We start from the raw sequence: 57,018 nt of genomic DNA on the forward strand, positions 1-57,018 counted from the left end.
GGCGGCTGGCCGGAAGCGGCGTTGAGCGAAATCCTCCTGGCCGGCCCCGGTGTCGGCGAACTGCAACTGGTCTGGCCGACGCTGGCGCGATTGGCGGCGGCGGGCGAGCGCATCGTCCTGGTGGCGCCGCCGTTCGTGCCGTACCCGCAGGCGTGGGAAAACGCCGGGGTCGATCTGCGTCAGTTGTCAGTGATTCAAGCCAGTGAGCGCGATGCTTTGTGGGCGGCGGAACAGTGTTTGCGTTCCGGCAGTTGCGGCGCGGTGCTGTGCTGGCCACACAAGGCTGATGACCGCGCGTTGCGACGTTTGCAGGTGGCCGCAGAAACCGGCCAGACCCTGGCATTCGCCTGGCGCCCGTTGAGCGAAGCGGTCAACCCGTCACCGGCGGCGCTGCGCATTGCCATCGATTCCAAACCTGCACAGTTGCGCGTCCTCAAGTGCCGTGGCGGTTTGGCGCGTACGGCACCGATTGCCTTTGCCGTGGGTCACTGAGGTCGCCATGCGCTGGGTCTGTATTCTCTTTCCGCAATTGGCCTTGGACGCCGTGCTGCGTCAGCGTCCTGATCCTGAGGAACCGTTGGTGCTGCTCAGCGGCCCGGCTCAGCGGCGGGTGCTGCAAGCGGTCAATCCGGCGGCGCGCAAACTCGGCTTGCGTGCCGGCCAGTCGATGACTGCTGCGCAGGCGATGAGCAAAGGTTTTGCCACCGCCGATTACGAAGCCGCCGAGGTCGAGCACTGGCAGCAGTTTCTCGCCGCGTGGGCCTACGGTTTCAGTGCGCAGGTCAGCGTGCATTATCCGCGCACCGTGGTGTTCGAGATCGAATCGAGCTTGGGTCTGTTCGGTTCCTGGGCGCAGTTCGAAGCGCGCCTGCGCAAGGAACTGACGGACCTGGGCTTTCGCCATCGCATCGTCGCCGCACCGAATCCAGTGGCGGCGCGGGTGCTGGCCAATGCTTACGACGGCTTGGTGGTGCCGGACGCCGAGGCCTTGCAGCATCACCTCGGCCAGTTGCCTGTCGACCGGGTCGGGCTGGAGCCGAATGTGGCGACGGCGCTGTCGCGAATGGGCCTGCGCAATCTCAATCAGGTGCAGAGCCTGCCGCGTCAGGCGCTGGCCCGACGTTTCGAAGCGCAGATGCTCAAGCACCTCGACACCTTGTTCGGTGCGCGTCCGTTGGCGCTGGAGTTCTACCTGCCGCCGGATCGCTTTGATGTACGCATTGAACTCAATTTCGACGTGCAATCCCATCAGGCGCTGCTGTTCCCGTTACGCCGTTTGACCGGCGATCTGTCGGCGTTCCTCTGCGGGCGCGACAGCGGCGTGCAGCGTTTCGATCTGCATCTGGAACACGCCGGGCTGCCGGACACTGTCATCAAGGTCGGCCTGCTCAGCGCCGAGCGTGATCCGGCGATGCTCTTCGAACTGGCCCGTGGGCGCCTGGAACAAGTGCAGGTCGAGGCGCCGGTGCGCGGTTTTCGCCTGCGTGCCGAGGACTTGCCGAGCTTCGTCCCGCAGTTTCAGGAACTGTTCGACGACCGTCCGCAGCAGACCTTGCCCTGGGAGCAATTGCGCGAACGCCTGCGCGCACGGCTGGGCGATGACGCCGTGCAGGGGCTGCGCTTTCAGGCCGATCATCGCCCCGAGTGCGCGTGGCAGCATGGCGTCGATAAACAGCGTTGCGCCGCGCTGCCGGGTGTCCATCGTCCGGGCTGGTTGCTCGGCGAGCCACAAAGCGTGCCGCACGGTTCGGCGCAGATTCTCATGGGCCCGGAACGCATCGAATCGGGCTGGTGGGACGGTGACGATGTGCGCCGCGATTATTACCTGATCCAGAACCGCGCCGGGCAGCAGGGCTGGGCGTATCGCGCGGTGGGTGAGGACGGTCCGTTGTGGCTGCAGGGCTGGTTTGCATGAACGACGGCTATGCCGAGTTGCACTGCCTGTCGAACTTCAGTTTCCAGCGCGGTGCCTCCAGTGCCCTTGAGCTGTTCCAGCGTGCGAAAAAGCACGGCTATCAGGCGCTGGCGATCACTGATGAATGCACGCTGGCCGGGATCGTTCGCGCCTGGCAAGCGGCAAAATCGGTTGAGCTGGCGCTGATCATCGGCAGTGAAGTGCGCATCGAAAACGGCCCGAAACTGGTGCTGCTGGTGGAGAATCTGGCGGGTTATCAGGCCCTGTGCGGTTTGATTACCCGTGCGCGGCGGCGCACACAGAAAGGCCAGTATCAGGTGCTGCGCGAAGATTTCAGCGAGCCGCAACAGGGGCTGCTGGTGTTGTGGGTGCCGGACGCACTCGATGAGGTGGAGGAGGGCCGCTGGCTCAAGCAAACCTTCGGCGAACGCCTGTGGCTGGCGGTGCAGTTGCATCGCGGCCAGGACGATCAGCAGCGCCTGGCGAGGTTGTTGAGTCTGGCCGCCGAGTTGCAGATTCCGGCCGTGGCCAGCGGCGACGTGCACATGCACGCCCGAGGCCGACGCGCCTTGCAGGACACCATGACCGCGATCCGCCATCACGTGCCGGTGGCTGAGGCCGGGTTGCGCCTGCATCCCAATGGCGAGCGGCATTTGCGCAGTGTCGAGGTGTTGCAGGGGCTATATCCCCAGGACTTGCTCGATGAATCGGTGAGTCTGGCCCGACGCTGTATCTTCGATCTGGGCGAATTGCGATATCAGTATCCGAAAGAACTGGTGCCTGAGGGGCACAGTGCGAGTTCCTGGCTAAGGCAACTGACCAAGGAAGGCATCGCCTGGCGCTGGAAGAAAGGTGCGCCTTTCAAGGTGCTGAGGCAGATCAACAAGGAGCTGAAGCTGATTGCCGAACTCGGCTACGAAAGCTATTTCCTCACCGTGCACGACGTGGTGCGCTTCGCTCGCGGCGAGCACATCCTGTGTCAGGGGCGCGGTTCGGCGGCCAACTCGGCGGTGTGTTTTGCCTTGGGCATCACCGAGATCGACCCCGACCACACCACGTTGCTGTTCGAACGTTTCATGTCGAAAGAGCGCAATGAGCCGCCGGACATCGACGTCGATTTCGAGCACGAACGGCGCGAAGAAGTCCTGCAATACGTGTTTCGCCGTTACGGCCGTGGTCGCGCGGCGCTGACGGCGGTGGTCAGCACCTACCACGCCGCCGGTGCGGTGCGCGATGTGGCCAAGGCCTTGGGCCTGCCGCCAGATCAGATCAACTCACTGGCCGATTGCTGCGGCCACTGGAGCGATGAAACACCGCCGCTGGAACGCTTGCTCGAGGGAGGCTTCGATCCTGAAAGCCCGGTGCTGCGCCGGGTGCTGAGCCTGACCGGGCAACTGATCGGTTTCCCCCGGCACCTGTCGCAACATCCCGGCGGCTTCGTGATTTCCGAAGAGCCGCTGGACACGCTGGTGCCGGTCGAGAACGCGGCCATGGTTGATCGCACGATCATTCAGTGGGACAAGGATGATCTCGACGCGGTCGGCCTGCTCAAGGTGGATATCCTCGCCCTCGGCATGCTCAGTGCGATTCGTCGCTGCTTCGATCTGCTGCGCCGGCATCGGCATCAGGACTTGAGCCTGGCGACGATTCCACCCGAAGACAAACCGACCTACGAAATGATCACTCGCGCCGACACCGTCGGCGTGTTCCAGATCGAGTCGCGGGCACAGATGTCGATGCTGCCGCGCCTGAAACCGGCGACGTTCTACGATCTGGTGATTGAGGTGGCCATCGTCCGTCCGGGGCCGATTCAGGGCGGCATGGTGCATCCGTACCTGCGCCGCCGAAATAAAGAAGAAAAAGAAACCTACCCATCGCCGGAGCTGGAAGTGGTGCTCAAACGCACCCTCGGCGTACCGCTGTTTCAGGAACAGGTGATGCAGATCGCCATCGTCGCCGCCGATTACAGCCCCGGCGAGGCCGATCAATTGCGTCGCTCCATGGCCGCGTGGAAGCGCCACGGCGGCCTCGAACCGCACAAGGAGCGCCTCGCTGCCGGCATGAAGAAAAACGGCTACACGCCAGAATTCGCCGCGCAGATTTTCGAGCAGATCAAAGGCTTTGGCAGCTACGGCTTTCCCGAGTCCCACGCCGCCAGTTTCGCCTTGCTGACCTACGCCAGTTGCTGGCTCAAGTGCCACGAACCGGCGGCGTTTGCCTGTGCGCTGATCAACAGTTGGCCGATGGGTTTCTACAGCCCCGATCAGATTCTGCAGGATGCGCGCCGGCATCAATTGCAGATTCGCCCGGTGGACGTGCGCGCCAGTGACTGGGATTGCAGCCTGGAAACCATTACGGCGGCGCAACCGGCGATTCGTATGGGCCTGCGGATGATCAAGGGCTTTCGCGAGGACGATGCTCGGCGTATCGAGGCGGCGCGGGCGCGCGGGGCGTTTGCCGATGTCGCCGATTTGGGTGAACGGGCCGCACTCGACAGTCGGGCGCAGGCGTTGCTGGCCGATTCCGGTGCGTTACGCGGTCTGGCCGGGCACCGGCATCGGGCGCGCTGGGAAGTCGCCGGGGTGCAGAAACAGCTTGGCTTGTTCGCCGGGCTGCCGAGCCAGGAGGAGGCCGACGTGGTGCTGCCCAAACCGAGTGTCGGTGAGGATTTGCATGCGGACTACACCACCATCGGCACTACGCTGGGCCCACATCCACTGGCGCTGTTGCGCGGCGAATTGAAAGCGCGACGCTGCCGCAGTTCGCAGGAGTTGCTCGACGTTGAGCACGGCAGACCTGTGAGCATCGCCGGTCTGGTGACCGGGCGCCAACGACCGGGCACTGCCAGCGGCGTGACCTTCGTGACCCTGGAAGATGAGTTCGGCAACGTCAACGTGGTGGTCTGGCGCGACCTGGCCGAGCGCCAACGGCAAGTGCTGGTCGGCTCGCAACTGCTCAGGGTCGATGGCCGCTGGGAGCGCGAGGGCGACGTGCGCCATTTGATTGCCGGACGTCTGAGTGATCTCAGCCCATTGCTCAATGGCATTCGCGTACAGAGCCGCGATTTCCATTAGCGCGCCCTGATCTGATCGTTCCCACGCTCTGCGTGGTAACGCCTCCCGTGACGCTCCGCGTCACAGCGGACGCGGAGCGTCCGTGGCTGCATTCCCACGCAGAGCGTGGGAACGATCAACAGTGGATTTGCGTACGGCCAATCCGAGCCAATTCATTGGCGTCAAAAATATCTGTTCGCAATGATGGCACTTTGGCATAATGCCAACCCTTTTCAGCCCCTGTACCGCATTGCCGTGCCGGGACACCCCCGTTTTCAAAAGGAATACCCAGTGAGAATGATCTCCCGGATGCTGGTTTCAGGCGTGGCGATTGCCGTGCTTGGCACCCTTGCCACCACACTCTCCGGTTGCGCCACGGAAAGCTCCCGCGCCTTGCCGGTGGCCAAGGTTGAAAGCGCTTCGCAGATCTGGACCGGCGTTCGCGTGCCAATGGCGGTGGGCAAGTTCGACAACCGCTCCAGCTACATGCGCGGGATCTTCTCTGACGGCGTCGACCGTCTCGGCGGCCAGGCCAAGACAATCCTGATCACTCACTTGCAGCAGACCAACCGCTTCAGCGTGCTGGATCGCGACAACATGGGCGAAATCCAGCAAGAAGCGGCCATCAAAGGCCAGGCCCAGCGCCTCAAAGGTGCTGATTACGTGGTCACCGGTGACGTCACCGAGTTCGGTCGCAAAGAGACCGGCGATCACCAGTTGTTCGGCATTCTCGGCCGTGGCAAGACCCAGGTCGCTTACGCCAAAGTGAACCTGAACATCGTCAATATCAGTACCTCCGAAGTGGTCTATTCGACCCAGGGCGCTGGCGAGTACGCCTTGTCCAACCGCGAAATCATCGGCTTCGGCGGCACCGCTGCCTACGATTCGACCCTCAACGGCAAAGTACTGGACCTGGCCATGCGCGAGGCGATCAATCGTCTGGTCGATGGCATGAACGCCGGTGCCTGGAAACCGGGCAACTGATCGACGCCCATTGCAAGGAGCAATACCCATGAATCTGACTTTGTCGCGCTCGCTGATGGCGCTGACGCTGGCCGCCAGCGCCTTGCTGGCCGGTTGCAGCAGCCCGCAAACCCTGTACCAGTGGGAAGGCTACGAGCCCCAGGTCTACGAATATTTCAAAGGCGAGGAGCCGAAAGAGGCCCAGGCCGAAGCGCTGGAACGCGATCTGCAAAAGATCCGCTCCACCGGCAAAGCCGTCCCGCCGGGCTATCACGCGCACTTGGGCCTGCTCTACCTGAGCATGGGCAAGGACGATCAGATGGTGCAGCAGTTCAACACCGAGAAAAGCCTGTTCCCCGAGTCCGGCACGTACATGGATTTTCTGCTTAAAAACGCCAAGGCCGGAGTCGTGCAATGATCTCGCGCACCTTGAAATTGCTGGCCGGCGCACTGGCTCTGACCCTGCTCGGTGGCTGTGTCGCGCCGAAGACCGTGGACTACTCGGCGTACAAACAGGCTCGGCCCAAGACCATTCTGGTGTTGCCACCGCTGAACACCTCGCCAGACGTGAAGGCGTCGTACAGCCTGTTGTCGCAAGTCACGTTTCCGCTGGCCGAAGCCGGTTATTACGTGTTGCCGATTGCGCTGGTGGACGAAACCTTCCGCCAGAACGGCCTGACCACGCCGGGTGACATTCATCAGGCACCGCCGCACAAGCTGCAGGAAATCTTCGGCGCGGACGCGGCGCTGTACATCACCGTGAGCGAATACGGCACGCGTTACATGGTGATCAGCAGCGAAACGGCAGTGACCGCTACGGCGAAACTGGTGGATCTGAAAAGCGGCACCACGCTGTGGACCGGAGCGGCGCGGGCGTCGAGCGAAGAGGGTGGCAACAATGGTGGCGGCGGTCTGATCGGCATGCTGATTACGGCGGCGGTGAAGCAGATCATCAACAGCTCCACCGATGCCGGCTACCCGATTGCCGGTGTCGCGAGCAATCGCTTGCTGTCCGCCGGACATCCGGCGGGCCTGCTGTACGGCCCGCGTTCGCCGAAGTACGGCACGGACTGAGCCTGGTAATGATCGTTCCCACGCTCTGCGTGGGAACGCATCCCGTGACGCTCCGCGTCACAGTGGACGCAGAGCGTCCATGGCGGCATTCCCACGCGGAGCGTGGGAACGATCAGTAGGAGCTGCCGAAGGCTGCGATCTTTTGCTGTTGGCGTTTATTTCGGGGCGGGCCAAAACCGCTCGCCACCCCCCGGCGCTTCCGTCCACGCTTGCAACGAGCGGGTCGGCAGGTCGAAGTAGTCACGGGTGCGTGCATAGCCATGGCCGCCCATACGCCCGATCGCATCCAGCCCCAACTGATCGATGTACAGCGTCTTCGGATCGATCAGCTCATCGCGCACATGCGCCATCAACACCTCGCCAAAAATGATCTCCCGCGACTGGCCGATGTTCAGCGCCATCATCCGTCGGCACTCCAACGCCACCGGCGCTTCGCCGATGCGTGGGCATTTCACCGTGGTGCCGGCAATCGCCGTCAGCCCCGCAGCAGTCAACTCATCGAAACCGGGTGCGAACGGCACGGCGCAGACGTTCATCGCCTCCACCAATGCATCGCTGACGATGTTCACGGTGAATTCCTGATTGAGCTGGATATTGCGCGTGGTGTCTTTCGGGCTCTGATCGCCGTAGTTTTCCACGCCCAGGGCCAGAATCGGTGGGTCCGCCGACAGTGCATTGAAGAAACTGAACGGCGCGGCATTCACTCGGCCCTCGCCATCAATAGTGGTCACCAATGCGATGGGCCGGGGCACGACGCTGCCGATCAGGATCTTGTATTTTTCCCGGGGGCTGAGTTGGCTGAAATCAAAACTGTGCATGGCAAAAACCTCTAGGAAAGTGGATCGATTGCGCTCAACGGCGCCTCGGCGCTGTAGTCATCGGCGAACGGAATGGCGGGCTGGAACAGGGTTTTCCAGTCCGGTCGGCCCTCGGCCCGGTCGCTGTGGCTGCGCATGAGTTTTTCGTATTGGCGTTGCGCCTGCCGTTGCAGGGCGGGGTAGTCGACGCCGCTGACCTGACCGTCGTGCATCACGCAACGACCGTCGATATAACTGGCGATGCAGTCGTCGCCGCGCCCGGCCAATAACAGGTTTTTCAGGGGGTCGAACAGCGGTCCCAGATGCAGGCCGCGCAGGCTGAACACGGTGATGTCGGCCTTCGCGCCGGGGGCCAGTCGACCGAGGTCATCGCGACCCAGCGCCCGCGCACCACCGAGGGTGGCGGCGTTGTACAGATCGAGGCTGTTGGTCAGCGCAGGACCGCCTTCCATCAACCGCGCAATGTTCAGGCCGTGGCGCATGTTTTCCAGCAGATCCGCCGGCCAGGTGTCAGTGCCGAGGGCGAAGTTGATGCCCTTGGCGCGATAGCGACCGAATGAATTCAGCGCCTCGCCATCGCGGGCAAATACCAGCGGGCAGTGCACCAGACTGGCCTCGGCATCCACCAGACGCTGCAAATCGTCATCGCCCGAGGTGTAGATGCCGTGGGGCAACACGCTGCGAGGATTGAGCAGGTCCAGCTGTTTCAACCAGTTGATGGGCGACACGCCACGCAGGCGCAGGACCATTTCATATTCGCCCAGCGACTGGCAGCAATGCAGGCGCAGTGGCGCTTGCAGTTCATTGTTCAGCTCGGCCGTGCGGCGCAATAGCGCCGGGGTGCAAGTCTGGATGCGATCAGGCAGCAACGCGCCGCGAATCAGCCCATTGTGGGCACCGTCGAAATCCTTGAAAAACCGTTCGGCCGCCGCCAATCCAGCCAGCCCCCGCTGTTCATCCCAGTGATGATCGAGGCTGCCGTCGGCGCGCCAGTAAGCCATGCCGCTCATGTAGCAGGGGCCGAGGTAAGTGCGCAGGCCGAGTTCACCGGCAACAGCCGCGACGGCAGCAAATTCGTCGTAGGTTTCCGCCCACTCGCGGTAGTACATCGAAGTGATCGGCATCGCCGTGGTGATGCCGTTGCGGATCAATTGGCTGAAGGCGTAGCGGTATTTGAACAGCTCTTCTTCGGCGGTATACGTCTCACGCGGGCCGTGGGCCAAGTACTCTGACGACCACATGCGGCCCATGCCTTGTTCGTCGCCGTTGTCCAGCGTCAGCACGGTGGAATCGAGGTCGCCCAGGGCATCCAGATCAATGAAGCCGGGGCCGATCAACGCGTTGCCGTAGTCGATCCACTGATCCACCGGCCCCGCGTAACCGCGCCCGACAAACTCGATGCGCGACCCGGCAAACACCACTTCACCGTCGCGCCACAGCACATGCTGGGTGCCGTCGAAACCGACCACGCAACTGGCGCGCAGACCGATACGTTTCACAGACGGCTGCTCAGCAGACGACCACCGCTGGCGATCAACTCACCGCCGCGATAGACCTGGCGCAATGGCCGCGCAACGACGGCTTCGCCAAGAGTCTCCACTGGCATCAACAAAAAGTCCGCAGGCTGCCCGAGGGCAAAGCCGTAATCCTCGATGCCCAACGCTCGCGCACCGTTGACCGTGGCCGCGTCGAACGCTGCGGCCAGTTCATCGTCCTTGGCCAGATCAAACCGGAACGCCAGCAACATCGCCCGCTCAAGCATGTCGCCATTGCCCATCGGTGACCACGCATCGCGAATGCCGTCGGAGCCCAGGCAGACATTCACGCCAGTCTCACGCAGGGGCAGAAACGGCGGCACGGCGGTGTCGGCAGGCGCCGAACTCATCAGCGAAATCCCCAATGCCGCCAACCGCTCGGCAACCGGTTTGACCTGACTCCACGGCAACATGCCGAGGCAGTAGGCGTGGCTGATCATCACGCGGTTTTGCAGGCCGAAACGTTCGGTGTAATCGGCGATCAACGCAATCTGCCACAGGCCCAATTCGCCTTTGTCGTGCAGGTGAATATCCACACCTCGGCCAAATTCCGCCGCCAGTTTGAAGACGAAATCCAGTTGCGCGATCGGGTCGTTATCGATGCCGCACGGGTCGAGCCCACCGACGTTTTCCACGCCCAACGCCATCGCCTCGCGCATCAGTTCAGCGGTGCCGGGACGGCTGATCAAACCGGTTTGCGGGAATACCACCAGTTGCAGGTCGATGAGGTCTGTGTAGCGTTCGCGCAGTTGCTGCATGGCTTCGACGTGACGCAAGCCGAATTCCGGGTCGATGTCGACGTGGCAGCGCATGGTCAGCGAGCCGCGAGCGATGCAGTTTTCCAGCAGCGCGCCGGCGCGCTCGGCGATGGGCGCGCTCACTTCACGGAGGATGCGGCGTTCGTTGCTGATGTAATCCTTGAGCGTCGGCCCGGCGCTGTTCGGGCGCCAGGGTTGGCCGTAGAGGGTTTTGTCGAGGTGGACGTGGCTTTCGACCAGCGCGCTGGTGAGCAATTGATTGTGGCCATCGATGTCGGTGGCGGTCACGGGCGCGTTGGACGCCGGGCGGCGTTGAGCGAACCGGCCGTTTTCGATGAGCAGGTCTTCGGCTGGGGCGCCGTAGGGGCGCACGTTGCGGAGCCAGTGTGGCTGGGTCATTTCTTTACCTCTGGTTCAATGGTGTCTGGGCGGGCCTCATCGCTGGCAAGCCAGCTTCCACAGGTGTCGAGGTGTGCCCACTTTCTGTGGGGGCTCGCTTGCCAGCGATGGTCGCCCCTCGATTTCAGATCAGGTGATCACCCCTTGAGCTTCGACCAGATCCGATCCTGCAACTCCCGCGCCTTGTTGCTGCATTCCTTCTCCGGCCGCAAACGCGAGGCGTATTCATCGGGCATGTTGATCGCGTCCATCACCTTCCACTTCGGATCAAGCAACGAATCGCTCTGAATCCCGTTGGCGTAAGCAATGGCGTTGGACACGGCGGCGGCGTTCTCCGGCTTCATCATCCAGTCGATAAAGATTTTCGCGTTGCCCGGGTGCGGGGCGCTTTTCGGCACGGCGAAGTTGTCCTGGAACATCGCCAGGCCTTCACGCGGATAGACGTACTTGATCGTGCTCTTCTGCAACGTCGCCCGTGCGGTCGAGCCGTTCCAGTTCTGCATCATGATCACCTCGCCCGAGGCCATGCGATCCACGGTGTTGTCGGAGCTGTACATCTTCAAAAACGGTTTTTGCTTTTGCAGCAGTTCGAGGATGCGTTTGGCGTCCTGCGGGTTTTCGCTGCACTCGTCGACGTTCAGATAATGGCTGGCGGCGTTGATCACGCTGCTCGATGTATCCAGCGCGGCGAGTTGGCCTTGCAGCTCTTTGCGCGGCTCAAAGAATTCTTTCCACGAGTCATCCAGTTTGCCGCCCGGCACCCGTGCGCTGTCGTAGGAAAACCCCGTGGTGCCCCACAGATACGGCGCCGAGAACTTGCGCCCCGGGTCGAAGCTCGGGTCGCGGAACGGCCCCTTGACGTACTGGAAATTGCTCAGGCTCGGCGCGTCGATTTCCATCAGCAGGTCCTGCTTGATCAGCGTCTGCATGATCGATTGCGACGGCACGATCACGTCATACGCCGCGCCGCCGGCCTGCAATTTGGCGAGCAGGGTTTCGTTGCTGTCGTAACCGTCCATGGTCACTTTGATGCCGGTTTCCTTTTCGAATTTGGCCAGCAGATCGACCGGGTAGTAATCGGTCCAGTTGTAGAAAAACAGCTCCTTCGGTTCGGCGGCGTGGGCGCCGAACGCGGCGAAACAACTCAGGGCCAGACCGGATACTGCCAAACGCATGCTTTTGACTTTCATGAGATCGCTCCAGATTTATTGTTGTTTACCGCGTTGGCCGAGCCAGAAGGCCAGCACCACAAGGACGATGGAAATCACCAGCATCAGCGTCGAGATCGCATTGATCTCCGGCGTTACGCCAGCCTTGATCGCCGAGAAGATGTACACCGGCAACGTCGTCGAGCCGGGCCCGGCGACGAAGAAGGTCATGATGAAATCGTCGAGGCTGACCACGAACGCCAGCACCGCACCGGATAACACCGCCGGCCACAGCAGCGGCAAGGTAACGCGGCGGAATACTTGCCATGGATTGGCGTACAGATCGTTGGCCGCCTCCAGCAAGCTCTTGTCCAGGTCGTTGAGCCGCGCACGGATCGGCAGGTAAGCGAAGGGAATACAGAAGCCGATGTGCGCAACGATCACCGTGAGCAAACCGAGTTTGATGCCGAGTGCCATGAACAGCAGCAAGGTCGCCACAGCGGTGACGATCTCCGGCAGGATCAGCGGCAGGTTGATCCCGCCCTCGACCATTTTCTGCCCGTAGAACGGCCGGTAAGTCGCCAGCGCTGCGAGCAGGGCAATCGCCGTGGCGCAGACCGTGGCGAGGGTGGCGACGATGATCGAGTTCAGAGCCGCCGTCTGAATCGACGGGTTGGCCAGAATCCGTCCGTACCAGGCAAACGAAAACTCGGTCCACACCGTCGCCGAACGGTTGGCGTTGAAGCTGTAGGCGATCAACACGAAGATCGGCAGGTACAGATAGGCGAGGATCAGCAGGCTGATTTCGCGCGTCGCCGGGAGTTTTTTCAGGTGCAGGGAAATCATGCTTTCGCCCCCCGATGGATGGTCTTCGCCGCATGGCGGCTGTACAGCGCGTAGAGCACCAGCGACACCAGCAGAATCGCCAGCAACAGGAACGACAGCGAACTGCCCAGCGGCCAGTTGCGGGCGGTGCCGAACTGTTGCTGGATCAGGTTGCCGATCATCAGGGTCTTGCCGCCGCCCAGAATCGCCGGAGTAATGAACGCGCCAAGGCTCGGCACAAACACCAGCAACGCACCGGCAATCACACCGGGCATCGACAGCGGCAAAATGATTCGGCGCAACGCGTGCCAACGATTGGCGCCGAGGTCATAAGCGGCTTCGACCAAACGCCAGTCGAGTTTTTCCAGGGTCGAGTAGATCGGCAGAATCATGAACGGCAGGAAGCTGTAGACCAGACCGACACTCACCGCGAAGTCGTTGTAGAGCAGGGTGATGCCGCCAGCGCTCGGAAACAGCGCGTTAAGGCTTTGCGCGACCCAGCCGTGTTCGCGGAGGATGATCAGCCACGCGTAGTTGCGGATCAGCAGGTTGGTCCAGAACGGAATGGTGATGAGCAAGACCATCAGATTACGTCGGCGCGGGGTCAGGCTCGACATCCACAACGCCACCGGAAAACCGAACAGAAAGCACAGCGCGGTGGTGCCGCCGGCCTGCAATACCGAGCGCAACAGCGCCTGGGCGTAGACCCAATTTAGTTCCAGTTCGCCGTCGAAACCCTCCTGGAAAAACAGCTGCACGTAGCTTTGCAGTTGCCATTGCGCTTGCCAGTCGACGCCGCCGTAGGTGTTGCGCGGCAGCAGGCTGATGTAGCCCATGATTCCCAACGGAATGGCGATCAGGGCGAGCAGGGTCAACACCACCGGGCTGAGCAACAGCGCGCGGTTGAGGGCAGGGGAAGTGCTGCTGACGCTCATCTCAGGCCTCCATCAACAGGCAGGCGTGCGGCGGCAGGTGCACGGCAACGCGTTCGCCGACCGCGCGGCTTTGGTTCAGGCCCTCATTGTTTTCGCGCAGCATGACTTTGATATCGTTGTTCAACCGGCACTGATAAAGCGTCGCGGTGCCGACGTAGAGCACCGCTTCGATGATGCCGCGCAGGTGATGGGGCTCGCTGGCATCGACCAGTTGCGAACGCTCCGGGCGGAACGCCAGTTGCACGCTGCTGCCGGCGAAGCTTTGTTGCTGACACGGGATTTCGATCGGCATGCCGTTGGGCACGAAGAGTTTTTCGTTGTGCTCGCCGTGCTTGAGCTGGCCGGGGAGGAAGTTGATGTCGCCGATAAACTGCGCGACAAAACGGTGTTTCGGGTGTTCATAGATATCGGTCGGCGTACCGATCTGCAGGATTTTGCCGGCAGACATTACGGCGATGCGATCGGACAGGGTCAGCGCTTCTTCTTGATCGTGGGTGACGAAAATGAAGGTGATGCCGGCTTCTTTCTGTACGCGCTTGAGTTCGACCTGCATTTCCTTGCGCAGCTTCAGATCAAGCGCCGACAACGGCTCGTCCAGCAACAAGACCTTGGGTTTCGGCGCCAAGGCCCGGGCCAGAGCCACGCGTTGTTGCTGGCCGCCGGACAATTCCGCCGGTTTGCGCCCGGCCAGATGCTCCATTTGCACCAGCGCGAGCATCTCGTTGACCCGATCCGGGATCAACTTGCGATCAAGACCCTGCATCTCGAGCCCGAAGGCGATATTCTGCGCGACACTCATGTGCGGAAACAGCGCGTAACTCTGGAACACCGTGTTGACCCGGCGCTTGAACGGCGGCAGATCGTTGACCGGCTCGCCGGCCAGACGAATTTCGCCTTCACTGACGTGTTCGAAACCGGCGATGGTGCGCAGCAGGGTGGTTTTGCCGCAGCCCGAGGGGCCGAGCAGGGTGAAGAATTCGTTGTCGGCGATGTTCACCGAGACATTGTCGAGGGCTGGCGCAAGGCCAGGATCGTCGGAGTAGCGTTTGGAGACGTTGCGCACTTCAATTGCTATTGGTTGACCCATAATGGTGCAATCCTCTATTTATTGTATGCAATATCTGAATGCAATTTAGAAATACCCGGATTAATCTGCGTGTGCAACCCCCTTTTTCCATGGCCAGGCATCGCCAGGGGTTGGTTGCCCGACGCTAAAGGAGTGCTCGAATGACAGAAAAGAAATTGGAGACCACGGTCGACCGCGTCTACCAAGGGGTTTACGAGGCGATCAGCAAGCGTTCGTTGCGCCCGGGGATGAAGCTGGGCGAGGCCTCGCTGGCCGAATTATTTAATGTCAGCCGCACGTCGGTTCGCGCCGCGCTCAAGCAGTTGGAGGCCGATGGACTGGTCACCACCGAGCCCAACAAGGGTGCATCGGTGTCATTGCCGAGCAACGAAGAGATCCGTTCGCTGTTCGAAACCCGCCGGCTGATCGAGATCGGCATCGTCACCGAATTGTGCCGGCGCAAGGACACGGCGGCGATGCAGGACTTGCGCGAACACCTGCTGCTGGAAGATGAAGCCCACGCCGCCGGCGATCATGAACGCTTGATCCATCTGCTCGGTGAATTCCACATCAAACTGGCGCGCAGCCTGAATAATCCGGTATTGCTCGACTGGTTCCAGAAGCTGATTTCCCGCGCCTCGCTGTACGCCGCCGCACTTGACGACGACAGCCACGAAGCCTGCCGCGACGATGAACACTTGCGCCTGCTCGAGTACATCGAGGCCGGCAATCAGAGCGCCGCCATCGAGCTGACCTGTATGCATTTGAACGGCATCGAAAAAGCCATTCTCGACGTCGCCGCGAAGATGAAAACTGGCTACCATCCGCTCAAGCATTTGATCGGCGTCTGACCCAGGACGAGGATGAAATCGGCTATACCTTTTATGAAACCAATGCGCCTGAAGACGCTCGAAACAGACGGGCGCCGTATCGTTCTGGCGCTGAGGTTTACGGGACAACCAGCACAGGACACTGAGTCAGGCGATGCAGTTTTTATCCGATAGCCATGGTTGTGACGGCTGGAAAGGCGAGATGGCCGAGCGCATCTGCGCGTTCGACTGGAGCCGGACTGAACTTGGCCCACTGAACAATTGGCCAGCCAGTCTGTGCAGCACCGTGCAATTGATGCTGGCCTCGCCACTGCCGATGGTCATGCTCTGGGGCCGCGCCGGCTTCATGATCTATAACGATGCCTATTCGATATTTGCCGGTGGTCGCCATCCTTACCTGCTGGGGGTGCCGGTTGAGCTGGGCTGGCCGGAAGTCGCCGATTTCAATCGCCATGTCGTCGATACTTGTCTGGCCGGCGGCACTTTGTCGTTTCGCAATAAAGAACTGGTGCTGTTGCGTGACGGCGTTCCCGAAAATGTCTGGCTCGACCTCTATTACAGCCCTGTGGCCAATGACGAAGGCGAGCCGGCCGGGGTGATGGCGATGGTGGTAGAAACCACCGAATTCGTGATCTCGGAACGCCTGCGCCAGGAAGCGGAAAACGCCTACCGCGCCGACAACGAGCGGGTGCGACTGGCATTGAATGCCGGGGCCTTGCTCGGCTCGTTTGTCTGGGATGTGAAAAACAACACGCTGTCGGCAGATGAGCGTTTCGCCCGCACGTTTTCCTATCCGCCGGATCAGGACCTGAGCGATCTGGCTCAGGACATCGCTGAGTCGCGCATTCACCCCGATGATTTCGCCTGGGTGCAGGAGCGGGTCACGTATTCCTTGCAGACCGGCGAACCTTATAACGCTGAATATCGCGTCCAGCGTAGCGATGGCCGTTATATGTGGGTGTTGGCCAGCGGCGCTTGCGAGTTCGACGAGAACGGCGAGGCGTTGCGTTTCCCGGGCGTGTTGATCGACATCCACGAACGCAAGAACGCCGAAGAATCCCTGCTCAAATTCACCCGCAACCTCGAACAGCGTGTCGCCGATGAGGTCGAGGCGCGTTTGGCGGCGGAAGAGCAATTGCGTCAGTCGCAGAAGCTTGAATCGATAGGCGGGCTGACGGGCGGCGTGGCGCACGACTTCAATAATCTGCTGCAAGTGATCGCCGGCAATCTGCATTTGCTCGCCCGTCACGAACCCGATAACGCCAATGTGCAGCGTCGGGTCAGCGCCTCACTGGCGGCGGTTGAACGCGGGGCCAAGCTGTCTTCGCAGTTGCTTGCGTTTGCCCGGCGCCAACCGCTTTCGCCAGCGGTCTGCAACCCCCAGCAGATCTTCGAAGGGGTTGGCGAGTTGTTGCAACGGGCGCTGGGCGAGACCATTCAGATCGATGTGCAGTTGCCGCCAGAGCCATGGCACATCAACGTCGACCGCAATCAACTGGAAAACGCGATTCTTAATCTGGCGATCAACGCCCGCGATGCCATGCAGGGTGACGGCACCATCGGCCTCAGCGCCGCCAATGTGCGGCTCGATCGCGAGTTTTGCAGTGGCAAAGGCATCGTCCCCGGGGATTTTGTCCGGGTGGCGGTCAGCGATAGCGGGGCGGGCATCCCGGCGCAGATTCTGGAGCAGGTGTTCGAGCCGTTCTTCACCACCAAGGCTGACGGCCAGGGCACCGGTCTGGGCCTGAGCATGGTGTTCGGTTTCGTCAAACAGAGCGGCGGGCATGTCGAGATCGACAGTCAGGTTGGCGAGGGCACGCGGGTGCAGCTGTACTTCCCGCGCAGCCTGCGGCCGATTCTTGACGACTCGCCCAATCTGCAACGGCAACAGAGCGGCGGGCACGAGACGCTGCTGGTGGTCGAGGATAACGATGCGGTGCGCACCTCGGCCGTCGAGTTGCTACGTGAAGAAGGCTATCGCGTGCTGACCGCCGGCAATGGCGATGCGGCCATGCAAATGCTCCTGGAGGGCAGCGAAGTCGATCTGATCTTCACCGATGTGGTCATGCCGGGGCTGATCAAAAGCGCTGATCTGGCCGCGTGGGCCAAGGTGCAGACGCCGCCGGTACCGGTGCTGTTCACCTCCGGCCACACCCGCGACATCATCTCGCGCAATCATCAACTGAGCCCTGAAACTCACTTGCTCGGCAAACCTTACAGCCCCGAAGCGTTGTTGCAGATGCTGCGCGTGGTGCTGAGTGCCTGAGCCCTCAAGCAAGGCCCGTCAATGACTTCCAAGCGAAATTCGAAAGCGCCCGCCGGCATGGTGCGGGTGCGTGGTGCCCGTGAACACAACCTGAAAAACGTCGACGTCGATATTCCTCGCGACGCGCTGGTGGTGTTCACCGGGGTGTCCGGTTCGGGCAAATCGTCGCTGGCCTTTTCCACCTTGTATGCCGAGGCCCAGCGGCGTTACTTCGAGTCCGTGGCACCGTATGCCCGGCGGCTGATCGATCAGGTCGGCGTGCCGGATGTCGACTCCATCGAAGGCCTGCCGCCCGCCGTGGCCCTGCAACAACAGCGTGGCACGCCGAGCACGCGGTCGTCGGTGGGCAGCGTCACCACGTTGTCGAGCCTGATCCGCATGCTCTATTCCCGCGCCGGCAGTTATCCGCCGGGCCAGCCGATGCTCTACGCCGAAGACTTTTCGCCGAACACGCCACAAGGCGCTTGCCCGGAATGCCACGGTCTCGGCCGGGTTTACGAAGTCACCGAGGCGCTGATGGTGCCGGACCCGAACCTGACCATCCGCCAGCGTGCCGTGGCGTCGTGGCCCTTGGCGTGGCAGGGGCAGAACCTGCGCGACATCCTCGTGACCATGGGCATCGACGTCGACATTGCGTGGAAGAAAATGCCGAAAAAGCAGCGCGACTGGATTCTCTTTACCGAAGAAACCCCGACCGTGCCGGTGTACGCCGGGCTGACCCCGGAAGAAACCCGCGTCGCCCTCAAGCGCAAGATGGAGCCGAGCTATCAAGGCACCTTCACCGGGGCGCGGCGCTACATCCTGCACACGTTCACCCATTCGCAAAGTGCGCTGATGAAGAAGCGCGTGTCGCAATTCATGCTCGGCAGCCCTTGCCCGTTGTGTGACGGCAAGCGCCTGAAGCGTGAGGCGTTGTCGGTAAAGTTTGCCGGGTATGACATCGGTGAGCTGTCGCAGATGCCCCTGTTGCAAGTGGCCGAGGTGCTCAGGCCGGTGGCGACGGCGAGTTATCTCGAACACGCCGACGAAACCGGCGAGACCTTGAGCCATGCGCAAACCCGCGAGGCCCGTCAGCAACGCGTGGCCCACGGCGCCAGCGGGCACGCCAGTGCGCCGGATGTGCGGCACACGCCGAACCTGTCGCTGGAGAAACGTCTGGCGGCGCAGCGCATTGCCGAGGATCTGCTGGAGCGGGTCAGTACGCTGACCGACCTTGGCCTCGGTTACCTGGCGCTGGAGCGCAGCACGCCGACGCTGTCGTCCGGGGAGTTGCAGCGGTTGCGCCTGGCGACGCAGTTGGGTTCGCAGCTGTTTGGCGTGATCTACGTGCTCGACGAGCCGTCCGCCGGGTTGCATCCGGCGGATGGCGAGGCGCTGTTCGAGGCGTTGCAGCGCTTGAAGGCTGACGGCAACACACTGTTTGTGGTCGAGCATGACGTGGAAACCATGCGCCGCGCCGACTGGTTGATCGATGTGGGGCCGGCGGCGGGCGAGAAGGGTGGGCAGGTGTTGTACAGCGGCCCGCCGGCGGGGTTGGCCGGAATCGAGGCGTCACAGACTCGCGCCTATCTGTTTGCTGAAACACAGCGGCCGACCCGTGCGGCGCGTAAACCGACGGCGTGGCTGAAACTCGACGGCATCACCCGCAATAACCTGAACAACCTCAGCGCTGAATTTCCCTTGGGTTGCTTTACCTCGGTGACCGGCGTGTCGGGCTCCGGCAAATCGAGTCTGGTCAGTCAGGCGCTGCTGGAACTGGTCGGCGCGCAATTGGGCCGTCCGACGGTGGAGAGTGAGCCTGAAGAACTCAGCCTCGAAGACGACGCGCCGCAGCTCAGCACCGGGCAAGTCAGTTCAGGGCTGGAATCGATCAAGCGTCTGGTGCAAGTCGATCAGAAACCCATCGGCCGCACGCCGCGCTCCAATCTGGCGACTTACACCGGGCTGTTCGACAACGTGCGCAAGCTGTTCGCCGCCACCCCTGAGGCGCGAGAGGCCGGGTATGACGCCGGGCAGTTTTCCTTCAACGTCGCCAAGGGCCGCTGCGCTACCTGTGAGGGCGAAGGGTTTGTCAGCGTTGAGTTGCTGTTCATGCCCAGCGTGTATGCGCCGTGCCCGACCTGTCACGGCGCGCGGTACAACCCGCAAACCCTGGCGATTCGCTGGGAGGGCTTGAGCATCGCGCAGATTCTGCAATTGACCGTCGATGAAGCGGTGACGGTGTTTGCCGAGCAGGCGGGGATTCGCCGTTCGCTGGAAGTCTTGCGCGACATTGGCCTGGGTTATCTGCGCCTCGGGCAACCGGCCACGGAACTGTCCGGCGGCGAAGCGCAGCGGATCAAACTGGCGACCGAGTTGCAGCGCAATCAGCGGGGCGCGACCTTGTACGTGCTGGATGAACCGACTACCGGCCTGCATCCGCGCGATGTCGATCGGTTACTGGAACAACTCGATACGCTGGTGACGGCGGGGCACACGGTGATCGTGGTCGAACACGAAATGCGCGTGGTCGCGCAGAGTGACTGGGTGATCGACATTGGCCCCGGGGCGGGGGATCAGGGTGGCAGGATTGTCGCGGCGGGCACACCGCAGAAAGTTGCCGCGAGCAAAAAGAGCAAGACTGCACCGTTTTTGGCGAAGGCCTTGAGCCGATAATTGCGTTGGTCCGACGGCCTCTTCGCTAGCAGGGCAAGCCCTGTTAGCGAAGGCGATTTGCCGGACACGTCCTGGGTCTGTCCATGATTTTCGCTGTCTACGACTGGCGGCCAAGTGCTAGCATCTGCGGCCAGCGCCTAAGGTTATGGGCAATGATTCAAATCAAGGAGCAGTGCAGATGGCGGAAAAGATCGTGAAGTCCAAACTGGTCAACTTTCTGGTGGCTGATGTTGAAGTCGATTACGACGAGATCGGCGAGTTTTACGACGACGTCGGCGCGGGCAACGTCAATGTGCTGGCCGATGTGATGGAGGCTTTCCAGCATGCCTATGGCGGTTTGTGGGTTGGCGGGAGGATGGTTTTGACCCGAACAGCCATTCACCTTAATGCCAACGCGATGAACCGCATGGTCCAGGACGGCACGCTGGATATCGAAATCCCCATCGGCATGATCCGCAAGGTCAGCAACGAAGGCGGCTTCTTCACCAAGATCATCCGCCTGGACACTGATGCCGGCAGCGTCAAGTTTCGCTGCTATGGTGCCAAGGACGTTGTCGCGCTGATCGAAAAAATGATCGTGCCGCGGGTATCGACTGCCGTGCTCAAGCGGGCCTTATAGCCAACGCAGTGCGCGTAGCCGCGAGTGCTTAGCGACCGTGCGCCGCATCGGCCAGTTGCGCGGTGTCGACCCGCACAAACACCGAGTCGCCCACCGCCGTCAGCACATCACCGGCAAACACCTCGCAAATCACTCGGGTCTTGCGCCCGACGTCGCCTTCGACTTTTGCCCGCAAGGTCAGCGTGACGCCCATGGGCGTCGGTTTGATGAACTTGAGGCCGAGGTTGCCGGTGACGCAGTCGATGCGCGGCAGTGTGCCGGGTTCGCGCTGTTCGGCGCGGTAGTGGTAGGCCATGGCTGTCCAGTTGGAGTGGCAATCGACCAGCATGGCGAGCAGGCCGCCGTAGACCAGGTCTGGCCAGCCGCAGTATTTGGCCTCTGGCAGATGCTCGGCAATCACATGCACACCGTCCTCATCCCAGCGACTTTTGACGTGCAACCCGTGGGGATTGCGGCCGCCGCAGCCGTAGCAAACGCCTTCGGGGGCGGCGAGGTCTTGCAGAGAGGTAACGGGGCTGGTCATGGTTTTTATTATCCTGGAGTGGTGAGCCCGGTCAGGCGCAGGCGATTGCGGCCGCCGCGCTTGGATTCGTAGAGCGCGGCGTCGCCTTGCTCAATCAGCGCGGTGAGGCTGGCGGGCGGCTTGTCGAACAGACTGGCGCCGATGCTCAGTGTCACGGCGTTGGGGGTGGGGAAGGTCTGGGACGCGCTGGTGAGGAACTGCTCGCGCAAGGTGTTGCCCAGTTCGACGATGCGTTCGCTGGAGGCGTTGTTCAGCAGAATGACGAACTCGTCACCTCCGAGTCGGGCGGTCAGCGCATTGCGCGGCAGCACCGAGCGGATCATTTCACTCAAGGCAATCAGCAAACGGTCGCCGGCGCTATGGCCGTACTGGTCGTTGACCAGTTTGAAGTTGTCGATGTCGATCAGCAGCAGCGCGCCGGGGTGCTCCTTCGAGACGTCCGCCAACAGGCGCGGCGCACGTTTTTCTAGGGCGCGGCGGTTGTACAGGGCGGTCAGGGGATCGCGCTCGGCGAGGCGGGCGATCTGTTTTTCCCGGCGATAGCGTTCGGTGCCGGTCATCGACAAGGCGATCAACATGATCGCCATCGCGCCTTCGACCAGGGAAATCTGAATGATCTCGCCACGAAAGGCCGCCAGATCGATCAACGTGCCGGGAATCACCACGGTCAGGGCTTTGGCCACGTAGAAAATCCCATGCCCCAGCAGCACGTAGCGCAATTGCACGGCGCCGATGCTCAAGGACTTGCCATGCGGCCGCAGCAGCGAGCTGGCCTTGAGCGTTGATAACGCCACCAGCAATGAGTTGGCCGCCAGCATGGCTTTTGACCAGAGGGGGCCGTCCGGCAGTAACAGCATGACCAGCCAGACAGCAAAAATCAGATACCAGGCGGGTGACAGGCGGATCTGGGTAAAGCGCACCACGCCCAGCAAAAACAGAAAATGCGCCGTCACCAGCAGCCCGTTGGCGAACCAGATACCGATAAACAGAAAACCACTGCTGCGCAGCAGGGCCAGGGTCGAGCCCACGGTGATGGTGGCGAAACCGGCGCTCCAGAACAGGAGCGAGGGTTCACGGATGCTGCGCCATTCAACCGCCAGGTACAGCGCGGCGGCGGCCGCAAGGGCGATCGTGATGGTGAGCATCGTTGGCGGGTCGAGCGGCATTTCCGGGCGGGCCTGTCTGGTTGGCGGTAAGACCGGCGATTGTAAGCGTTCGGGCAGTTTTTTCGCAGAGGGCGTGTTGCCGCGCAGACCATCGGTGCTGGTGCGGCAGGCTCAAACCACCGCGCCGAGCGGTCAGGACGACGGCGTGAGCCAGGTGTCGACGACGCGCCGGTCAAGTTCTTCCCAATACGCCATGCCCAGCACGCGGGTGGTGTTCAAGCCGCGCAAATAACCGCGCAATTGATTGGCGGTGTCCTGGATGAGTTGCGGGTCGGCGGCATTCTTGTCCATTAGAACGCTTTCGTACTGGACCAGGTATTCGGCCACACGCTCACGAAAGTCTGGCAAAACGGCGTCGCGAATCAGGTCAAATGTTCTCAAGGAAGCATCCTCATTGCTGTTTTTCTAGTTGTATTGAGTGTGTATCAGTCTGCACGACACGCAACTATTGCTAGAAGTAATAGTGACCATCACGAAACGCAAGTTCTGCTTTGTCGGCAATCGGCGGAAAATCGCCTCCATCGAATACGCCGCTCAAGGAATATGCGCGATGAAGACTCTGACCCGACTGGCTTTGGTCGCCCTGTTGACGGGCGCAGCACTGACCACTGCTCCAGCGTTCGCTGGCGACGCCGGGTCCTGTCATCTTCCCGCCATCGCCGCGAGCAGCACCACGTTACAACATTCGCAAACGGTTGGCGTGTTGCTCAGCGAGAACACGCTGGACAACCTGCAATACCTGGAGCGCTATCACGACATGGCGGCAAACGGTGCGCAAGATGCGCTGGATTCGCGAATCCGCCAGGCGTTTGTCGGCAGCTCCGATCCGGAACTGGCCATCGACTGGTTGGTGAGTTCGCTGCAGCAGCAGTTCTTGTCGGTGACCGTCTACGACAACCTCGATGCACTGGTTCAGGCGCATCCAGACGTTGTGGTCAAACTCGACACCTTCAACCGCCTGCTGACGCAGCGCAACAGTCTGGTGGAAGCGCGTTTTACTGCGCGGTTTTACGACGCCGATCTGCAATACATCGGCAAGGCCGAAGGCGCGGTGGAAAAACAGTTGCCGTCGGTGTGGGTGCATAACCAGTCGGCGCCGGCAGTTGCCGCGCAAATCGACAAGCAGCGAGACCTGCAACTTAACGCGCTGAAGCAATTCGATGTGTCGCTGAAGGCGTTGGTGGCGTCGAGCTGACTCTTAAAACATAAATGGCAACGGCGGCTCCGTGAGGCTGAACCGTTGCCAGTTGAACCGAACCTTTATTTTCAGGATTACCCCTATGCGTCTTTTCTTCGTGCCTGCCGTGGCCGCCGCTGTCTTGTTGTTGAGTGGTTGCGCTTCTGCGCCGAACAACCCGACCCTGACCTTGCAGACCAGCAAGACTCCTGCGCAATACGCTGAATGCGTGGTGCCGAAGTTGCAGGGCAGTGCGCTGAATCCGACGGTTTCGCAGACTCAGCGCAGTTATCGGATTGTGGTGCCGAGCAAGATTTCGGCGGACAACATTCTGGAGGCTTATAAGGCGGGCACGGGGGGCAAGGTGTTCCTTTATGAGCGGCATTTGTTGGCGAGCAATTATTTGCCGTCGAGTTTTGAGCGGGCGGCTCAGGATTGCATCTGATCTGGCCCTGTATGCGTATTTGAAAGAGCTCCTTTGGTTGGCCGCAACCGACCAATTTTTTGCCCTGCGATCTTGATTGGTCGTGGGGTTTTTTTTTGTCTTGGCGGCCTTTGGGCCGACCAGGTTCTTGGGGTTTGGGGGGTATATCCGTTTCTTTGGGTGTTGCGGGTGGCGGTTTCGCCCTTACGGCGAGTCCCTTTGGCAAACGCCCCAAAGGAACCAAAGGTCTGGGCCCCTGCGTTCGGCCCTCGCTGTGGCTCGGGTTCCTTCGTTCCGGGATCGATCCGGGCGCATCGCCTACGGTTTGCTTCGCTGCACCTCCTCTCGATGTGTTCGACTTCGTCGAACGGTCGCTGCGCTCCCACGCCCGGATCAATCCCTCCACTCAGCCTTCCGATGGGGCCGGTACGGCAAGATCAAGAGCGGTACTCGAGCTTGCGCTCATTGTTTTGAGTGGTTAGGGGCGGGTGGCGGGGGGCGGCGTTTTTGAGGTGGTGAGCGATTTAGGGGCTGACGGTGCTTTGGCAGACGGCTTATACCCATTTGAACCGGGCCGGGAATCTCGCGATAAAGCAGGTTCCCGTTTCGGCATTCGACGTCACGTTTAAGCTGCCGTTGTGCGCAGAGACGATCTGCGCGGCGATGTAGAGCCCCAACCCCAGGCCTTCGCAACGCTGCCCGGCTTCGGCTCGGGAGAACGGTTCGAACAGCAGTGGCATCAATGATGGCGGTATCGGCGAGCCCTGGTTGGTCAGGGAAATCACGATTTCGTCGTTTTCTGCATAGGCCTTGAGCGTGATCGGTGTACCGGCCGAGCCGTGGGTTACCGCATTGCCCAGCAGGTTGGAGAGCAATTGGCTGATGCGCAAGGCATCGCAATAGATGCCCGCTGGAACATCGAGGGCATGGTTGAACGTGGCGCGAGGATGTGAGGCCTGCACTTCTTCGAGGGTCAGTTGCAGCGTTTGCTGCAAGTCATCGACCAGTTTGCGCTGCACCGGAATCCCGCCACCCAGACGTCCCCGAGCGAAATCGAGGATGTTTTCGATCAGCACACCCATGCGTACAGAACTGTTGCGAATCGCCGAAATCAGCTTGAGCGAGCGCTGGTCTTCGGTTTTGGTTTCCAGCAGATCTGCGCTCATGCGCACAGCGCTCAACGGAGTGCGCAAGTCGTGCCCGAGCACGGCGATGAACTGTTCGCGTAGCCGGCCGAGTTCGTTGGCGTTGTTCAACTGGAGGGTGGCCGCTTCGAGACGGCTTTGTGTGTCGAGGCTCATCGCGATCAGTTGGGCGAACAGGGTCAGGGTCTTGGCGATGGCCGGTTCGTCGAGGTTGGCCGGGACCGAGTCGATGGCGCACAGCGTGCCGAAAAAGTCGCCATTGGCCTTGATGATGGGAATGGAGATGTAGCTTTCAAGGCCATAGGTTTTCGGCGTGTGGTGCCGGGAGAAGATCGGGTGGGCGCTGGCGTGGCCAAAAATGACCGGTTGCTGGTGCTGGCGAATTTCATGACAAATGGTCGATTCGAGCACCAGTTCGCCGCCGGGTTCGAGGCCGAAATTGATGGAGTCGTCGACCGCACAGGCCACCCAGTTTCGGTCGGTAACCCGCGCCACCGCCGCAAAGCGCATGCCGGTCAGGTGTTTGACCATGCTGAGGATCACTGGCACGGCGTCAATGCGGTGGATGGCTTCGATGTCGGATGAAAAATCTGCAGAGGTCATGAGACGGCGCTTCGCGATGATGTCGTCAGAGACTATCGGTAAATAGCGGACATGACTAATGCACTGAGGCAAAAAAAGAGGGCGCCCGTGGGCGCCCTCTGCAGTGATGGTCATTTGCGCTGTGCGGATGACGGCTCACCCATTCAGAACTTGTACTTGGCCGTCAGCATGTAACTGCGCGGATTGCCGTAGTTGTCGGTCGAGCCCCAGGTCACGTCGGAGCCGATGGACGAGTAGTACTCACGGTCGAAGATGTTGTTGGCGTTGACCTGCAGGTCCAGGTGTTTGTTGACCTCATAACCGGCCATCAGGTCGGTGACCGCATAACCGCCCTGTTCTAGACGGTAGTTGCCGCCATTGGCCAGGGTGATGTCGTTGTACATGCGGCTTTGCCAGTAGACGTTGCCGCCGACGCGGAATTTCTCCAGTGGGCCTTGCAGCCGGTACATGGTCGAAACCTTGAACAGATGCTCAGGCGTGTCGGTGTCGAAACGCTGATTGTTGTTGTCCGGGTTTTCGTCCTTGATGTAGTGGGCGCGGGTGTAGGTGTAGCCGGCGCCGACTTGCCAGTTTTCGGTCAGCGCACCTTGCAGTTCGACGTCCAGACCCTGGCTGCGGACTTTGCCGGAACCCTGGTAGCAGGTCATGACCGGGCAGCCGAACTGATTGTCCGCAAGGGTGGCGCGGTTGGTCTGGTCGATCTGGAACACCGCCACACTGCCGTTGAGCGCGCCGTCGAAGTATTCGCCCTTGATGCCGACCTCGTAGTTTTCACCGACGATCGGCTCCAGCAGTTTGCCGGACAGATCTTTCTGGGTTTGCGGGGTGAAAATATCGGTGTAGCTGGCGTAGACCGAGTGGTGATCGTCGAGCTTGTAGATCAGGCCGGCGTAACGGGTCAGGTTGCGCGTGACCTTGTAGTCGCCATCGCCGCTGCGGTCATCGTAGTCGTACCAGTCGAGGCGGCTGCCGAGGATCAGGGTCAGTGGATCGCTCAGGCTCAAGCGAGTGGTCAGGTAGAAGGCGTCCTGGGTGGTGACGCTGCGGGTCTTGCCGTCACGCACGAAGTCAGGTTTCGGCGCGCCGATCGGCCAGGCCGTGGTGTACGGGTTGTATTCCTTGGAGGTCGCATCGTAAGCCCGGTTGCTGGCACCGACTACCAGTTCGTGGGTGCGGCCGAACGCTTCGAACGGGCCGCTGGCAAAGGCATCGAACGCGGTTTGCTTATCGGTGTTGTGCGACTGATAAGCGGTGGTTTCCAGCGGGCCGGCGTAACGCGACAGGTAGGTGCCGGAGAATTCGCCGTTGAGGGTTGAGGACGTGCCGGCGACGTGCAGTTTCCAGTCGTTGTCGAAGCGGTGCTCGACTTCACCGAACACGGTGTCGATCTGCAGCTTCTTGTTTTCCCAATCCGTGCCCGGGTAGGTGGAGCGGGGCAGGTCGAGGTGATGGCCGTCGGTGCCGATCGGCAAGCCACCCCAGAAATAGTTGGTCTGTTCGTTTTGACGGGAGAAACCGAGGGTCGCGGTGGTGCTTTCGCTCAGATCGGCTTCACCGATGGCGTAGAACAGGCCGTGATCGTTCTGTTCCTTGTCGCGGAAACTGTCAGCGCCTTGATAGGAGCCGACGATGCGGCCACGCAAGGTGCCGCTGTCGTTCAGCGGGCCAGAGGCGTCGAGCTCGCCGCGGTAATCATCCCAGCTGCCGGCCGCACCGGTGAGGGTTACTTGCGGCGTGGCCGTCGGGCGTTTGCGCACCATGTTGATCGCCGCCGAAGGGTTGCCGGCGCCGGTGACCAGGCCGGTCGCGCCACGTACCACTTCGACACGGTCGAACATCGCCAGGTTTGGCTGCACGGCCATGGTGAAGGGCGAGTAGGTGCTTGGCAGGCCGTCGTACATGATGTTGTCGATGTCGAAACCGCGAGCGCTGTAAGTCTGCCGGCCCGGGCCGCTGGACTGACTGAGGAACAACCCCGGCGTCGCCCGCACCACGTCATTGATGCTGGTCATGTTCTGATCGTCCATGCGCTGACGGGTAATCACCGTCACCGCTTGAGGCGTTTCGCGCATGGTCAGCGGCAATTTGGTCGCCGTCTGCATCGGGCCCGTGGTGTAGGAGTCCGTGCCTTCGGTGGTGCTGCTCATTTGCGTGGCGCCAATCTCGGTGGCGCCGAGTTCTAGCGTGGCAGGCGCGGTATCTTCGGCCAAAACAGGTGTGGCGCCGGCCATGCAAATGGCGAGTGCCAGCAGGTTAGGCGAGAGGTGCGAACGGCGGTGAATGGTGTGAAACGACATCAATCTGCTTCCCCAAGGATTACTAAAACGAATCTGATGCGTATGCATGTAAGAAGTATTCGCATTAGCATGTCAGATTCAGTTACATGAAGAAAGGCATACGAGTCAGTTAGTTAACGAATTTTTCACATTTGTGGGCGCGTCGTGCGGCCGAAAGCCGTGCATGGAAACCACGGCTGTTCAGTGTTAGCGCGGGAAGACTCAAGAGGTGCGGAGGCGGGACGAAGCTCAGCAGCGACCGGTCAAAAGGGCTTTCAACCGGCCTCACTGCTGATGAAAAATGGACGTGTTGGAAAGCAGTTTCAGTTCAAATCGTCAGCCGAATGTCGCTCCGGCACCTGACTCTCTTCATCGCCCCATGTGCGGTTGACGCGCTGCCCGCGAATGACCGCCGGGCGATTGGCGATCTCTTCGGCCCAACGCTGCAAATGGGTGTATTCGTCCGCCGCCAGAAACTCGGCCGCTGAATACACGTTGTTGCGCACCAGTTGCCCATACCACGGCCACACCGCGATGTCGGCGATGGAGTATTCGTCGCCGGCCAGATAACGACTTTCGGCCAGACGCCGATCCAGCACATCCAGTTGCCGCTTGGCTTCCATGGTGAAGCGGTTGATCGGATATTCCAGTTTCTCCGGTGCATACGCGTAGAAGTGCCCGAAGCCGCCGCCCAGGTAAGGCGCTGCGCCCATTTGCCAGAACAACCAATTCAAGGTTTCGGTACGTCCGGCCGGATCTTTGGGCAGGAATGCGCCGAACTTCTCGGCCAGATACAGCAGGATCGAGCCGGACTCGAACACGCGAATCGGCGGTTCGACGCTGCGATCCAGCAATGCCGGAATCTTCGAGTTCGGATTGATCTCGACAAACCCGCTGGAGAACTGATCGCCCTCGCCAATGCGGATCAGCCACGCATCGTATTCGGCCTCGCTGTGGCCGAGTGCGAGCAACTCTTCCAGCAGAATCGTCACTTTCACGCCGTTCGGCGTGGCCAGCGAGTAGAGCTGCAACGGCTGCTTGCCGACCGGCAAGACCTTGTCATGGGTCGGGCCGGCAGTCGGGCGGTTGATATTGGCGAACTGACCGCCGGACGCGGCGGTGTTTTTCCAGACCTTGGGCGGAACGTAAGACGCTTTGCTCATGAAACGGACCTCATCGTTGGCAGGCTGAGAATAGACAGCCACCGTAAGGAAAAATCCCCGCGCATGCCAGGCTTACTTGGGATTGCTGGCCGGCGGAATATCCCCGCAGAAAATATCCACGCTGCCATCGGTTGCCGCCGTGCGCACCACCACCGAATACTCACCGGCGAGTAAGGTCGACAACGCCACCGGCGCACTTCTGGAGAACGCCCAGCCGCGCACAGGCTGGCGCTCTGTGGTGACTTTATCGTTCATCGCGTAAGCCACCGGCCCAGGCTGCTGACACCGGCCTTGATTGACGAACGCGTAAAGACGCAAGGGTAGCGAGGCCCCACTCGGCGCGCCGCTGATAAAGAAACTGAAACCGGTGTCCTTGCCCCAGTCGGCCAGCGTGACATTGCCGATCTGCCCGGGATTTTGCCGGGTGGCGTTGAGCGTGACGCTGGCACCGGGATGCGACGAGGACGCGCAGCCGAACAGGCTGAGCGAAACCATTAGCGCCGTGACCGGGTTTCGAATGTTCATGGCTGACCTCCGAGATTGAACGTTACCGCTGCAATCGGTCAGTTAAGCAGATTGCCTCGAATCCCCGTGGCCGATGCGTCGCCCAATGGCCAGCGTCCGGCCAGATACGCCGTCAGATAATCGACAAAGGCTCTGACTTTCGTTGTCATCGCCGCGCGTTCCTGCACACAGGCGTAAATCTCCATGGGCTCTGTTCCCGCGCTGTCTGGCTCGAACAGCGGCACTAATTGACCTCGCTGGATAAAAGGCGCTGCCACAAATTCGGCCAGACGCGTGATCCCCATTCCGTTCACGGCCATGTGTGCCAGCGCATCAATGTCATCGCTGATCGCCGTGGCATTGATGTCGGCGTCGTAGCGCTGCCCGTCGCGGATAAACCCCCAGCGCAGAAATCGCCCGTCCAGCGGGTAGCGAAAAGCCAGGCACGCGTGCTGTTGCAGATCGTCAGGAGATTGCGGCCAACCGGCGCGCTCCAGGTACACCGGGGCGGCGCAGAGGATGAAGGGCAGGGAGGCAATCTTGCGCGCAACGATGCCGTCTTCCAGTTGCGGCTTGATGCGCAGGCTGAGGTCGATGCGATCCTGAATGTGATTGATTTTGTTGTCGGTGGTCGAGAGTTCTATGAGCAGACGTGGATGTTGCGCGGCGAACCCGGCAATCAGCGGGGCCAGCACGTGTCGACCGAATGCAGCAGTGGACGCAATGCTCAAACGGCCTTGCAGCTCGGTTTCATCGCTGCTGATCGCGCTTTGCGCCGACTCCAGGTCCTGCGCGATGCGCCGGACCTTTTCGTAATACACCGCGCCGTTTTCCGTCAGCGCCAGACTGCGCGTGGTGCGTTGCAGCAGGCGCACGCCGAGGTGGGTTTCGAGGCGGTTGAGCGTCTGGCTGACCGCCGCAGCACTGACACCCAAGCGCTTGGCCGCGCCGACGATGGAGCCTGACTCGACCACTTTGATAAAACTGGCAATCGCCGCCAACAGGTTCATCCAGGCTCGCCCATCACGTTTGATTCGTAAGTTGTGCTTTATAAAGCAGCAACCGATGACCGTCTAGTGGGCGCTAATCGGCCTTGTTAAGGTGCCCGCTCCCTGTCAAATGGATGGAAAATTCCTATGGATCAACGTGCTGCCGAAGCTGTTTATATCCGCCGCCGCAGGCTGTCGCATCGCGCTACGCCCTACGTGTTTGCTCTATACATGGCGACGATCATGGCGTTCCTGATGTCGCTGGTCATTACCGCTGCCAATGCCGGCATTGATAACAATTACCTGAGCAATGCCTTGCATGCCTACAAACTGGCGATGCCCGTGGCATTTCTCTGCATCCTGGTCGTTCGGCCGATCGTGATCAAACTGGTGGCGTTGACGGTGCATCCGCCGCGTTGACGATCACTCAAGCCAATATTGCTGCAACGCTCCGTGCACGCCTTGCACCGGATCCTGCTTGGGTAGCGGCAATTGCGCGATATTCGCCAGTTGCGCCGGGGTCGGTGCTTCACTGCAAATATCGCCGTGCTGGCCTGGCGGATAGGCGCCCACCACGAGAAAGTCATCACTGGAACCGAGGCTGCAATGGCCGGTGCCAACGGGCAGCAGCAACACATCGCCAGCGCTGACGTCCAGCACATGCCCATCGGGCCCGCCGAGCACCAGCCGTGCATTCCCGCACGCGACCCCAAGCACTTCATGGCCCTGGGTGTGGAAGTGATGAAAGTCGTAGACGTGGTAGCGCCACTGCGGCGGCCAGCCGTTGGCGCTGAAGGTCTGCTCGAACAGGGCCGCAGGATCACTGCCCTCGATGGCAATCGCCTGCGGATAAATCAGTACCGGCAACTGCGGGTTATTCGGCACCCAATTGTTACGCTCAAGCTGCAAGGTTTGTACGGGGAGGGGCATGTTGTTCTCCTTGTCCGGATGTGTCGTGACTGAGCTGACGGCTTCGCGAGCAAGCTCGCACCCGCAGGGGATCGCATTCCAGTCTTGCCACGGTGGACAACAAAGGCCGGCATCCGCCTCAGAAAAACTCATCAACCATCTGATAGAAGGCGATTCGCTGCGGGTGGGGCAAATCAATCGAAACTTCGTCGTTAGCCAGGCTGTCCAGACCGTTACACCAGCGAAAAGACGAGGATCGAGATGACAACGACAGTAGGAGATTTTCTGGTTGAGCGGCTCAGCCAATGGGGCGTCACGCGGATTTTTGGTTATCCGGGCGACGGCATCAACGGCGTATTCGGGGCGCTCGCTCGAGCCAAAGGCAAGATCGAATTCGTTCAGGCGCGGCACGAGGAAATGGCCGCGTTCATGGCCTCTGCCCACGCCAAATTCACTGGCGAGTTGGGCGTGTGCATCGCCACGTCCGGGCCCGGCGCGTCTCACCTGATTACCGGGTTGTATGACGCACGAATGGACCACATGCCGGTACTGGCCATCGTCGGCCAGCAGGCGCGCACCGCGTTGGGCAGCCACTACCAGCAAGAGCTTGATCTGGTGTCGATGTTCAAGGACGTCGCCGGCGCATTCGTGCAACAGGCTTCGGCGCCTTCGCAGGTGCGGCATCTGCTTGATCGGGCGGTGCGCACGGCCGTGGGCGAACGCCGCGTGACCGCGCTGATTCTGCCCAATGATCTGCAAGATCTCGAATATCAGGCGCCGGCCCGTGCCCACGGCACCGCGCATTCCGGTGTCGGCTACAGCAAACCGAAAGTGCTGCCCTACGAAGCGGATCTGCAGCGTGCGGCGGATGTTCTGAACGCCGGCGAGAAGGTTGCGATCCTGGTCGGCGCCGGTGCCTTGGAGGCGACCGACGAGGTCATCGCCATCGCTGAAAAACTCGGTGCTGGTGTCGCCAAAGCGCTGCTCGGCAAAGCCGTCGTGCCGGATGATCTGCCGTGGGTCACCGGCAGCATCGGCCTGCTGGGCACCGAGCCCAGCTACAAACTGATGAGCGAATGCGACACCTTGCTGATGATTGGTTCGGGTTTTCCATACTCCGAATTCCTGCCAAAAGAAGGTCAGGCGCGCGGCGTGCAGATCGATTTGCAGCCGGACATGCTCAGCCTGCGCTATCCGATGGAAGTCAATCTGGTCGGTGACTCGGCCGAAACCCTTGCGGCGTTGCTGCCGTTGCTCGAACAGAAAACCTCGGGCAAGTGGCGCAAGAAGGTCGAGGGCTGGCGCGGCAGCTGGGAAAAAACCCTGGAAAAACGCGCGATGGCCAAAGCAGATCCGGTCAATCCGCAACGGGTGGTGTACGAGCTGTCACCGCGGGTCCCGGATGAGGCGATCATCACCAGCGACTCCGGCTCCTGTGCCAACTGGTATGCCCGCGACCTGAAGATCCGTCGCGGCATGAAGTGCTCGCTGTCCGGTGGACTGGCGTCCATGGGCGCTGCGGTGCCGTATGCGATTGCGGCGAAATTTGCCTATCCCGAACGCGCGGTGATTGCGCTGGTCGGTGACGGGGCGATGCAGATGAACAACATGGCCGAGCTGATCACCGTCGCCAAATACTGGCGGCAATGGCAGAGCCCGAAATGGATCTGTGCGGTGTTCAACAACGAGGATCTCAACCAGGTGACGTGGGAGCAGCGGGTGATGGAGGGCGATCCGAAGTTCGAGGCTTCGCAGAGCATCCCGGATGTGCCGTATCACTTGTTTGCGATTTCCATTGGCCTGAAAGGGATTTTCGTTGATCGCGAAGAGGACGTCGCCGCCGCTTGGGAACAGGCCCTGGCGAGCGAAGTGCCGGTGCTGATCGAGTTCAAGACCGACCCGAACGTAGCGCCGCTACCGCCGCACATCAAACTTGAGCAGGCGAAGAAATTTGCCACGACGTTGCTCAAGGGCGATCCGGACGAGGCGGGCATTCTGGTGCAAACCGCCAAGCAAGTCCTCAGCTCAGTTCTCCCCGGCAAAAAATAACGTCCTCCTGTAGGAGCTGCCGCAGGCTGCGATCTTTTGACGTTGTTTATAAGATCAAAAGATCGCGGGCTGCGGCAGCTCCAACAGGGGAGTGGAGCTTCGGAGGTGATGTTTGATTTTCGTTGGGTGTGCCGGCTGGAGTCTTGGGCGTGAACACTGGCCGGCATTTCCGGCGGAGGGCACGCACCTGCAGCGATATGCGGCGCGGCTCAATTGTGTGGAAATCAACAGTTCGTTCTACCGCCCGCATCGCCGCTCGACCTATGAACGTTGGGCGGATTCGGTGCCGGACGAATTTCGTTTTTCGGTGAAGATGCCCAAGCAGATCAGCCATGAACGTCGTTTAGTCGACTGCGAGGCGGCGCTCGATGAGTTCCTGGCGCAATGCAGCGGTTTGGGTAACCGGTTGGGCTGTTTGCTGCTGCAATTGCCGCCGTCGCTGATATTTGAGGCGGTGCAGGCAGAGACTTTTTTCAGCGCACTGCGTCAGCGTTTCGATGGCGCAGTAGTGCTGGAGCCTCGTCATGAGTCGTGGGTGAACGCTGAATCATTGCTGTTGGCTGATCGAGTCGCTCAGGTAGCCGTAGACCCGACGCGTATCAGCAGTGACGCAGCGCCGATGGGATGGCAGAAAACCCGATATTGGCGGCTGCACGGGTCACCGCGCATTTACCACAGTGCCTACGAGGACACTTATTTGCAGCATCTCGCCAGCGCATTGCAGGCCGCCGATAGGCAAGGAACGTCGACCTGGTGCATTTTCGACAACACCGCCAGTGGCGCGGCGCTTGGTAACGCGTTGACACTGGCGGCACTGTTGTCGGGTTAGCAGTCTTTCAGGCATCGGATCGTCTGAGAGAGGAAATCCACTCGAAGATCCGATCAGTTGCCATCCGCGACCTTGCGCTCGATCTCATCGACCTTGCGCTGCAACTCTTCGGCATCCTGCTCTTTAACGCGGGTGGAAGAGGGCGTGATGACTTCGTCCACGCCTTTGGTGTCATCGTCGCGGTCTTCCAGATCGCGCTCGACGACGTTCACTGGCTTGCCGGACGCGTCGGTGGGTGGGGCATTCGGGGTTTTATCGTCGTTGCGGTTCATGGCGTTGATCTCCAGGGTTGTAAACATTGGAGGCAACGCCACGTCAGGCGTTCGATATTTTTGCGATGCCACCACCGCCATCGCCAGCAGACTGGCTGCCACGGATTTTCAGTCTTTAAGAATGTCGCGATCCTTGGTTTCCGGCAGGAAGAACGTGCCGAGTATCGCCGTCATTACCGCGATGACGATCGGGTACCACAGCCCGTAATAGATATCTCCGGTAGCCGCGACCATGGCAAATGCCACCGTCGGCAGGAACCCGCCAAACCAGCCGTTGCCAATGTGATACGGCAGCGACATCGAGGTATAGCGGATACGCGTCGGGAACAGTTCGACCAGCCACGCGGCAATGGGCCCGTACACCATGGTCACGTAAATCACCAGGATGGTCAGCAGGAGCAACACCATCGGGTAGTTGGTTTTCGCCGGGTCGGCTTTCTCCGGATAACCGGCCTCCTTGAGCGCGCTGCCCAGGGTGGCGGTAAAGGCGTCGTTGCGCGTCTTGAAGTCGGCTGCCGGCAACGCACTGCCTTCAAAACTCTCGACGACTTTGTCGCCAATGCGCACTTGCGCGACGGTGCCCGGTTCGGCGATCACGTTTTCATAAGGGATCGCCCGTTTTGCCAGCAAGGTTTTCGCCAGGTCACAGGAACTGGTGAATTTGGCCTTGCCCACCGGATCGAACTGGAACGAGCATTGGTCGGGGTTGGCGATCACTTTGACCGGGTTTTTCTCCTGAGCGATGAACACGTCAGGGTTGCCGTACTGGGTCAGCGCATGAAAGATCGGGAAGTAGGTCAGCGCCGCCAGAATGCAGCCGACCATGATGATCGGCTTGCGCCCGATCCGATCAGACAGGCTGCCGAAAATCACGAAGAACGGTGTGCCGATCAGCAGCGAACCGGCGATCAACAGGTTGGCGGTTTGCGGGTCGATCTTCAGCGTCTGCAACAGGAAAAACAGCGCATAGAACTGCCCGGTGTACCAGACCACCGCTTGCCCGGCTGTACCGCCAAGCAACGACATGATCACCACTTTGAGGTTGTCCCAGCGGGCGAAGGATTCGGTCAACGGCGCCTTCGACGCCTTGCCTTCGTCCTTCATTTTCTGGAACACCGGCGACTCGCTCAGTTGCAGGCGGATGTACACCGACACGATCAGCAGCAGGATCGACAGCAGAAACGGAATCCGCCAGCCCCAGGCTTCGAACGCTTCAGTGCCCAGCGCAGTACGGCAGGCGAGGATCACCAGCAGCGAGAGGAACAGGCCGAGGGTCGCCGTGGTTTGAATCCACGAGGTGAAGAAACCGCGTCTGTTGCGGGGCGCATGTTCGGCGACGTAGGTTGCCGCGCCGCCGTACTCACCGCCCAGCGCCAGCCCTTGCAACAGGCGCAGCGTGATCAGAATCACCGGTGCCGCGACGCCGATGGTCGCGTATCCCGGCAACAAACCGACGATGGCTGTCGAGACGCCCATGATGACGATAGTGATAAGAAAGGTGTGCTTGCGCCCGATCATGTCACCGAGGCGGCCAAACACAATCGCGCCGAATGGCCGCACCGCGAAACCGGCGGCAAATGCCAGCAAGGCAAAGATGAACGCGGTGGTTTCGTTGACGCCGGCAAAGAAGTGTTTGGCGATGATCGCCGCCAGTGAGCCGTACAGGTAAAAGTCGTACCACTCGAAAACCGTGCCGAGCGAGGAGGCGAAGATGACCTTGCGCTCCTCCTTGGTGATGCCGCCGCTGCGCGGTGGACTGCCGGTCGAAGCTGTGTCGATTGTGGCCATGGGTGTTCTCCGTCGTGCTTATTGTTGTAGGCCGGAGTCCCCCATTACTGCTTACCGCACTCTGGCCTTGTGGCAGATGCCGTCATCGTTTCCGCGTGAAGCTTGCACAGTCTGACTGCCTCGCCGCTCTGCGAGGTTTCCTTGAGCATAATCAGCTTTTGCCAGATATCCACTGACGCCTACGCCTTGACCCAACGCTGCCGGCTCCAAGCACTCAACCAGTCGACCATGAACACCAACACCAGCATCGCCAGGATCACCGTGCTGGCCTGCGCCTCCTGAAACAGGCTGAGGCTGACATAGAGCATCTGCCCGAGCCCGCCGGCACCGACAAACCCCAGCACACTGGCCATGCGGATGTTGTTTTCCCAGCGGTACAGGATGTACGCGAGCAACTGCGGCGCGAGGTTCGGCAAGGTGCCGTAGCAGAAGGCCAGGAGCGGATTGCCGCCCTGCAAACGAATGGCTTCCGCCGGTTGCGGCGGAGTGTTTTCCAGCGCTTCGGCGAACAGTCGACCGAGCACGCCGGTGGTGTGCAAGGCGAGGGCGAGTGTGCCCGCGTTGGGGCCAAGGCCGGCGGCGAGCACCATCAATGCCGCCCAGACCAGTTCCGGAATGGCCCGCAAGGCGTTCAGCAGCAACCGCGAAACGCTTTGCAGCGGCCAGCCGAAACGTCCGGCGGCCGGCAAGGCGATCAGGATGCCGGCCATGGCCGCGAGCAAGGTGCCGAGGGCCGACATCGCCAGGGTTTCCATCGAGCCGTGGACGATGGCTTTGAGGTAGTCAGCGCTCAAGTCCGGGCTGAGAAAGCGCTGTATGTACGCGCCCATCTGCTTGAGGCTGTTGGTGCTGCCCAGTTCTTCCAGGTCCAGGCCCAGATACGTGAACGAGGCGACGACGGCGACCGCGATGGCGCCGATCAGCAGCAGGTTGATCAGGCGATTCATGTCAGCCTCCAGCGCAGCAAACGGCTGAGTTGATCGGCGCCGAGCACCAGCAGCAGAAACGTCAGCAACATGCTGGCGACTTCACCGCCCGCAAACATACGGATCGACAAATCGATTTGCTGCCCCAAGCCCCCGGCACCGACAAACCCCATCACCACTGAAGCACGGATCGCACATTCCCAGCGATACACCGTGTAGGAAAGCAGTTCCGCGCCGACATTGGGCAGCGTGCCGTAGGCAAATGCCGCCAGCCGACCACTGCCGGCCTGCAACAGCGCGTGCGTCGGGCGTTGATTGGTGGATTCGAAGATCTCTGCGTAGACCTTGCCGAGCATGCCGCTGTAAGTGATGGCAATGGCCAGCACACCCGCCGCCGGGCCGAGGCCGACCGCTCGTACAAACAGCAGCGCCCAGACGATTTCCGGCACGCTGCGCAGGAAAATCAACACACCGCGAACCGGCCAGCGCAGCAGACGCCCGAAACGGCTGGGCACGCCGCCGCGCGAGGCGGCGGACAGCGACAGGGCGCGGCTGGCGATCAGGCTGGCCGGCACGGCCAACAACAACGCCAAAGCCATCCCCGCCGTGGCAATCGCCAGGGTTTGCAGGGTGGCTTTGAGCAGTATTTGCAGAAACGCTTCGTCATGCGCTGGCGGCCAGAACTGCGCAACAAAGCGGCCCATTTCGTTCTGACTACCCGGCAACAGCACGCCCAGATTCAGTTCACTGAGCTGAATGCCCGGCCACAGCAAGGCAATGGCCAGCAGCGTCAGAACCAGGCGAGGCCACGCCGCCGGATCCCGTGAATCGGCCTTCAGCATCGTGGAATCTGCACAGTCAGGGGCGCTACCGCAGCGGTCGGCGATTGCAGTTTTTCGTTGGCGTACAGCGCGTCGAGCATCTCGGGGCTGACTTGCCCGGACGGGCTGTCGAAGAGAATCTGCCCGTCACGCAAACCGATGACTCGGGGAAAGTGCGACAACGCCAGATCCACCGCGTGCAGGCTCGCCACCAGGGTGACGTTGTGCTCACGGGCATGTCTGGAGAGGATCGACAACGTGTGCCCGGCCATGACCGGGTCCATCGCCGACACGGGCTCATCGGCCAAGAGAATCTCCGGCGCCTGATACAGCACGCGGGCGATGCCGACACGTTGCAGTTGGCCGCCGGACAGTTGCTGGCAATGGGCGAACAGTTTGTCGCCCAGATCCAGTCGCGCCAACGCCGCACGGGCACCAGCGACATCCAGCGGATGCAGCAGGTTCAACAGACTTTTACCCAGACTCCACTGGCCGAGCATGCCGGCCAGCACCGCCGTGACCACGCGCTGGCGCGGTGGAATGGGCGGTGCCTGATGCACCAGGCCGATACGCGCACGCAGGCGTTGGCGTTGGCGGGCGGACAAGTGCCAGGCGCGTTCACCGAGCACTTCAATTTCACCGCTGCTGGGCCGCAACGCGGTGGCCAGCAGGTTGAGCAGACTCGATTTGCCGGCCCCGGACGGGCCAATGATCGCGACCTGTTCGCCAGCGCCGATCTGCAAGTCGACACCGCGCAGGGCGTCGACTCCATTGGCGTGGCGCAAGCCGCCCTGGTTGAGGCTCAGGGTCATTTCAGCAGTTCGGCGGCGCGGGCGGCTTCCTCGATGCCCTTGTAATTTTCAGGCTTGGTGTCGATGAACCGGCTGGCGGCCTGCAGATCGAGAATCTTCTTCTGCTCAGGGTTGGCCGGGTCGAGAGCGAGGAAGGCTTTTTTGATCTTCGCCGCGAGCGCCGGATCAAGGGTGCCGCGCACGGTCCAGTTGTAATCGAAATAGGTCGGGGTGGTGGCGAAGACTTTGACCTTGTTTGTGTCGACCTTGCCGGCGTCGACCAGTTTCTGCCAGACGCTGGCGTTGAGCACACCGGCGTCAACTTTGCCGGCCTGCACCCAAGCGACGGTGGCGTCGTGGGCGCCGGAATAGGCGACACGGCTGAAATAGGCTTCAGGCTTGATGTTGTCGTTCTTCAGCATGAAATAGCGCGGCATCAAACTGCCCGACGTCGACGAGACGGAACCGAAGGCGAAGGTCTTGCCTTTGAGGTCGGCGAGGCTATGCACGTTCGGGTCAGCGGTGATGAATTTGCTGGTGAACTGCGCATCCTGCTCACGCTGTACCAGCGGGATCACTGGGGTGGTGGCGTCGGTTTTCAAACGCGCCTGCACGAAGGTGAAGCCACCGAGCCAAGCCATGTCGAGGCGATCGGTCGCCAGTGCTTCTACCACCGCCGGATAATCGGCCACCGGGACGAACTGCACTTTCATGCCTAGTTGCTGCTCCAGATAAGCACCCAGCGGTTCGAACTTGCGCAGCAGTTCGGTCGGGGCTTCATCGGGAATCGCGCTGACGCGCAGTACGTCGGCGGCTTGTGCAGCCAGTGCAGAAAAAGACAGGGCCAGGCCGGCGGTCAGTGCCAGGGTTCGTTTGAACATGGAAATCTCCGTTTCAGGGGCGTCGATAGAGCTGAAATGACGGGGTGAGGCGCAAACTCAGGGTAGACGAATCGGCGAGGTTATACGTATTCACACGCGCAAAGGCCAGCGCCATCGAGAAGAGGGCGGCGCGATTATGGGGGATGCAGCTTTTGACGAGCGCAAAGAAACTGTTACTGCGGTATTCCGTGCTGTGACAAAGGCAAGGTCTCTGCCTATTCTCCATGACACTCTCAACGTGGCAGCACCCACTCACTGTGTCCCGCCCATCACCAGAAGTTTCGTTCATGGATCAAGCGTTACTCAGATCATTAATTGTCCGGAAGTGGAAATCCGCGCTACGGGTGACGGGATGAAGCGTTCCCGGCCGATGCCGATCGACCTGCGCGGACTGATACTACTGTTTGTACTGTTATCGGTCGTGGCGACCCTGTGCAACAGCCTTTATGTCGCCTATCGCGTGCAGCGCGAGGCCCTGATTCACTCGGCGCTGGAGGCTAACGCTGCCTACGCGGCGAAAGTCGCGTCCAGCATCGCCGAGTTTCTGGGGGCGGCGCACAATCATTTGAGTTACAGCGCGACCGTGCTGGCCGAACATTGGGGGGAGCCTGAGGCGTTGCGCAGGGAAGCCACGCGCCTGCAGGCGCAGGATACCGACTTCAACTCGGTGGCGATTCTGGATGCCAGCGGTCAAGTCCTTCAGGCGTATCCGCAAAGCCTGCAGATTGTCGGTGCCACACTGCAATCGCAGGGTATTCAGCAAGCGCTCAAGGAGCGCCGGCCCCTGGTCAGTGAGGTGTATGTGTCCTCGGCAGGGAACCTGGTGGTGTTCGTTTCGCAACCGGTATTCAGCTCCTCAGGCACATTTCTCGGGATCGTCGGCGGCTCTGTCTATTTGCTTGAGCAAAGCGCTTTTCACACCATTATCAGTCGCCACTTTCACCACGATGGCACGTTCGCGTTCGTGGCCGATGGCAACCGGCGGCTGTTGTATCACCCGGACGCGAAGCGGATCGGCGAAGTCCTGGGCTGGAGCCTTACGGTAGACGCCGCTTTGCGCGGTGAGAGCGGAACCTTGCAGGGTGACAACTACAAAGGCGTGCCGATGCTCGCCGGTTACGCCCGGGTGCCGGATGCCAATTGGGCGGTGGTGGTGCAGCGACCTCGCGAGCGCAGCCTTGCCCCGTTGGGGCAACTGATGCGCGACATGGTCGTCGGGATGGTGCCAGCGGGCCTGTTCGGCCTCGCGCTGATCCTCGTTGTAGCGACGCTGATTGCTCGGCCGCTGCGGCAGTTGTCGGCGGTAGCCGACCAGCTGTCAGCCCCTGACACCACGCAGCGGTTGGATCGGGTGCATGCCTGGTACCGCGACGCCGCCGCGATCCGCCAGGCGATGCTGGCTGGTGTGCAGTTGCTGCAACAGAAACTTGGCCAGCTTAGCCATGAAGCGCAAAGTGATCCCCTCACAGGCCTGGCCAATCGGCGCGCCATGGCTGCATCTCTGGAGTTGCTGGATCAGGCCGGGCAGGGGTATGCGGTGCTGGCGCTGGACATCGATCATTTCAAACGCGTCAACGACACCTTTGGACATGACGCTGGCGACGTTGCCCTGAAAAGCGTTGCCGACATCCTCAAACAGAACTCGCGTTCGGGCGATCTTGCGTGCCGTTCCGGTGGCGAAGAGTTCGCGCTGATTCTTCCTGACGCCTCTCTGGAGACCGCGCGATTGATCGCACAGAGAATCCGCGCGCACCTCGAGGAAACCGAGGTGCCGCAGGTGGGAAGGTTGACGATGTCCATCGGTGTGGCGTGTCGCGATGCGGACGCTGCGACAGCGGCAAGCGTCTTGAAACTCGCGGACGAGCGGCTCTATGCCGCCAAACAAAACGGGCGCAACAGGGTGGTATGAATGGCCGAATCGCTCTGTCAGGCCGCGTCGGGCAACCTGGCAATCACCTTGATCTCGAAATCAAACCCATACAGCCACGTCACGCCAACAGCGGTCACGGTCGGGTGCGGTGCATCGCCCCAGAATTCCGTCAGCACGACATCCCAGATCGTTTCGAATTTCGACTGTGGGTCAACGATGAACACGGTGACATCGACCACGTCGTCGAAGCTGCCTCCGGCTTCCTCAAGGATTGCATTGAGGTTGGTGAAGGCCTGACGCACCTGATTTTTCAGGTCCGGCTCGGGCGTGCCGTCCTCGGTGCTGCCGACTTGCCCGGAGACAAACAGAAAACCGTTGGAGCGGATGGCCGGCGAGTAACGATGGCGCTCGTACAAGGTGCGGCGGGCGGGTGGAAAAACAACATCGCGCTGAGTCATGGGAGTGTCTCCTTCAGTTGAGTTGATGGAGTCACTGTAGGTATTTGCAGGCGAGTGATAAACGCGCAAGCTTGGCGCTCACTGTTTGTGAATCCCAAACAATCGAGGCGCGAACATTGGACCGATTCGATGCAATGCAGGCCTTCGCGCGGGTGGTCGAGGCGGGAAGCTTCACCAAAGCGGCGGAAACCCTGCACATGAGCAAAACCACCGTGACCCAGTTGGTGCAGCAACTGGAAGCGCGCTTGCGCGTGAAGTTGCTCAACCGCACCACGCGCAAGGTCAACGTCACGGCTGACGGTGCCGCTTACTACGAGCGCGTGATCAAGTTGCTGGCAGACCTAGACGAAGCCGAAACCAGCCTGCCCGGTGCGGCGGCGGTGCCCGCTGGCCGATTGCGGGTCGACGTGCCGAGCCCGTTGGCGCGGCTGATCCTGATTCCCGCATTGCCCGACTTTCACGCGCGCTATCCGCACATCCAGATCGACATGGGCGTCAGCGATCGCATCGTCGACATCATTGATGAGAACGTCGATTGCGTAGTGCGTGGCGGTGAATTACTCGATCAATCGTTGATGGCGCGCAAGGTCGCTGATCTGCCGTTGGGCGTGTTTGCCGCACCGGCGTATCTGGCTCGCGCCGGAATACCTGTGCATCCACGAGAACTCGAAGATTCTCATCATCGAGTGGTCGGGTTCCTTTGGGCGCGCACCGGCAAACCGCTGCCTTACACCTTGCACAACGCCACGGAAAATCTGCAGATAAAAGGTCGTCACGTGCTGGCGGTTGACGACGGTAACGCCTATTTGGCGGCGGGTCTGGCCGGTATGGGCGTGCTGTGGCTGCCCAAATACATGTCCGCCGCCCACGAAGCAGTCGGCGAGCTGGTGCCGCTGTTCGAAGGCTGGCAACTGGAGTCGATGCCGCTCTACGTCGCGTATCCACCGAATCGGCACGTCAGTCTGAAGTTGCGAGTGTTTATTGATTGGGTAGTGGAGTTGATGTCGCATTAGAAAGGTGGTGCGCTTATTGCTTCCCAGCGCGGTAATGCCGTCAAAAAACCAACTCGAGCGGCGACTTGAAAGCGTGCAGTGATGAGATGCATGACTTTCGAACCCAGGAGCTTCCCTTGCAATGAATATGTACATCGATATTGTCGGCGCCTGTAACCTGAGCTGCCCCTCTTGCCCAATGGGCAACTCGGAAAATCTCAACTTCAAAAAAGCCATGCAGATCGACATGTTCAAACAGATCGTCGAAAAGGCCCGCACAGAAGGGGTCAAGACGATCTATCTGTACAACTGGACTGAGCCTTTGGTTCACCCGAAAATTGGCGAATTCATCGAGATCATCAACGCCGCCGGTATGGGCAGCGGTATCAGTACCAACCTCAATCTTGCCAAGAATATGGAAAAGGCCTTGTTGGCCGAGCCGGGTTATTTCCGTATTTCGCTGTCAGGCTTCTATCAGGAAACCTACAAAAAGGGCCATGTAGGCGGTGATATCGAAGTTGTAAAACAGAACATGATTGCGCTGCACGAGATCAAGCAGCGACTGGGTTTGAATACCCGTGTCGACGTCTACTATCACCGCTACCTCGATAACATCGAAGAGGAAGCGCTGATGCGTGAGTTCAGCGAGCGCCTCGGCTTCAAGTTCACCACCGGTTATTCGGTGATGATGCCGCTGGAGAAAACCCTGGCGATTATCGAGCGCGACCCTTCAGTCACCGATACCGATTATGAAACCTTGAAAAGACTGGCTCTGCCGCCCTATGACGATATTGTCAATGTCGCCCAGCAGTACCCTCAGCAAGATTGCCTGCTCAAAGATGACTGGCTGGTGATCGACTGTAACGGCAACACGATCTTGTGCTGCACGATCTTCAATCAGAGCGAATATCAGGTCGGCAAGTACCTCGATATGCCGGTTGCGGAACTGATGCAGCGTAAAAACACGCAGAAAAACTGCGTCGACATGTGCAGCCGCTGCGCCAAGAAGGGCATGCATATCTACTCGATGTTCCCCAACCAAGGGGTGCTGGAGCGACATGCAGTCAATCGCATCATTGACTTCGAGAATCTCAGCAGCATGGGATTTGCCGTGGACAGCGAGTTACTGGGGCGTACGGGCGAAGTCAGTGCTGAAAACTTCGACGAGGCCCAGTATTTCCGATTGAACGAGGATGTGAGGCGCGCAGTGTCCACCGGTGAATTCTCAAGTGGTTACCAGCACTACGTGCTTCACGGTCGACTGGAGGGAAGATTGGGCGCTGGCGTGTTCTCGGTGGTTTGATCAGGACTCAGATTGGCTGACAACCAAGCGGTAAAGCTTTTCGCCAGCGGATCATGCTCACTGTCGCGATGGGTCAGCAACGCCCAGTTCGGCCCGCGGATGGTGTCCTCCACCAGCGCTTGCAACACGCCGTCAGCCCGCGCCTGACGGCTGAGCAATTGACTGACCAGCGCAATGCCAAGCCCGGAACACGCAGCGTCGAGCAGCAGGCCGGGATCAGAGAAATTCAGGCCCTGATCCTGCTGACCGACGTCGATTCCGGCTTCGACTGCCCAATGGCTCCAATCCATTTCCCGCTCACCATGCAAGGTGGTGCGCTGTGCTGCCGGCAAGGCTGAAACCCTCGGGTGGCACGCGGGATACAGACGATCGGCATGCAGCACTTTGAAGCTGCATTCGGCCTGGGAACTGATGTCGTCACGCACGGCGATGTCGATGGTTTGCGTGGCCATGTCCGGCACTTCATCGGTGCTGTAGATCCACAGATCAACGTCCGGATGTTGCGCGCGAAAGTCCGCCAGTCGCGGCAGCAACCAGTGGCGGGCGAACGCCGGTGTGGTGTTGAGCACCAGTTGATTGGGCTTCTGATACTGGCCTAAACGCCGAATCCCCACGGCCAGTTGCTGCAGCATTGCTTGCGTGGTGCTGAGCAAATCGTGGCCGGCATCGGTGAGGGTCACGCTGCGCCCACTGCGGAAAAACAGCGGTTGCTCCAGATACGCTTCAAGGCTGCGGATCTGCTGACTGATCGCCGATTGCGTGAGGCTCAACTCTTGCGCCGCCTTGTGAAAACTGCCGAGGCGGGCGGCGGCTTCAAAGCCGCGCAGTGAGCTGAGCGGCGGCCAGTGTTTAAGCATATCGATAAGCTCCTCTAATCAGTTATCCGCAAAATCCATCGTTTGTCTGCCGTTTTCAGGGCTCGTAGCATAAGCGCATTGAACACAACGGCTTAACTGACGAGGCTTATCATGCAGCACACCGACAATAAAAACAGCGCCTGGATGATGCCGGCAGAGTGGGTGACCCATGCCGCGACGTGGATGGTCTGGCCGCACAACAAAACCTTGTGGGAGTCGGGATGGCGCGTGACCTTGGCGCAGGTACAGGAAGATTTCGCTCGAGTCGCCAACGCCATCGCCCGTTTCGAACCGGTGAAACTGGTGGTCGACCCATCGGCCATCGCCAGCGCCAAAGCCCTGTGCGGGCCGAACATCGAGCTGATTGCCCTGGCCGTGAATGACAGTTGGTGCCGCGACTCCGGCCCGACCTTTGTCTGCCATCCGCAAAAGGGTTTGGCCGGTGTGAGCTGGCGCTTCAACGCCTGGGGCGGCAAGTCGGCCCATGATCTGGATGAAAGCCTGGCGCGCCGTGCGCTCAATCACCTCGGCCTGGAATGCTTCGGCACGCCGCTGAGCAACGAGGGCGGGGCGATTCACGTTGACGGCGAAGGCACGCTGATCACTACCGAATCGGTGCTGCTCAACCCCAATCGCAACCCCGGCATCGGCAAAGCCGAGATGGAAGAAATCTTCAGTCGTTTGCTCGGCGTGAAGAAAACCATCTGGCTGCCGGGCGATCCGGATTACGTCACCGGTGACATGACTGACGGCCACGTCGATGGCGTCTGTGCCTTCGCCCGTCCCGGCGTGTTGCTAGTGGACGCCACCCACGATCATTCGTCGGTGTACGCCGAAGTGGCGCGCGAAAATCGCCGCGCACTGGAACTGGCCACCGACGCCAGCGGGCGCAAATTCGAGCTGATCGAACTGTTCGAAGCCACCGACGCCGTCGACACCGAAGCCGAAGTGTTCTGCGCCTCGTACACCAATTTCTACATCGCCAACGGCGCGATCATCATGCCAGCGTATGGCATCGAGGCTGACAACGTCGCCGCCAAAGTCCTGGAGCAGACCTTCCCCGACCGCGAAGTGGTGCCGGTGCGCATCAATCATCTGGCGCACGGCGGCGGAGGGGTGCATTGCATCACGCAACAGCAGCCTGCCTGGCCGGTGAGAGGTTGAAGCCATGACGATTTTGACCATCGCCGCTACGCAGATGCCGTGCACCTGGGATCTGCCGGGCAACCTTGATCGCGCCGAGCAGCTCGTGCGCGAAGCGGCGCAGCAGGGCGCGCAAGTGATCCTGTTGCAGGAGCTGTTCGCCACGCCGTACTTCTGCATCGAGCAAAGCCACAAACACATGGCGTTGGCCGAGGAATATCGCGACAGCCGTGTGCTCGCGCGCTTCGCCGCGCTGGCCCGTGAACTGGGCGTGGTGTTGCCACTGAGCTGGTTCGAAAAGGCCGGCAACGCGTACTTCAATTCGCTGAGCGTGGCCGATGCCGACGGGCGTCTGTTGGGCGTGTACCGCAAGACGCACATCCCCAACGCCATCGGCTATCAGGAGAAGGAATATTTCAGCCCCGGCGACACCGGTTTCAAAGTCTGGGACACCGCGTTCGGCCGTCTCGGCGTGGGTATCTGCTGGGATCAGTGGTTCCCGGAAACCGCGCGCTGCCTGGCCTTGATGGGCGCCGAAGTGCTGCTGTATCCAACCGCCATCGGCTCGGAGCCGGGCTGCGCGGCGCTGGATTCTCGCGATCACTGGCAGATGACCATGCGCGGTCACGCAGCGGCCAATCTGCTGCCCGTGGTGGCGTCGAACCGCGTCGGTCGAGAAACCGCGACCACCGATTCGAGTCTGCAAATGAGCTTCTACGGCTCGTCGTTCATCAGCGATCACAAGGGCCAATTGCTCGCCACCGCTGACCGCGACAGCAGCGGTGTTTTGCTGCACAGCCTCGATCTGACGGCCATGCGCGAAGAGCGTTTGAGCTGGGGCATCTATCGCGATCGTCGTCCGGACATGTACGGCCCGCTGTTGAGTCAGGACGGTCGCCACCTTCATGCACGCTGGAACACCCAAGGGGTTTGACATGGCTACCCATCACAAACGCTTGCGCGGCGCGATCGGCCTGGCGCTGATCTGCTTGATACCGTCACTGCACGCCGAAGACAAAACCCTGCGACTGTACAATTGGGCCGACTATTTTGCCGAAGACACGCTGAGCCGCTTCACCGCCGAAACCGGAATCAAGGTGATCTACGACGTCATGGACGGCAGCGAAACCCTTGAAGCCAAAATGCTTTCCGGCGGCAGCGGTTACGACCTGATTTTCCCCGGTGACACCGTCGCCGAGCGCTTGATGCGCGCCGGCAGCCTGATGCCGCTGGATCAATCGCAGTTGACCGAACTGGCCGACATCGAACCCGGTTTGCAGAAGCTGCGCGGCCATTACGAGCACTCCAGCAAAGCCACGGTGCCTTATACCTGGGGCACCATCGGCCTGACCTACAACGAAGAGCAGATCAAACAACGCATGGCCGATGCACCGGTCAACAGCCTCGACATGCTGTTCAAACCGGAGCTGGCGGCGAAGTTTGCCGATTGCGGCATCTCGATGATCGACTCGCCGGATGAGGCCTTGGCGGTGGTACTCAATTACCTCGGTCGCGATCCGCGCAGCGGCAAAGCCGAGGATCTCGCCGCCGCCAGTGAATTGCTGATGAAACTGCGTCCGTACATCCGCAAGTTCCAGTCGCAACCGGTGACTGATCTGGTCAACGGCAACCTGTGCCTGTCGTTGGGTTACAGCGGCGACATGACCCAGGCCCAGCGCACCTCGGACAGTGCCGGTAAGCACACGAAGTTTCAGTATCGGGTGCCCCGCGAAGGCACCACGGTGTGGATGGACACCATGGCCATTCCCGTCGACGCCAAACACCCGGAATACGCCTATGCATTCATCAACTTCGTCATGCGCCCGGCGAACATGGCGGCGATCAGCAATTTCACCGGCTACCCGACTTCCAATGCCAAGGCGCGGGCGAACGTCGATGCAAGCATGCGCGACAACCCGGATATCTACCTCGACGAGGCGACCTATGCTCGATTGATTGCGGGCAAGGATATTCCCCAGGCCGACATGCGCGCACGCATGCGGACCTGGACCAAATTCAAGACCGCCACTGGCAAATGATTCACGGTCGGCATTCGCGTCGGCCCTCGTTTTTACAGGAATACACAGCATGTCGACTCGTCGTGAGTTCATCAAACAAGTAACGGTTGCCGCGAGTGTTGGCGCTGCATTCATGGGCCTCGGCCTGTCGCCGGGCAACGTGCTCGCCGCCGCGCACGGACGCTGGTTCATGCCCGACGAAGGCGACAAACATGAGCGCGCCTACATCGCCTTCGGCGCGCAAGACGCGATCTGGGAAGACTTCACCGAAGACGTCCAGGAAGCCCTCGGCCGTATCGCCCGTGCCATCGCCCGTTATGAGCCGGTCACGGTGTTCTGCCGCAAGAACGAACGCAGTATTGCCGAAGCATTCTGCGGCACGCGCAACATCACCTACGTCACCGCCGCGCTCGATGACATCTGGATGCGCGACATCGGCGCCAACTTCGTCATCGACGACAAGGGTGGTCTCGGCGCGGTGGACTTCAACTTCAACGGTTGGGGTGGCAAACAGCAGCACGGTAAAGACTCGAAGATCGCCGCACGGGTCGCCGACGACGCGCAAGCCACTTACATTCGCACCGAGTTGGTGGGCGAGGGCGGCGGCATCGAAGTCGACGGCCACGGCACCGGGATCATGACCGAAAGCAGCTGGATCAACGCCAACCGCAACCCTGACTGGAGCAAGGCTGACGTCGAAGCGGAACTGAAAGAACGCCTCGGCCTGCGCAAAATCATCTGGTTGCCGGGGATCAAGAACAAGGACATCACCGATGCCCACGTCGATTTCTACGCACGCTTCATCAGGCCCGGCGTGGTGATCGCCAACCTCGACACCGATCCTGAATCCTACGATCACAAGGTCACTTTGGCGCACCTGGAAATCCTCAAGAACGCCACCGACGCTGACGGTCGCAAACTGCAGGTCCACACGATTTCGCCGCCACTCAAGCCGCGCAACAGCAAGTTCAACCAGGACAACCCGGACTTCGCCGCCGGTTACATCAATTACTTCGTGATAAACGGTGCGATCATCGCCCCGGAATTCGGCGACAAAGCGGCAGACAAAAAGGCGTTCGATCTGCTCTCGCAGTTGTATCCGCAGCGCGAAATCGTCCAGCTCAACATCGATGCGATTGCCGCTGGTGGGGGTGGAATCCACTGCGTCACCAGCCATCAACCGCAGGCGTGATTGACTCTGACGCGGATCAAGCCAACTATCGGCGCATAACAACAGACCGATGGACTCGAACTTGATCGAACGACGCCAATTCAGCGGAGGCATGAAGGGGAAAAACCTCCGCTATCTGAATGAACACAGCGCTGCTGACCCGCTGTTGACCCGCACCGGTTTTCTGCTACTGGAACACTTTTCACTGCCAGCGTTTACCCAGGCGCTGGACACGGTGGTCACCACTAATTTGCTGCGCCCGGGATTGTTTTCCTCGCGCACGTTTGGTTTGGGCGACGGTGAAGTTATCAGTGATCTGGGGCTGGTCATCCGCCCCGATGCACGGCTTGATCTGTCTGCGCTTGATCAACTGGATCTGCTGGTGGTGTGCGGCGGTTATCGCACCGAGTTGCGCGCCAGTGACGAATTCATCCATTTGCTCAAGGCTGCGGCGGAGCGCGGTATCAGCCTGGCCGGGTTGTGGAACGGTTCGTGGTTCCTCGGCCGTGCCGGATTGCTCGACGGCTATCGCTGCGCGATCCACCCGGAACACCGCCCGGCACTGACTGAAATCGCCAAAACCACCCACGTCAGCAGCGAACCCTACGTGATCGACCGCGACCGCCTCACGGCGTCGAGCCCGTCCGGGGCGTTTCACATGGCGCTGGACTGGATCAAGAGCCTGCACGGCAAAGCCTTGGTCGAAGGCATCGAAGACATCCTCGCCTTTGAGGAATCGCGCTATCGACGAATCAAACCGGACGAGAACATCTGCGTCAGTGCGCCGTTGCGGGAAGTGGTGAAACTGATGGACGCCAACCTGGAGGAACCGCTGGAGCTGGAGCAACTCGCGGTGTATGCCGGTCGCTCTCGGCGACAGTTGGAGCGCTTGTTCAAAGAGCAGCTCGGCACCACGCCGCAGCGGTATTACCTGGAACTGCGGATTACCGAAGCGCGGCGTTTGTTGCAGCACACTGAGTTGTCACAGGTGGAAGTGCTGGTGGCTTGCGGGTTTGTTTCGCCGAGTCATTTCAGCAAGTGCTACAGCTCGTATTTCGGCTACAGGCCTTCCAAAGAAAAACGGCTGGTGAAATAGGGTCAGCCGTTTACCGAAGGGTTCTTAAACACCCATGCGCACACGCGTTTAAGTTACACGCACTGTTACGCCATAACGGCTACAACACCTTGCGCCGTTGCCTACGCGTACGCCAGAATCCGCCGGCTTACGCGCCTTGAGGCGGGCTGTATCGTTTCCCGGTCACTGCAAAACAGTGATCGGGTTTGGTAGCCCGTTTCTCGACAACCGTATGGCGCCACACCTTATGCAGTCTCTTTTTTGGGGCTCAGTTTTTATATGGTGGCCATGCGTGGGGCCCTTTCGGGGGCGCCGGGTTTTTCCTGTCTTGACCGGTCTACCAACCCACGTGTGGCCGCCACCCTTCGTTTGGTAGCGAAAGTGACGGCTCTTCAATTCTTTCAAGACAACGAGTCCTTTATGTTCAAAGTCACGCCAAACCCGCCAGAAACCGATCCAATCCCCTACGACGCTTCGCTCGAACCTCAGAACATCAAAGAGGCCACCGAACGCGCGATCAACTTCTACCTCAGTCCCGGCTCGCAGAAGCTCTCGATACCGAACCGCAAGAGCGGCAGGATCTACGTTATCGACCCCACGGTGGATAACGAGACGTTGCTGGTCGAGGCGTCTGAAACCTTGTCTTCCGCCAGTGACATGGCGCGTGAGCTGGCTGATTCGATCGACAGTTCCCAGCGCAAGAAGATGCTGATCCTGCAACAGGTGATCATGCTCAGTGAGCTGGTGGTCGGTCGAGTGCTGGATAACCAGCGCTTGCCGCACTAGTTGCGCTGCAGATGAGTGAGGGGGGCGTGCCTCCCTCATTGCACAGAGGCGTCGATGATCGCGACGCCTCACACCTTCTATCAAAGAACCTTCTTGTCTGGAGTTTCAGCTGATGTCACCGCTACCCGAACCGCCGGTCACCGATCCGGCATCGCCTTACGTATCACCTCATTCAAGAAAGCTCCACGACGCGGCAGAACGAGCCCTTGACCATTACCTTCTGCCTGCCGCGATCATGGCCGAGCCCTATACGGCCAGCACGCTGTTCATGGTCAATCCGCAATCGGACGCTGAATCTTTGCTGACCAATGCCAGCGGATCGTTGGCGTCCGCCACGGTCATGCTCGGTAATTTTGCCGGGGTACTGGAAGGCTCAAACCGCCAGACTCTGCTGGGCATTGCGCAAGTGGTGATGTTGGGAGAGTTGGCGGTGAACAAGGCGTTGGATCTTGTGGTGCCAACCGATTGATCGCGCACATCAGGCGGGGTTGAGGGTGTCTGGTCAGGCGTGATCGCGAGCAGGCTCACTCCTACATTTGAAATGCGTTCCCCCTGTAGGAGTGTGCCTGCTCGCGATGGCGTCCGTTCAGGCAAGCATCTGTAAAACGGGACCATCCCTCAAGCCTCAATCCCACCCTCAAATAATCAAGCAGTCAGCCTTCGCGGCTGACTGCTTTTTTGTTTCTACAGATGGTCGGCGTCGATCACAGCCTTGGCAAACGCCTGCGGGTCTTCCTGCGGCAGGTTGTGGCCGATGCCGCCGTTGATCAAGCGGAACTGGTACTTGCCGGTAAAGCGCTTTGCGTAGTCCTCCGGCGCCGGGTGCGGCGCACCGTTGGCGTCGCCTTCAAGGGTGATGGTCGGCACGCTGATCGACGGTGCGGTGGCGAGTTTCTGCTCCAGCGCTGCGTATTTCGCCTCGCCTTGCACCAGGCCCAGGCGCCAGCGGTAGTTGAACACGGTGATGTCGACGTGATCCGGGTTCTGCAACGCCTTGGCGCTGCGGTCAAAAGTGGCGTCGTCGAACTTCCACTGCGGTGAAGCGGTTTGCCAGATCAGTTTGGCGAAATCGTGGGTGTTCTTCTCGTAACCGGCGCGGCCACGGTCAGTCGCAAAGTAGAACTGATACCACCACTGCAATTCAGCCTTGGGCGGCAGCGGGTTTTGCCCGGCGGCCTGATTGCCGATCAGGTAACCACTGACCGAGACCAGCGCCTTCACCCGTTCCGGCCACAGCGCCGAGACGATGTCCGCCGAGCGCGCGCCCCAGTCATAACCGCCGAGCACCGCTTGCTTGATCTTCAGCGCATCCATGAAATCGATCACATCACTGGCCAGCGCCGCCGGTTGGCCGTTGCGCAAGGTGTCTTTGGAGAGGAACTGCGTATCGCCATAACCGCGTGCATACGGCAACAACACCCGATAACCCTTGGCCGCGAGCAACGGCGCGACGTCGTCGTAGCTGTGAATGTCGTAGGGCCAGCCGTGCAGCAGGATCACCACCGGGCCGTCAGCGGGACCGGTTTCGGCGTAGGCCACGTCAAGGACGCCAGCCTTCACATGCTTCAACGGGCCAAAGGGCGAGGGCGCGGAATAGCTGACGGCCGCAGGTTCCACGGCTTGCGCCTGAACGCTAGCGACAGCGCCGAACAACGACAACGCCAGAATCGACAAACCGAACGCGGTGTTGCGGGTGTGCAGTGCCTTTTTCATGGTGACGTCTCCTGTGTACCTTTGGCCGAGGGGTCTTCGTGAACCCTTGAAACCTTGGGTGCATTTGAGCGTGGGGACGTATCCGGGCTGTGTCGAAAACAGGCGTTGTTGAAAGGCGATGTATCGGTAGGGAGCGAGTACACACTGTGATACATGACGCGTGAGGCGTTGCCGAAGGTGAGCTGCGACCTTCGCGCCTTGCTATTTGGAGCGGCTGCAAAAATATCGTTGTGCCACTATCTTTGAGCTAATCTCTTCTTCGCTCTGTTTTACCGACAAGGACGTTGCGGCGATGACTCTTCATTCCATTTCCAGCACCAGCATGAGTGCGCTGCGGCATTCGCGCGACGAATTGTTTGTCGCCGACATTGTCGCTTGGGCGAAACAGCAGATTGCCTGGGCGCTCGACTCGCGTGATGACCCCGAGTTGACCAGGAGGGCTCGGCTGACAGTCCGGTTCGGGCAGCGCTACGGTGTCGAAGACGAAAATGATCTGGCGCTTTTGTTCGGTGCATTGCATGTTGCGGGGCCAGGTCTGGCACGGGAAGAAGCCTTCCAGCATTCGCTAGGCCATCTGGGTGCAGAGGAGCGGCGACAGTTGCTCTTCGATGTACTGAGTGGAGTTGTCGCGTTCAGCCAGCGTTATGGCGGGTCAAATTGGACACTGACTCTCGGCTAAGGAGTTGCCATGCTCAAATGCCATTTCTGCGACAAAACCGGCGAATACATGCCCGCACCGGAAATGGGAGCGCCTTACTCCGCTTCCGCCAATATCGGGCTGAAGCTCGTGACCTGCGATTTTCATCTGCACCATTGTGCCTTTTTCGTGTGTGCCGATTGCTGGAACGCAGAAAAACATCTTTGCAAGAACGAGCACCGGCAATGGGAGTCACGTCTCGAGGATTCGGTGGCTTCCAGAGGCTCCAAGGACACAAGCATCCGCCTGCGCTGGCGCTATCGTTATGTCGATCAGAATCAAACACGCTTCCCGTCCGTGTGTAAGCGCGTACAGAGCGAAGACTTGTATTGCAGTCGTTGCGGGACACAAGGCATCACGGCATCGACAGGCGACGCGTGCCCGCTGCACGGGTGCACAGGCACGATGGTCAAATCCCACTGTCCTGCCTGTATCAAACTCACTCTGCCAGATGGCAACGGTATTTCTTCGGCCTGTCCCGCAAAGCTGGCCACGAAAGGTTCCTCAACGGTGGAGCGGGTCAGTTCCACCAGCCAGGACGTCTATGAGAGCCTTCCGGTCCGGTATCGGGACAGGACGTTATACGAGAGGTTGCATACCTTGGAGAAAGACCCGGCGGCGGCGCTCCTTGAGATTGATTCCGCTTGGGATACCTATGTCGATGAGGACTCGCAAGAGGGCGAGGCAGGAGACGTTGAGGCGCCAGTCGCTGAAGTCGTTTGGGGCAAGTATGTGGCGACGAATATTTTTTTCAGTCAAGAATGGGGCATGACTCACTCTGTGATCCTTCTGCCAGAGCCGTTATTCGAAGAAGTGAAGCATCTCACTACGTTGCCACAACAGATCTGGACCCGCGCACAAAGATCATCGGACGAAGCCCGAGCGAAGGCTGAGGAAGCCGCCAACCTTGAGAAGACATGGCTGAAGGGCGCCATCAAGTTTCAGCCGCATACCTGCCACCTGTCTTCAATGCCACCGATCGACCTTTCTTACCTGGAAATACCGAATGGAGTCATGAAGCATCAATCGATTTTGATCAACCCTCCCAAAAAAAGCAGCGGCGGTCACGGTGGCGCAGTTGGGCGTGGTAACTCCATGGGCGATACAGGTTTGGTACATGCCGTGCCGCGTGAGTCGGAGGGCCAGTTGATATGGGACGACTGCGATGCGTTTCTCGAAGGTCGGCAGGCATCAAAACCGATTGCTCATGGCGGCTGCCAGGGAAGCCTTATTTCGGCGCAAATTGCCGACGACAGTCGTTACTGGTGTCTGCGCTCGTTTCATGGCAGCCCGTATGACTTGTACATGACGCTGCCGGACAACGAAGGCGACCCCGAGCAGGGAAAGGAAAAAAAACAGAGAACGGTTCAGCACGAAGTCGACAATTTAACGCAGGAAGAGGTCTCGATAGGGCCGCCGCACAAGTCGCTTGACATGCCGTTTGACAACAGTTTTTCAAGCCAGCCTTCCAGCAGCATGATGGTTGATTCAGAAGAGTCCTCACTAAAGAAGCGTACGCGTGCTGACAGGGAGTCAGCCCCTTCCAGCCGTCAGCAAACCTTTAATGCATCGCCGGAGGTCATGTCGACCCGAAGACTGGTGAAGGCCGTTCGGCGAGTCGGCAGCACCGAGTCAGTGCCGGTTAAATCCTTCGACAATCCGTCGGCTTACCCCGATGCACCGAATTACCGTTCTGCGTTCTGGGACTGGAACGGCCGTCCACTGGAGGTGCAGGGCAGTGTGGGTGATACGTGGATCAGGTTGACGAGGGACAAGCTTGCGCGGCGAGAGTATAAGGACACGCACCTGTTCATCATGAAACCGCACACGACCTCACGACAAACGGGGCAGCGCGATCAGGGTACTTTCTTTGACGGCATATCGGCGGCCGAGGTCGTGACCGGAGTGACCAACAATGTCGCCGCGCAGACCAACCGTCTGGGCAGTTTTGCGCCGGGTTTTGGTCCGGATACCCCAATGATCAATTATGAATGGTCGCATTTGATCGGCGATGGGGAAGGTGGCGGCATTCATCGCGCTAACCTGGTGGCATCCAGCCGCGCGAACAACACTGAAATGATGGTGATCGAGACGTTGCTGCAAGGTAACTGCAAGAAGCTGAACGATGCTGGCCTGGACATCGTTATTCGGGTAGAGGTGACGTTGCCTGAACGAATACCCTTTCTCGAAACAAGTCATTTGTTCCAGGGCAATGTGCGGTTTTGGCTTTATTTGAGTCATGTGGGCGAATGGATGCGCTATCGCGTGTGGCTCCGTCGTCGGCCCGTGGCTGTCACGACCAGTTCCTCCAGCTCATCCTCCTCACCCCGGGTGGAAGAGGATTGTCTGGTTATTGACCATATTCTGGATTGCCACCGCCGGTTCATTTCCAAGGATTACGTCAAGTTTTTCGCGTTCCAGTTGAGGGAGCGACTGGATCAAGTGCTGCTGAACCAATATTCACTGGTACTCGAGCGCTCGAACAAAGGCAAGAAGAAAGCCTAGCGAAACAAGCTGTCGGCGACAGTTGAGCCGGCACATCGCAGGGCAAAATTTAAGTAGCTGTTTTAAAACAAAAAATATTTCACTCCGCGCTTCCCAAACCCCAAAAACCTTGGTAAATTGCGCCCCGTTCTCACAGCGAACCTAACGAAGTAGCTGGAAAGAGCAGTAGGGGCGTCGCCAAGCGGTAAGGCAGCAGGTTTTGATCCTGCCATGCGTTGGTTCGAATCCAGCCGCCCCTGCCATATTCGAAAAAAACGCCAACTTCGCAAGAAGTTGGCGTTTTTTTATGCCTGCGATTTGGCCTGGCTTGGTAAAGCAGACATGCGCGGCGCCGA

52 protein-coding genes and 1 tRNA gene are annotated in these 57,018 nt (G+C 60.3%); 28 read left to right on the forward strand and 25 right to left on the reverse strand.

Annotated elements, in window-relative coordinates:
- From imuA to EJA71_RS12540, 6 genes are all read left to right on the forward strand, one after another.
- Positions 1–492, forward strand: a 492-nt coding sequence (gene imuA, locus EJA71_RS12515) for a translesion DNA synthesis-associated protein ImuA (protein ID WP_158957216.1), incomplete at its 5' end; no start/stop codon positions are given.
- A gap of 7 nt (positions 493–499) precedes the next feature.
- Positions 500–1,915, forward strand: coding sequence for a DNA polymerase Y family protein (locus EJA71_RS12520; RefSeq protein WP_158957218.1), 1,416 nt, complete (start codon positions 500–502; stop codon positions 1,913–1,915).
- Positions 1,891–4,989 carry an error-prone DNA polymerase gene (locus tag EJA71_RS12525; protein WP_218576483.1) on the forward strand — a complete coding sequence of 1,033 codons (3,099 nt, stop codon included), beginning with the start codon at positions 1,891–1,893 and terminating at the stop codon, positions 4,987–4,989. Before EJA71_RS12520 ends, EJA71_RS12525 begins: the two co-directional genes overlap by 25 nt.
- Before the next feature lie 276 nt (positions 4,990–5,265).
- Positions 5,266–5,952, forward strand: a complete 687-nt coding sequence (locus tag EJA71_RS12530) for a CsgG/HfaB family protein (protein WP_161806640.1) — start codon at positions 5,266–5,268, stop codon at positions 5,950–5,952.
- A gap of 28 nt (positions 5,953–5,980) precedes the next feature.
- A complete protein-coding gene (locus EJA71_RS12535) occupies positions 5,981–6,349 on the forward strand; it encodes a DUF4810 domain-containing protein (RefSeq protein ID WP_158957222.1) in 369 nt (122 codons plus the stop codon).
- Entirely contained in the window at positions 6,346–7,005 is a 660-nt protein-coding gene (locus EJA71_RS12540; RefSeq protein ID WP_158957224.1) for a DUF799 domain-containing protein, read from the forward strand. Before EJA71_RS12535 ends, EJA71_RS12540 begins: the two co-directional genes overlap by 4 nt.
- A 155-nt stretch (positions 7,006–7,160) precedes the next feature.
- On the opposite strand, the gene EJA71_RS12545 is transcribed toward EJA71_RS12540, so the two are convergent.
- From EJA71_RS12545 to EJA71_RS12575, 7 genes are all read right to left on the reverse strand, one after another.
- The gene (locus EJA71_RS12545) at positions 7,161–7,823 is read right to left on the reverse strand and encodes a flavin reductase family protein (RefSeq protein ID WP_064387694.1); all 663 of its coding nucleotides are present in this window, start codon (positions 7,821–7,823) and stop codon (positions 7,161–7,163) included.
- An 11-nt stretch (positions 7,824–7,834) separates the two neighbouring features.
- Positions 7,835–9,322, reverse strand: coding sequence for an amidohydrolase family protein (locus tag EJA71_RS12550; RefSeq protein ID WP_158957226.1), 1,488 nt, complete (start codon positions 9,320–9,322; stop codon positions 7,835–7,837).
- Complete coding sequence (locus EJA71_RS12555; protein WP_158957229.1) at positions 9,319–10,515, reverse strand: amidohydrolase family protein; 1,197 nt, start codon at positions 10,513–10,515, stop codon at positions 9,319–9,321. The genes EJA71_RS12550 and EJA71_RS12555 overlap by 4 nt, the downstream gene beginning before the upstream one ends.
- Positions 10,516–10,652: 137 nt before the next feature.
- Positions 10,653–11,705, reverse strand: coding sequence for an extracellular solute-binding protein (locus EJA71_RS12560; RefSeq protein WP_158957231.1), 1,053 nt, complete (start codon positions 11,703–11,705; stop codon positions 10,653–10,655).
- Between the two features lie 15 nt (positions 11,706–11,720).
- Positions 11,721–12,509 carry an ABC transporter permease gene (locus tag EJA71_RS12565; protein WP_158957233.1) on the reverse strand — a complete coding sequence of 263 codons (789 nt, stop codon included), beginning with the start codon at positions 12,507–12,509 and terminating at the stop codon, positions 11,721–11,723.
- On the reverse strand, positions 12,506–13,423 hold the full coding sequence (locus tag EJA71_RS12570) for an ABC transporter permease (RefSeq protein ID WP_158957235.1): 918 nt from the start codon (positions 13,421–13,423) through the stop codon (positions 12,506–12,508). The genes EJA71_RS12565 and EJA71_RS12570 overlap by 4 nt, the downstream gene beginning before the upstream one ends.
- Before the next feature lies 1 nt (position 13,424).
- Positions 13,425–14,510 (reverse strand): ABC transporter ATP-binding protein, encoded by a 1,086-nt coding sequence (locus tag EJA71_RS12575; protein WP_158957237.1) that lies wholly within the window; start codon positions 14,508–14,510, stop codon positions 13,425–13,427.
- Between the two features lie 140 nt (positions 14,511–14,650).
- On the opposite strand from EJA71_RS12575, the gene EJA71_RS12580 reads away from it, so the two are divergent.
- From EJA71_RS12580 to EJA71_RS12595, 4 genes are all read left to right on the forward strand, one after another.
- Positions 14,651–15,340 carry a GntR family transcriptional regulator gene (locus EJA71_RS12580; protein WP_038368903.1) on the forward strand — a complete coding sequence of 230 codons (690 nt, stop codon included), beginning with the start codon at positions 14,651–14,653 and terminating at the stop codon, positions 15,338–15,340.
- A gap of 133 nt (positions 15,341–15,473) precedes the next feature.
- Positions 15,474–17,585 carry a PAS domain-containing sensor histidine kinase gene (locus EJA71_RS12585; RefSeq protein ID WP_158957239.1) on the forward strand — a complete coding sequence of 704 codons (2,112 nt, stop codon included), beginning with the start codon at positions 15,474–15,476 and terminating at the stop codon, positions 17,583–17,585.
- Between the two features lie 21 nt (positions 17,586–17,606).
- Complete coding sequence (locus tag EJA71_RS12590) at positions 17,607–20,240, forward strand: excinuclease ABC subunit UvrA (RefSeq protein WP_158957241.1); 2,634 nt, start codon at positions 17,607–17,609, stop codon at positions 20,238–20,240.
- Between the two features lie 178 nt (positions 20,241–20,418).
- A complete protein-coding gene (locus EJA71_RS12595) occupies positions 20,419–20,859 on the forward strand; it encodes a hypothetical protein (RefSeq protein WP_158957244.1) in 441 nt (146 codons plus the stop codon).
- A gap of 28 nt (positions 20,860–20,887) precedes the next feature.
- Here the strand turns inward: EJA71_RS12595 and EJA71_RS12600 are convergent, their stop codons facing one another.
- From EJA71_RS12600 to EJA71_RS12610, 3 genes are all read right to left on the reverse strand, one after another.
- Complete coding sequence (locus EJA71_RS12600) at positions 20,888–21,382, reverse strand: PaaI family thioesterase (RefSeq protein ID WP_158957246.1); 495 nt, start codon at positions 21,380–21,382, stop codon at positions 20,888–20,890.
- Between the two features lie 8 nt (positions 21,383–21,390).
- Complete coding sequence (locus EJA71_RS12605) at positions 21,391–22,548, reverse strand: GGDEF domain-containing protein (protein ID WP_158957248.1); 1,158 nt, start codon at positions 22,546–22,548, stop codon at positions 21,391–21,393.
- Between the two features lie 132 nt (positions 22,549–22,680).
- On the reverse strand, positions 22,681–22,929 hold the full coding sequence (locus EJA71_RS12610; protein ID WP_158957250.1) for a hypothetical protein: 249 nt from the start codon (positions 22,927–22,929) through the stop codon (positions 22,681–22,683).
- 169 nt (positions 22,930–23,098) lie between these two features.
- Between EJA71_RS12610 and EJA71_RS12615 the strand changes: the two genes are divergently transcribed.
- Together EJA71_RS12615 and EJA71_RS12620 are read left to right on the forward strand one after the other, a co-directional pair.
- A complete protein-coding gene (locus EJA71_RS12615; protein ID WP_158957252.1) occupies positions 23,099–23,743 on the forward strand; it encodes an ATPase in 645 nt (214 codons plus the stop codon).
- Between the two features lie 85 nt (positions 23,744–23,828).
- On the forward strand, positions 23,829–24,170 hold the full coding sequence (locus EJA71_RS12620; protein WP_158957254.1) for a hypothetical protein: 342 nt from the start codon (positions 23,829–23,831) through the stop codon (positions 24,168–24,170).
- Positions 24,171–24,703: 533 nt separating this feature from the next.
- Here EJA71_RS12620 and EJA71_RS12625 read toward each other — a convergent pair.
- The 5 genes from EJA71_RS12625 to EJA71_RS12645 form a co-directional block, all read right to left on the reverse strand.
- Positions 24,704–25,897 carry a GAF domain-containing sensor histidine kinase gene (locus tag EJA71_RS12625; RefSeq protein ID WP_158957256.1) on the reverse strand — a complete coding sequence of 398 codons (1,194 nt, stop codon included), beginning with the start codon at positions 25,895–25,897 and terminating at the stop codon, positions 24,704–24,706.
- A gap of 143 nt (positions 25,898–26,040) precedes the next feature.
- On the reverse strand, positions 26,041–28,194 hold the full coding sequence (locus tag EJA71_RS12630) for a TonB-dependent siderophore receptor (RefSeq protein WP_158957258.1): 2,154 nt from the start codon (positions 28,192–28,194) through the stop codon (positions 26,041–26,043).
- 302 nt (positions 28,195–28,496) lie between these two features.
- Complete coding sequence (gene yghU, locus EJA71_RS12635) at positions 28,497–29,336, reverse strand: glutathione-dependent disulfide-bond oxidoreductase (RefSeq protein WP_158957260.1); 840 nt, start codon at positions 29,334–29,336, stop codon at positions 28,497–28,499.
- A gap of 72 nt (positions 29,337–29,408) precedes the next feature.
- Positions 29,409–29,861: a hypothetical protein gene (locus tag EJA71_RS12640; protein ID WP_158957262.1), complete on the reverse strand. Its 453-nt coding sequence runs from the start codon at positions 29,859–29,861 to the stop codon at positions 29,409–29,411.
- 38 nt (positions 29,862–29,899) lie between these two features.
- Positions 29,900–30,850, reverse strand: coding sequence for a LysR family transcriptional regulator (locus EJA71_RS12645; protein WP_158957264.1), 951 nt, complete (start codon positions 30,848–30,850; stop codon positions 29,900–29,902).
- A gap of 126 nt (positions 30,851–30,976) precedes the next feature.
- On the opposite strand from EJA71_RS12645, the gene EJA71_RS12650 reads away from it, so the two are divergent.
- A complete protein-coding gene (locus EJA71_RS12650) occupies positions 30,977–31,249 on the forward strand; it encodes a DUF2798 domain-containing protein (protein ID WP_158957266.1) in 273 nt (90 codons plus the stop codon).
- A gap of 3 nt (positions 31,250–31,252) precedes the next feature.
- On the opposite strand, the gene EJA71_RS12655 is transcribed toward EJA71_RS12650, so the two are convergent.
- Entirely contained in the window at positions 31,253–31,759 is a 507-nt protein-coding gene (locus tag EJA71_RS12655; RefSeq protein WP_158957268.1) for a cupin, read from the reverse strand.
- A gap of 240 nt (positions 31,760–31,999) precedes the next feature.
- Here EJA71_RS12655 and EJA71_RS12660 point away from each other — a divergent pair, with 240 nt between their 5' ends.
- Positions 32,000–33,787, forward strand: coding sequence for a thiamine pyrophosphate-requiring protein (locus EJA71_RS12660; RefSeq protein ID WP_158957270.1), 1,788 nt, complete (start codon positions 32,000–32,002; stop codon positions 33,785–33,787).
- A gap of 112 nt (positions 33,788–33,899) precedes the next feature.
- Positions 33,900–34,616: a DUF72 domain-containing protein gene (locus EJA71_RS12665; RefSeq protein WP_158957272.1), complete on the forward strand. Its 717-nt coding sequence runs from the start codon at positions 33,900–33,902 to the stop codon at positions 34,614–34,616.
- 53 nt (positions 34,617–34,669) lie between these two features.
- Here the strand turns inward: EJA71_RS12665 and EJA71_RS12670 are convergent, their stop codons facing one another.
- From EJA71_RS12670 to EJA71_RS12695, 6 genes are all read right to left on the reverse strand, one after another.
- A complete protein-coding gene (locus EJA71_RS12670) occupies positions 34,670–34,888 on the reverse strand; it encodes a hypothetical protein (RefSeq protein ID WP_158957474.1) in 219 nt (72 codons plus the stop codon).
- Between the two features lie 108 nt (positions 34,889–34,996).
- Positions 34,997–36,676: an MFS transporter gene (locus EJA71_RS12675; RefSeq protein ID WP_158957274.1), complete on the reverse strand. Its 1,680-nt coding sequence runs from the start codon at positions 36,674–36,676 to the stop codon at positions 34,997–34,999.
- Positions 36,677–36,855: 179 nt separating this feature from the next.
- Entirely contained in the window at positions 36,856–37,623 is a 768-nt protein-coding gene (gene phnE / locus EJA71_RS12680; RefSeq protein ID WP_158957276.1) for a phosphonate ABC transporter, permease protein PhnE, read from the reverse strand.
- The gene (locus EJA71_RS12685) at positions 37,620–38,444 is read right to left on the reverse strand and encodes an ABC transporter permease (protein WP_158957278.1); all 825 of its coding nucleotides are present in this window, start codon (positions 38,442–38,444) and stop codon (positions 37,620–37,622) included. The genes phnE and EJA71_RS12685 overlap by 4 nt, the downstream gene beginning before the upstream one ends.
- A complete protein-coding gene (locus EJA71_RS12690; RefSeq protein WP_158957280.1) occupies positions 38,438–39,235 on the reverse strand; it encodes a phosphonate ABC transporter ATP-binding protein in 798 nt (265 codons plus the stop codon). Before EJA71_RS12690 ends, EJA71_RS12685 begins: the two co-directional genes overlap by 7 nt.
- Complete coding sequence (locus EJA71_RS12695) at positions 39,232–40,095, reverse strand: putative selenate ABC transporter substrate-binding protein (protein WP_158957282.1); 864 nt, start codon at positions 40,093–40,095, stop codon at positions 39,232–39,234. Before EJA71_RS12695 ends, EJA71_RS12690 begins: the two co-directional genes overlap by 4 nt.
- Positions 40,096–40,447: 352 nt before the next feature.
- Here EJA71_RS12695 and EJA71_RS12700 point away from each other — a divergent pair, with 352 nt between their 5' ends.
- Positions 40,448–42,004, forward strand: a complete 1,557-nt coding sequence (locus tag EJA71_RS12700) for a diguanylate cyclase (RefSeq protein WP_158957284.1) — start codon at positions 40,448–40,450, stop codon at positions 42,002–42,004.
- Between the two features lie 17 nt (positions 42,005–42,021).
- Here the strand turns inward: EJA71_RS12700 and EJA71_RS12705 are convergent, their stop codons facing one another.
- Positions 42,022–42,423 carry a RidA family protein gene (locus EJA71_RS12705; protein ID WP_158957286.1) on the reverse strand — a complete coding sequence of 134 codons (402 nt, stop codon included), beginning with the start codon at positions 42,421–42,423 and terminating at the stop codon, positions 42,022–42,024.
- 116 nt (positions 42,424–42,539) lie between these two features.
- On the opposite strand from EJA71_RS12705, the gene EJA71_RS12710 reads away from it, so the two are divergent.
- Both EJA71_RS12710 and EJA71_RS12715 read left to right on the forward strand, forming a co-directional pair.
- On the forward strand, positions 42,540–43,436 hold the full coding sequence (locus EJA71_RS12710; protein WP_158957288.1) for a LysR family transcriptional regulator: 897 nt from the start codon (positions 42,540–42,542) through the stop codon (positions 43,434–43,436).
- A gap of 121 nt (positions 43,437–43,557) precedes the next feature.
- Positions 43,558–44,718 (forward strand): radical SAM/SPASM domain-containing protein, encoded by a 1,161-nt coding sequence (locus tag EJA71_RS12715; RefSeq protein ID WP_158957290.1) that lies wholly within the window; start codon positions 43,558–43,560, stop codon positions 44,716–44,718.
- Here EJA71_RS12715 and EJA71_RS12720 read toward each other — a convergent pair.
- Positions 44,667–45,575 carry a LysR substrate-binding domain-containing protein gene (locus EJA71_RS12720; protein ID WP_158957292.1) on the reverse strand — a complete coding sequence of 303 codons (909 nt, stop codon included), beginning with the start codon at positions 45,573–45,575 and terminating at the stop codon, positions 44,667–44,669. The two genes, EJA71_RS12715 and EJA71_RS12720, sit on opposite strands and share 52 nt — an antisense overlap.
- A gap of 111 nt (positions 45,576–45,686) precedes the next feature.
- Between EJA71_RS12720 and EJA71_RS12725 the strand changes: the two genes are divergently transcribed.
- The 7 genes from EJA71_RS12725 (at position 45,687) to EJA71_RS12755 (ending at position 52,237) form a co-directional block, all read left to right on the forward strand.
- Positions 45,687–46,739, forward strand: coding sequence for an agmatine/peptidylarginine deiminase (locus EJA71_RS12725; protein ID WP_158957294.1), 1,053 nt, complete (start codon positions 45,687–45,689; stop codon positions 46,737–46,739).
- A gap of 4 nt (positions 46,740–46,743) precedes the next feature.
- Positions 46,744–47,652 (forward strand): N-carbamoylputrescine amidase, encoded by a 909-nt coding sequence (gene aguB, locus EJA71_RS12730; RefSeq protein ID WP_158957296.1) that lies wholly within the window; start codon positions 46,744–46,746, stop codon positions 47,650–47,652.
- 1 nt (position 47,653) lies between these two features.
- Positions 47,654–48,757, forward strand: coding sequence for an extracellular solute-binding protein (locus EJA71_RS12735; RefSeq protein ID WP_158957298.1), 1,104 nt, complete (start codon positions 47,654–47,656; stop codon positions 48,755–48,757).
- A 49-nt stretch (positions 48,758–48,806) separates the two neighbouring features.
- The gene (locus EJA71_RS12740; RefSeq protein WP_158957300.1) at positions 48,807–49,928 is read left to right on the forward strand and encodes an agmatine/peptidylarginine deiminase; all 1,122 of its coding nucleotides are present in this window, start codon (positions 48,807–48,809) and stop codon (positions 49,926–49,928) included.
- Positions 49,929–49,977: 49 nt separating this feature from the next.
- Positions 49,978–51,003 carry a GlxA family transcriptional regulator gene (locus EJA71_RS12745; protein ID WP_158957302.1) on the forward strand — a complete coding sequence of 342 codons (1,026 nt, stop codon included), beginning with the start codon at positions 49,978–49,980 and terminating at the stop codon, positions 51,001–51,003.
- 399 nt (positions 51,004–51,402) lie between these two features.
- Positions 51,403–51,768, forward strand: a complete 366-nt coding sequence (locus EJA71_RS12750) for a DUF6124 family protein (RefSeq protein ID WP_122595685.1) — start codon at positions 51,403–51,405, stop codon at positions 51,766–51,768.
- A gap of 112 nt (positions 51,769–51,880) precedes the next feature.
- The gene (locus EJA71_RS12755; protein ID WP_158957304.1) at positions 51,881–52,237 is read left to right on the forward strand and encodes a DUF6124 family protein; all 357 of its coding nucleotides are present in this window, start codon (positions 51,881–51,883) and stop codon (positions 52,235–52,237) included.
- Between the two features lie 215 nt (positions 52,238–52,452).
- Here the strand turns inward: EJA71_RS12755 and EJA71_RS12760 are convergent, their stop codons facing one another.
- Positions 52,453–53,481 (reverse strand): alpha/beta fold hydrolase, encoded by a 1,029-nt coding sequence (locus EJA71_RS12760; protein ID WP_158957306.1) that lies wholly within the window; start codon positions 53,479–53,481, stop codon positions 52,453–52,455.
- Between the two features lie 292 nt (positions 53,482–53,773).
- Between EJA71_RS12760 and EJA71_RS12765 the strand changes: the two genes are divergently transcribed.
- The 3 genes from EJA71_RS12765 (at position 53,774) to EJA71_RS12775 (ending at position 56,925) form a co-directional block, all read left to right on the forward strand.
- Positions 53,774–54,160, forward strand: a complete 387-nt coding sequence (locus EJA71_RS12765; protein WP_158957308.1) for a hypothetical protein — start codon at positions 53,774–53,776, stop codon at positions 54,158–54,160.
- Positions 54,161–54,169: 9 nt separating this feature from the next.
- Positions 54,170–56,683: a hypothetical protein gene (locus EJA71_RS12770; RefSeq protein WP_158957310.1), complete on the forward strand. Its 2,514-nt coding sequence runs from the start codon at positions 54,170–54,172 to the stop codon at positions 56,681–56,683.
- Positions 56,684–56,850: 167 nt separating this feature from the next.
- Positions 56,851–56,925 (forward strand) — tRNA-Gln (locus EJA71_RS12775).
- The last annotated feature ends 93 nt before the right edge of the window (positions 56,926–57,018 follow it).

It is taken from the genome of Pseudomonas sp. PB106, from assembly GCF_009764645.1.
Classification (GTDB): Bacteria; Pseudomonadota; Gammaproteobacteria; order Pseudomonadales; family Pseudomonadaceae; genus Aquipseudomonas.

Coding starts and splice junctions, on each gene's coding strand:
- EJA71_RS12565 (WP_158957233.1), bottom strand. CDS start 12,509: ATGATTTCCCTGCACCTGAAAAAACTCCCGGCGACGCGCGAAATCAGC.
- EJA71_RS12725 (WP_158957294.1), top strand. CDS start 45,687: ATGCAGCACACCGACAATAAAAACAGCGCCTGGATGATGCCGGCAGAG.
- EJA71_RS12675 (WP_158957274.1), bottom strand. CDS start 36,676: ATGGCCACAATCGACACAGCTTCGACCGGCAGTCCACCGCGCAGCGGC.
- EJA71_RS12605 (WP_158957248.1), bottom strand. CDS start 22,548: ATGCCGCTCGACCCGCCAACGATGCTCACCATCACGATCGCCCTTGCG.
- EJA71_RS12690 (WP_158957280.1), bottom strand. CDS start 39,235: ATGACCCTGAGCCTCAACCAGGGCGGCTTGCGCCACGCCAATGGAGTC.
- EJA71_RS12560 (WP_158957231.1), bottom strand. CDS start 11,705: ATGAAAGTCAAAAGCATGCGTTTGGCAGTATCCGGTCTGGCCCTGAGT.
- phnE (WP_158957276.1), bottom strand. CDS start 37,623: ATGAATCGCCTGATCAACCTGCTGCTGATCGGCGCCATCGCGGTCGCC.
- EJA71_RS12705 (WP_158957286.1), bottom strand. CDS start 42,423: ATGACTCAGCGCGATGTTGTTTTTCCACCCGCCCGCCGCACCTTGTAC.
- EJA71_RS12755 (WP_158957304.1), top strand. CDS start 51,881: ATGTCACCGCTACCCGAACCGCCGGTCACCGATCCGGCATCGCCTTAC.
- EJA71_RS12545 (WP_064387694.1), bottom strand. CDS start 7,823: ATGCACAGTTTTGATTTCAGCCAACTCAGCCCCCGGGAAAAATACAAG.
- EJA71_RS12645 (WP_158957264.1), bottom strand. CDS start 30,850: ATGAACCTGTTGGCGGCGATTGCCAGTTTTATCAAAGTGGTCGAGTCA.
- EJA71_RS12640 (WP_158957262.1), bottom strand. CDS start 29,861: ATGAACATTCGAAACCCGGTCACGGCGCTAATGGTTTCGCTCAGCCTG.
- EJA71_RS12720 (WP_158957292.1), bottom strand. CDS start 45,575: ATGCTTAAACACTGGCCGCCGCTCAGCTCACTGCGCGGCTTTGAAGCC.
- EJA71_RS12760 (WP_158957306.1), bottom strand. CDS start 53,481: ATGAAAAAGGCACTGCACACCCGCAACACCGCGTTCGGTTTGTCGATT.
- EJA71_RS12595 (WP_158957244.1), top strand. CDS start 20,419: ATGGCGGAAAAGATCGTGAAGTCCAAACTGGTCAACTTTCTGGTGGCT.
- EJA71_RS12575 (WP_158957237.1), bottom strand. CDS start 14,510: ATGGGTCAACCAATAGCAATTGAAGTGCGCAACGTCTCCAAACGCTAC.
- EJA71_RS12540 (WP_158957224.1), top strand. CDS start 6,346: ATGATCTCGCGCACCTTGAAATTGCTGGCCGGCGCACTGGCTCTGACC.
- EJA71_RS12600 (WP_158957246.1), bottom strand. CDS start 21,382: ATGACCAGCCCCGTTACCTCTCTGCAAGACCTCGCCGCCCCCGAAGGC.
- EJA71_RS12580 (WP_038368903.1), top strand. CDS start 14,651: ATGACAGAAAAGAAATTGGAGACCACGGTCGACCGCGTCTACCAAGGG.
- EJA71_RS12620 (WP_158957254.1), top strand. CDS start 23,829: ATGCGTCTTTTCTTCGTGCCTGCCGTGGCCGCCGCTGTCTTGTTGTTG.
- EJA71_RS12670 (WP_158957474.1), bottom strand. CDS start 34,888: ATGAACCGCAACGACGATAAAACCCCGAATGCCCCACCCACCGACGCG.
- EJA71_RS12735 (WP_158957298.1), top strand. CDS start 47,654: ATGGCTACCCATCACAAACGCTTGCGCGGCGCGATCGGCCTGGCGCTG.
- EJA71_RS12715 (WP_158957290.1), top strand. CDS start 43,558: ATGAATATGTACATCGATATTGTCGGCGCCTGTAACCTGAGCTGCCCC.
- aguB (WP_158957296.1), top strand. CDS start 46,744: ATGACGATTTTGACCATCGCCGCTACGCAGATGCCGTGCACCTGGGAT.
- EJA71_RS12750 (WP_122595685.1), top strand. CDS start 51,403: ATGTTCAAAGTCACGCCAAACCCGCCAGAAACCGATCCAATCCCCTAC.
- EJA71_RS12530 (WP_161806640.1), top strand. CDS start 5,266: ATGATCTCCCGGATGCTGGTTTCAGGCGTGGCGATTGCCGTGCTTGGC.
- EJA71_RS12520 (WP_158957218.1), top strand. CDS start 500: ATGCGCTGGGTCTGTATTCTCTTTCCGCAATTGGCCTTGGACGCCGTG.
- EJA71_RS12695 (WP_158957282.1), bottom strand. CDS start 40,095: ATGTTCAAACGAACCCTGGCACTGACCGCCGGCCTGGCCCTGTCTTTT.
- EJA71_RS12655 (WP_158957268.1), bottom strand. CDS start 31,759: ATGCCCCTCCCCGTACAAACCTTGCAGCTTGAGCGTAACAATTGGGTG.
- EJA71_RS12660 (WP_158957270.1), top strand. CDS start 32,000: ATGACAACGACAGTAGGAGATTTTCTGGTTGAGCGGCTCAGCCAATGG.
- EJA71_RS12700 (WP_158957284.1), top strand. CDS start 40,448: ATGAAGCGTTCCCGGCCGATGCCGATCGACCTGCGCGGACTGATACTA.
- EJA71_RS12590 (WP_158957241.1), top strand. CDS start 17,607: ATGACTTCCAAGCGAAATTCGAAAGCGCCCGCCGGCATGGTGCGGGTG.
- EJA71_RS12570 (WP_158957235.1), bottom strand. CDS start 13,423: ATGAGCGTCAGCAGCACTTCCCCTGCCCTCAACCGCGCGCTGTTGCTC.
- EJA71_RS12615 (WP_158957252.1), top strand. CDS start 23,099: ATGAAGACTCTGACCCGACTGGCTTTGGTCGCCCTGTTGACGGGCGCA.
- EJA71_RS12555 (WP_158957229.1), bottom strand. CDS start 10,515: ATGACCCAGCCACACTGGCTCCGCAACGTGCGCCCCTACGGCGCCCCA.
- EJA71_RS12650 (WP_158957266.1), top strand. CDS start 30,977: ATGGATCAACGTGCTGCCGAAGCTGTTTATATCCGCCGCCGCAGGCTG.
- yghU (WP_158957260.1), bottom strand. CDS start 29,336: ATGAGCAAAGCGTCTTACGTTCCGCCCAAGGTCTGGAAAAACACCGCC.
- EJA71_RS12745 (WP_158957302.1), top strand. CDS start 49,978: ATGGACTCGAACTTGATCGAACGACGCCAATTCAGCGGAGGCATGAAG.
- EJA71_RS12630 (WP_158957258.1), bottom strand. CDS start 28,194: ATGTCGTTTCACACCATTCACCGCCGTTCGCACCTCTCGCCTAACCTG.
- EJA71_RS12625 (WP_158957256.1), bottom strand. CDS start 25,897: ATGACCTCTGCAGATTTTTCATCCGACATCGAAGCCATCCACCGCATT.
- EJA71_RS12770 (WP_158957310.1), top strand. CDS start 54,170: ATGCTCAAATGCCATTTCTGCGACAAAACCGGCGAATACATGCCCGCA.
- EJA71_RS12740 (WP_158957300.1), top strand. CDS start 48,807: ATGTCGACTCGTCGTGAGTTCATCAAACAAGTAACGGTTGCCGCGAGT.
- EJA71_RS12535 (WP_158957222.1), top strand. CDS start 5,981: ATGAATCTGACTTTGTCGCGCTCGCTGATGGCGCTGACGCTGGCCGCC.
- EJA71_RS12585 (WP_158957239.1), top strand. CDS start 15,474: ATGCAGTTTTTATCCGATAGCCATGGTTGTGACGGCTGGAAAGGCGAG.
- EJA71_RS12765 (WP_158957308.1), top strand. CDS start 53,774: ATGACTCTTCATTCCATTTCCAGCACCAGCATGAGTGCGCTGCGGCAT.
- EJA71_RS12685 (WP_158957278.1), bottom strand. CDS start 38,444: ATGCTGAAGGCCGATTCACGGGATCCGGCGGCGTGGCCTCGCCTGGTT.